Here is a 45,632-nt window from a genome sequence, read left to right on the forward strand (position 1 = left end):
CCCGGTCCCGGTCTTCACGTGGACGGGCTTCTACGCCGGTATCAACGCCGGTTACGCTTTCGACACCGGCAAGGAAGGCCCGAACTCCTTCGCCGTGCCGAGCCGCTTCACCGCCGTCGGCACCCCCCAGATCGCCACCTTCAGCAAGGATAGCCAGGACGGCTTCTCCGGCGGCGCGCAGATCGGCTACAACTACCAGTTCACCCCGGGCTCGGGTGTGGTCGTCGGTATCGAAGCCGATGCCCAGTACCTCGATTTCGGCGCCAAGCGTCGTGACTCTGGTGTTGCCGCTGCTCCGGGCTTCGCCATCAACGACCCGCGCGGCCTCTCCAGCCTCGACTTCTTCGGCACCGTCCGCGGTCGCCTCGGCTACGCCTTCGACCGCACCCTCGTGTACGGCACCGGCGGTTTCGCCTACGGCGCTGGCAGCACCGAGCGTAGCTTCGGCGGCTTCAAGGGCAACGACGACTTCCGCACCGGCTACGCTGTCGGCGGTGGTATCGAATACGCTCTCCCGACCGAGTCGTTCTTCAACTTCTTCCGCGCTTCCGCTGTGACGCTGAAGGTCGAAGGCCTGTACGTGAACCTCGATCGCGGCAACCGCAATCAGGGCGCCTTCATCATCGACACCACCGACAACTCGGTTGTGCGCTCGATCAGCACCGGTCGTCGCGACGACGAGTTCGCCGTCGTCCGCGCCGGCCTGAACTACAAGTTCGGCACCTACTAGGATCGTCCATGATCGTCGCGCGGTCCTCATCGAGGATTGCGCGGCATCGGGATCGTCGACGTGAAAAACCCGGCCGCGAGGCCGGGTTTTTTGCGTTGACAGACCTCTCTCGCAAATCACTCTTTCCGTACGGACGCCCAGAGCGCAAACGGAGAGTGGTTCAGAGGTCGTGACCGGATATGCCCCGCCCGTGGCTCGAGAGCGGAGGTGGTACACCTCGTAGCCTCGGGCTCCGCCGGGGCTCTACCCCTCCGGCGAGAGGGGGCCGGCCTGGACAGGTCGGCCTCGCGCCCCGCCTGTCCTTAGATGTCGAGTGTTGCCTCGTCGGCGAAGGCGGCACGCTCGGAGATGAAGGCGAAGCGGGCTTCCGGCTTGTTGCCCATCAGCCGCTCCACGGCATCGCCGGTGGAGTCCCGCGCCTCGTCGAGGACCGCGACGCGCAGGAGCGTGCGCTTCTTGGGGTCCATCGTGGTCTCCTTCAACTGCGCCGGCATCATCTCGCCCAGGCCCTTGAAGCGGCTGATCTCCACCTTGCCGCCCTTGAAGACGGTCTTGATCACCCGCTCCTTGTCGGCGTCGTCACGGGCATAGACCGTCTTGGCGCCGTGGGTGAGCCGGTAGAGCGGCGGGATCGCCAGGTAGAGATGGCCCTTGTCGATGAGCTTGGGCATCTGCCGGTAGAAGAAGGTGATCAGCAGCGAGGCGATGTGGGCGCCGTCGACATCCGCGTCGGTCATGATGATGACCTTCTCGTAGCGGAGGTCTTCGCCCTTGTAGCCGTTACCCGTGCCGCAACCGAGCGCCTGGGTCAGGTCGGAGATGAGCTGGTTGGCGCCCATCTTGTCACGGCTGGCCGAGGCCACGTTGAGGATCTTGCCGCGCAGGGGCAGGATCGCCTGGCTGGCGCGGTCGCGCGCCTGCTTGGCCGAGCCGCCGGCGGAATCGCCCTCGACGATGAAGATCTCCGAGCCCGCCGTACCCGCCTTGGAGCAATCGGCGAGCTTGCCGGGAAGGCGCAGCTTGCGAGTCGCGGATTTGCGCGCGACCTCCTTCTCCTGGCGTCGGCGCAGGCGCTCCTCGGCCCGGTCGATCACCCAGTCGAGGAGCTTGTTGGCCTGGGCCGGGGAGGCGGCGAGCCAGTGGTCGAACGCGTCGCGGATCGCCGTCTCGACGATGCGCGAGGCTTCCACCGTGGCGAGCTTGTCCTTGGTCTGGCCTTGGAATTCCGGCTCGCGGATGAAGACCGAGAGCATCGAGGCGCAGGTCGCCATTACGTCGTCGGTGGTGACCGAGGTCATCCGCTTGGCCTGGCCGACGCGCTCGGCATGCTCGCGCAGGGCGCGCAGCAGGGCCACGCGCAGGCCGCTCTCGTGGGTGCCGCCCTCGGCGGTGGGAATCGTGTTGCAGTAGGAGTGCGAGACCCCGTCTTCCACCACCATCCAGGCGACGGCCCATTCGAGGGAGCCGTGGCCGCCGGGCTTCGTCACCTTGCCGGCGAAGACCGCGTCGGTGACGAGCTCCTTGCCGTCGAGGTCGCGGGCGAGATAGTCGCGCAGGCCGCCGGGGAAGCGGTGCACCGTCTCGGCCGGCACGTCGGCGATGCCCTCCAGCAGGGCGGGGGCACAGCGCCAGCGGATCTCGACGCCGCCGAACAGGTAGGCCTTGGAGCGCGCCATCTTGAACAGCCGGCGCGGATCGAACTTCAGCGCCCCGAAGATCTGCGCATCGGGGTGGAAGCGCACCCGCGTGCCGCGCCGGTTCTGCACCCGGCCGACGGTTTCCAGCGGACCCTGGACATGGCCCCGCGAAAAGGTCTGGCGATAGAGGACCTGGCTTCGGGCCACCTCGACTTCGAGGATGTCGGAGAGGGCGTTGACCACGGAGATGCCGACACCGTGCAGGCCGCCGGAGGTCTCGTAGACCTTCGAGTCGAACTTGCCGCCCGCATGCAGCGTGGTCATGATCACTTCGAGGGCGGATTTGCCCGGAAATTTTGGGTGCGGATCCACCGGGATGCCGCGGCCATTGTCGGTGATGACGAGGTGGCCGGTCTCCTCCAGCTCCACCTCGATGTAGCTGGCATGGCCGGCCACCGCCTCGTCCATGGAATTGTCGATCACTTCCGCGAAGAGGTGATGCAGGGCGCGCTCGTCGGTGCCGCCGATATACATGCCCGGCCGGCGCCGGACCGGCTCCAGGCCTTCCAGCACCTCGATCGACGAGGCGTCATAGCCGGCTTCCGCCGCATCGACCGGTGCTCTGTCGAGGGGAGCGCGCGCCGCCGAAGCGGCCTTCGCGCCGCGCACGGACGCTTGACCACCCGCGAACAGGTCGCTCGGCCGGCCGCCGGCGGGGGCCGGAACGGCCTGACGTGAGGTCTCGCGCTGAGTCATGGGCCAACCATACAGGAACGAAACGGAAACGTGAAGCGATGCCGCCCTCTTCGGCAGCCGCTCTCCCGGTGTTCCTGCGCAGCTTGCGCCGATTCCGTTAATGCTGTGTCGCCGGGGTACCGGAAGCGGCGGGCTCGGCCACGCCTGCCCCCCCTTGGCCGCAGGGGGCGATCGCGTCGCCCCGTCAGCTTCCGACCCGGCCACCTCCACGCCTGGTGATCGCGACGATGGCGGGGCGGGGCGGCATTCCGTCGATGAAATCCGGCCAGCGGGTGGAGGGCGCCTCGAAGGTGGCGGGCATGGCCTTCGGATCTTCCTCGTCGGCCTCGCCGGGATGCTGTACGGCGACGAAGAACGTGGTGTCGTCGGGGGTGAAGTAGGGGCCGCACATTTCGGCGCCGTTCGGCACCCTGAAGAAATGCTTGCCCGTGCCCCGTCCCTGCCCTTCCGTCTCCATCGCCCAGATGCCGTCGTTTCGCCCCGTCTTCGACGGCGAGTTCCCGTCGGTGGCGACCCAGAGCCGTCCCTGCCCGTCCACCGAGCAGTTGTCCGGCATGCCGAACCAGCCGTCCTTCGTCGTCGCCGAGGAGAAGGTGGCGCCGACCGCCGCGATGGAGGGATCGCCGCACTTGACGAGGATTTCCCAGGCGAAGCCCGAGGCCGCGTGGTCGCCGTTGTCCGGGGTCAGTTCGACGATGTGGCCGAAGCGGTTGTCGGGCCGCGGGTTGGCGGCGTTCACGTCGCCTGCCTTGCGCTTCCCGTTGTTGGTCAGCATCACGTAGACCTTGCCGGTCTTCGGGTTGGCCTCGACATCCTCCGGACGGTCCATCTTGGTGGCTCCCAGGAGGTCGCTGGCGCGCCGGGCCTCGATGAGCACGTCGGCCTGGGCGGTGAACCCGTTTTCGGGTGTCAGCGGACCCTGTCCGAACACCAGGGGCATCCAGGCCCCGCGCCCGTCGGCATCGAACCGGGCGACGTGCAGCGTGCCGGAATCGAGGATGTCGCGGTTGGCCGCCCGGTCGGAGAGGTTCACGGCCGCGTCGGTCACGAACTTGTAGACGTAGTCGAAACGTTCGTCGTCGCCCTGGTAGACGACGTACCGACCACTCTTCGAGACGATGCCGGCGGCGCCCTCGTGCTTGAACCGGCCCATGGCGGTGCGCTTCGTCGGGACGGAGGCGGGATCGAACGGGTCGATCTCCACCACCCAGCCGAAGCGATTGGGTTCGTTCGGTTCCTTGGAGAGGTCGAACCGCTCGTGGAAGCGGCCCCAGGCATAGGCGTTGCCGGGCAGGCCGAGACGCTTGTGGTTGGTCGCCTCGGCCGACCCCTCTGCGAGGGTGCCGGAGAAGTAATAGTTGATGTTCTCCTCGCAGGTGAGCCACGTCCCCCAGGGTGTGGTGCCGCCGGCGCAATTGTTGATCATGCCCTTCACCGCGCGGCCGGACGGGTCGTCGGTGGTCTTCAGCCGATCGGAGCCGGCGGCCGGCCCGGAGAGGGCCATCGGCGTCTCGACGGTGATGCGGCGGGCGTATCGCGACCCCGGCACCACGGCCCATTTGCCGTCGTTACGCTTCACCTCGATCACCGAGCCGCCATGGGCGGCCATCTCGATGTCGACGAGGTCGCGATTCATGCCCTTGAAGGCCACGGTCTTGATGTCCTGGCGGCCGAGGCCGGGAAACATCAGTTCCTCGTTGGTGTATTCGTGGTTGACCACGAGAAGGCCATGCGCGGCCGGATCGGCGGCGCCGGGCATCGGGAAATAGCCGACGAAGTCGTTGTTGTAGCCGAATTGCCGGGCCTGGGCCGCGGCGCTCTGGTTGAGCGGGTCGAAGGCGGGCGCCCCGGGCAGGACCGGATCGCCCCAGCGGATCAGGATGTCGGCATCGTGCCCCTCGGCCACGTGATGGTGTGCGTCCGATCCCGCCTCGATCTCCGTGAACGGGAACGGCGTCGCCTGTCCCTGCGCCGCCGCGGCCGGGCCGGCGGCGAGCGCGCGGGGCGTCACCACCGCCGCGATGGCGCCGACCCCAAGAAGGCCGCGCAGCAGGTCGCGCCGGTCGAACCGGGCGGCGACCACGTCGCCGAAGGTGGCGTTCCGGCTCGGATTCGAACCGGCATCCTCGCCGTCTTCGGCGGCCTGCGAGCGAGTGCGCAGCGGCTCGGTCATGGTGAACTCGTTCCTTGGAATGGATCGAGTTCGAGTTAGGCGCGCGACATGGCGGGCGGATGACGCCGGCGTTCCGGAACCAACCCTGAGTTTGTGCGTTAGCACACATAGAATGTATCTATGGGAGAGCGACATGGCGCCGTCCGCAGCCTTGAGCATGGTGCGCCACGACGATCTCATTCGCGCATCGCAGGCGGCAGGCCGCGCCTTCTCGCCAATCGAGGATGGGCAGGATGAGGGCGCGGTCGCATCGTCCAGGTTTCTGGCCCTCTCGGCCGTATCGCTGGCGGGGTTCATCGCCAGCTTCGGTATCTTCTTCGTCTTCATCTGAGGTCGACCGTCACGCCGCATCGGCGCGGGGCCTCGCGGCTTCGGGACGCCGTTCCGCGTTGACGACGACCATGGATTCTTCCTCGCCGTCCTGTGGGTCCCCCCAGAATTCTGCAACGCTCGGCCCGTTCTTCACCAACGGGTCGCGCAGGAAGTTCCTGATCTCATAGGGCCATACCCGACGCCCCATCCGCGTGTACCAGCGCATGGCGTGGCGTAGTCCCGCGTCGCGATGGAACAGGACGCGTGCGAGTGCACGCGGGCGAGCCTGGACCGCCACCTCGATGAACTTGAACCACAGCAGCACCCGCCACGGCGCCATGTGCCGGGTCGCCAGCACCTGATGCTTGTAGTCCCAGCGGCGACGATCGGTCTGGATCACCCGCCGATTCGCGGCGATGCTGAAATACGGCGTCCAGCGATGGGGCGTCACGTAGAGCATCTGGATCTGGTCGGGATCGTAGGACAGGAGCTGGCGCAGGCCGCGCCAGTAATCCCGGTCCGTTTCTTCCTCGAACCCGACGACCCAGGTCGCCATGGAGAGGATGCCATGGCGGCGAAGAAGGCGGATCGCCTCGCGGTCCGTGGTGGTGGCGCCGCCCTTCCTGATGCGCGCGAGGGTCGCCTCGTCGGTGCTTTCCAGCCCGAGGAGGAAGCGCGCCCAGCCGGCGCGCTTGTAGAGATGCAGGATGTCGGCGTCGCGCACGATGTCGTCGGCGCGGGTCGAGCCCACCAGGATGAGGTCGACATTCTCCGCGATCAGCGTTTCGAGGAAGACCCGCCACGCCTTCTTCGAGACGGTGGGGTTCTCGTCGGCGAAGTTGATGACCCGCACCCCTTGGTCGCGATGGAGCCGGGCCAGTTCCCTGGCGAACTTGACCGGGTCGCGATGACGCCAGCGGGTCCAGAAGCCACGCTGGCCGCAGTAATTGCAGAGATGCGGACAGCCGCGCGAGAACTGCACGACGACGGCTCTCAGGCCGCCCCAATAGCTGTAGCGGGCATGGTCGATGAGTTCCCAGCCGACGCGGTAGACGTCGAGGTCGCGGATCACCGGCGCGGCCTGCGTGGCATGAGGACCGTCGCCGCTGCGAAAGGCGATGCCCGGCACGGAGGCGAGGGGCGATCCCGCCGAGAGCGCAGCCATCAGGCGGCGCGCCGTCTCCTCGCCCTCCCCGCGCACGATGGCGGTGACGTAGGGCTCGTCCCTCAGGATCTCGCGCCAGTGATAGGTCGGAAACACACCGCCATAGACGATGGGGAGACCCGGCCGGGCGCTCGCCAGTCGAGATGCGATGTCGGCGATGACCGGATGGCCCGAGGTCGAGCCGGAATGCCCAAACAGGACGGCATCGGGACGGAAGGCCAGGGCCTCCGCGACGATGGCGTCCGGGTCCATCGGGCCGAACTCCCCGTCGATCAGGCGCACCTCGTGCCCGTCGTCGATGAGGGGGCCGCCGATGGCGAGAAGCCCCAGGGGCGGGAGATGGTCGTCGGGAATGCGGCTGCCGATGGCCGGGTGGGGTACGTTGACGAGGACGATGCGCATGGCTTTCCCTTTCTCCTGTCTCGATCCCCTCAGGCGGCGGCGGACGTGGCATCCAATCCGCCGAATCGCCGGTCGCGGCACCGGTAGGCGGCAAGCGCCTCTTCGAGGTCGGCGGCGCTGAAATCCGGCCAGTGGCGGCGCGTGAAGTGGAGTTCGGCGTAGGCGCTCTCCCAGAGCAGGAAATCGGAGAGCCGCTGCTCGCCGCTGGTGCGGATCACGAGATCCACCTCGGGCACGCAGGCATCGCCCGTCACCAGGGCCGAGAAGGCAGTGCGGGTGATGCCGGGATCGCTGGCGAGCGCGGCGGCGAGGATGGCGTCGCGGGCGGAATAATCGACGGCGATCCGGAGGTGCAGCGCCTTCCCGGCGAAGGTCGCGGCTTCCGCGCGGCCTATGGCGGCGGCGAGGCCCTCGGGCAGACGGTCGCGCCGGCCGATCACGCTGAGTCGCACGCCGTTCTCCACCAATCGGGAGACCTCGTTGCGGAGGTAGAGCCGCAGGAGCCCCATCAGGGCGGAGACCTCCGCTTCCGGCCGACGCCAGTTGTCGCAGGAGAAGGCGTAGAGGGTGAGGGTGCCGATTCCCTGCTTCGGCGCCGCCTCGACGACCCGGCGGATCGCCTCGACACCTTCCTTGTGGCCGAGCGCGCGGGGCAGGCCGCGCGCCGAGGCCCAGCGCCCGTTGCCATCCATGATGATCCCGACATGCAGGCCGGGTGTCTGTTCGCTTTGCATTACAAAGTTCCCTGGCAAAAAAAGACGGATTTCGGGCGTCAGGCCGGTCGGGCGACGAGGGGGAGGTTCGCGGTTTCGGCGGCCTTGGCAGCGTCCCGGACCACCTGTTCGAGGACGGCGAGGTAGTCGAGGAAACGCGTGCGCCCGGCCTGCGTCAGGTGGCAGGTGGTCAGCGGCCGCGTACCGCCCCGGCCCGTGCCATGAGCTTTGCGGATTTCCACGAGGCCGGCCTCCTGCAGCACCTGGAGGTGGCGGCTGAGATTGCCGTCGGTGAGGCCGCAGAGCTGTTTCAGGTCGCCGAAGGCGAGGCCCTTCGGGGCCGCCATCAGCGAGGTGAGGAGGCCGAGCCGGGCCTTCTCGTGGATGACCCGGTCGAGGCCGTCATAAGCGAAAGGTGCCTCAGGCATCGGTCTCCTCCCGGGCACGGTAGAGGATCGCGGCCATGAGGAACTGGCCGATGGCGAAGGGCAGGCCCATGGTCCAGGGCGAGAGGGCATGGTCGGTACTGGCCAGCATCAGCACGGCGAGGCCTGCCACCATGTACCAGGCGCCGGGCAGCGCGACGCCCTTCGGCAGGGACCGCACCGAGGCGAAGAGCCCGAGGCTGACGAGCACCTGCCACAGGCCGGGCAGCATCCAGAGGCTTTCCGGCGAGACCCGCACCAGGACCAGGGCGAGCAGGGCGCCCGCCGCGCCCGCCGGCAGGAATTGCTCCACCGCGTTCACGATCGCCGTGTCGGTGAGCCCCGCATGGTCGCGCCTGGAGCGAGCCGACATCTCGGCGCCGATGAGGCCGGCGGAGGCCAGGGCGGTGGCGATCCAGCCGCCGAGGAACAGCAGCGGCTGCCCGGTCGGGTCGTCGAGCCAGGCATGCTGCGCCAGGGCGGTGCCGAGGGCGAGGACGCCCGTGGCGGCGATGGCGGAAGGGCCGAACCCGCAGAAGGCGTCGCCGCGGGCGAGCTGCGCGCGGATCGCTACGATATCGGCCAGGGCCTTGTCGAGATCGGACATCCGATGCTCCCGGATCAACTTTGTATCGCAAAGTAAGCCGATCCGGCGGCCGCCCGCAAGTGCCTTCCGGCACGCGGGGTCATCGGCCGCGGGTTTCCTTCAATCCTGCGCCAGTCGCTCGGCCAGGGTGGGCGACAGGCCGATGCTCTCGATGGACGGTGCCGGCTGCCCCGGCGGCAAGCCGCAGATCGCGGCGGCGAGGACCGCGCGGGTGCCCACTTCCACCGAGCACAGGACGGGCACCGGAACCTGCGGCTGGATGCGCTCGGCGAGGCCGGCGAGCGCTGCCCCGCCGAGGATCACCACGTCCGCCCCGTCGCGGAGGGCGCAGGTGGTGCAGGCGGCAGCCAGATCCGCCAGGGCCGCCTCGGGATCTCGCGCGATGCGGTCTCCCGTGGGGGCGATGGTGCGGATGGCGGCGAGTTTGTCGGACAGGCCGATCCCCGCCACGAACTCCTCCAGCATCGGCCCCCAAAGGGCACCTCCGGTGACGATGGCGAAGCGCCCTCCCCGCGCGGTGGCGGCAAGGCAGGAGGCTTCCGCCATTCCCACCACCGGAAGGGGGGAGATCTCGCGAAGCGCCCCGAGCCCCGGATCGCCGAAACAGGCGAGATAGACCGCGTCGCAGCCCTCCGCGTGCTCGGCCAGCGCGTCGAGGGCGGCATGGGCCGCGATCGCCGACGCGGCCCGGCTGGTGATGTAGCGGGCGCCGAAGCGCCCGGTGACCGGCACGAATTCGGCGGCGTCGCCCGCCACCCGCCGTGCATGCCGGGTGACGAGGTCGGTGACGGAGTCGGTCGTGTTGGGGTTGATCAGCAGGATGCGCAAAGGGAATCGATCTCCGGTCAGGCCTTGGCCGCGACCGCCGTCTTACGCATCAGGACGAGATAGATCGAGAAGCCCAGGGCCACGCCGATGAACCAGCTGAAATTCGCCAGACTCCCCAGGGCCGGGATGACGGCGCAGAGCACCGGCACCAGGGCGGAGGGAATGACGCTGTAGATGGCGGCGCGGTTGTAGCCGCCATCGTACCAATACGTGCCCGTCGGGCTCATCGTGTAGAGGTCGTCCACCACCACGTGCTGCTTCCGTACCATGAAGAAGTCGGCGATCAGGATGCCGAAGAGCGGGCCGATGAACGCGCCGAGGATGTCGAGCGTGTAATGGATCACGGCCGGGTTGTTGTAGAGGTTCCACGGGGTGATGAAGATCGAGGCCACGGCCGCGATCATGCCGCCCATGCGCCAGCTGATGTGCTGCGGCGCCACGTTCGAGAAGTCGAAGGCCGGCGAGACGAAGTTGGCCACGATGTTGATGCCGATCGTCGCCGTCATGAAGGTGAAGGCGCCGAGCACCACCGCGTAGGTGTTGTCGATCTTGCTCACCGTCTCCACCGGATCGATGATGAGATGGCCGAAGACCGGGAGTGTCGACGAGGTGGTGATGACGGTGAGCAGCGAGAAGCCGATGAAGTTCACCGGCAGGCCCCAGAAATTGCCGGCCTTCACCGCCGGGAACGACTTTCCGTAGCGTGAGAAATCGCCGAAATTCAACATCGGCCCGGAGAAGTACGAGACGACCAGGGCGACCGCGTTGATCATCACCGGCAGGGCGTCCCAGCCCTGGTACTTCACCTCGCCCAGCGTGAGGCCGACATTCGACACGCCGGCCTTGGCCACGAGGTAGATCGCCAGGGCGATCATCACCACGTAGACGGCGGGGCCGGCCCAATCGATGAACTTGCGGATCGCCTCCATGCCGCGCCAGAACACGAGGGCCTGGATCACCCAGAGCGCCATGAAGGCCGCCCAGCCGAGGCTGGACAGGCCGGCGAAGCCGAACTGGGTTACGTCGGCATAGGGTTTCAGCTCCGGATAGAAGCGCAAGGCCACGATCATGAAGGCGCTGGAGGCGAGGTAGGTCTGGATGCCGTACCAGGCGACCGCGATGAGGCCCCGGATGATGGCGGGGATGTTGGCGCCCTTCACGCCGAAGGAGGCCCGGCAGATCACCGGATAAGGCGTGCCCGTGACCTGGCTCGGCTTGGCCACGAGGTTGCAGAAGAATTGCACGATGAGGATGCCGACGAGCAGCGAGACCAGCACCTGCCAGCTCACGAGGCCGAGGGAGAACAGGCTGCCCGCGGTGATGTAGCCGCCGACGCTGTGGACGTCCGACATCCAGAAGGCGAAGAAATTGTAGGTGCCCCAGGTCTGCTTCCTGAGGGGGGCCAGATCCTCGTTGGTGAGGCGGTCGTCGTAGCCGGGCTTGATCACCACGTCGGCATGGGATGTGGGGACGGCGCCTCCGGACGCGGCCGGTTCGGTGATCGATGCGCTGTGTGACATGAGCCCGGTCCTCCTTCGTCGAGAGGGCCGAAGCCCATGTCCGATGGGCGTCGGCCCAAGCAGGGCGTGTGCCAGCTTGGCAGTACTCCCGCTCACTCGGCCGATATCCCGTAGGGTGCGGTATGCACCGGATAAGCGAGGGTGCTCGGCGAGTGGTCGATTGACAAGACACCTCAAGGCTCTAAGTGTCCCGCAACGCGTGTGCGCGGCTGGTCTAGTGTTCGAACGATCTTTTTCGAACGGACCTCGAAGCCTGGTTCACGACGATCTTCTCCGCGCGGACCCGTACGAGTTCCCGCGCGCAACGGTTCACATCAGCATATGTCTTTTGCCGACCTCGGATTGAGCGACAAGGTCCTCCAGGCCGTCACGGCCGCGGGCTACACGGACCCGACGCCGATCCAGGCTCAAGCCATCCCGCATGTTCTGGCGCGTCGCGACGTGCTCGGCATCGCCCAGACCGGGACCGGCAAGACCGCCGCCTTCACCCTTCCGATGCTCACCCTGCTGGAGAACGGCCGGGCGCGCGCGCGCATGCCGCGCACGCTGATCCTGGAGCCGACCCGCGAACTCGCGGCCCAGGTGGTCGAGAATTTCGATCGCTACGGCCTGAACCACAAGCTCAACGTGGCCCTGATCATCGGCGGCGTCTCCTTCGCCGAGCAGGATGCCAAGCTGATGCGCGGCGCCGACGTGCTGATCGCGACGCCCGGTCGCCTGCTCGACCATTTCGAGCGCGGCAAGCTCTTGCTCACCGGCGTCGAGCTCCTCGTCATCGACGAGGCCGACCGGATGCTCGACATGGGCTTCATCCCCGACATCGAGCGCATCGTGAAGATGGTGCCGTTCACGCGCCAGACCCTGTTCTTCTCCGCCACGATGCCGCCGGAGATCGAGCGGCTGGCGGACGTTTTCCTGCACAACCCGCAGCGGATCGAGGTGGCACGTCCGGCCTCCACCGCAACCACGATCGTACAGAAGCTGGTGGCTGCCGGCTCGGAGGGCCACGAGAAGCGCGACCTCCTGCGCCGGCTCATCCGCGGGGAGGCCGACCTCAACAACGGCATCATCTTCTGCAACCGCAAGCGCGACGTCGCGCTGCTGCAGAAGTCGCTGGCGAGCCACGGCTTCAACGTGGCGGCCCTGCACGGGGACATGGATCAGCGCGCCCGCACGATCGCCCTCGACGGCTTCCGCTCCGGCGAGGTTCCGTTGCTGGTGGCAAGCGACGTCGCGGCCCGCGGCCTCGACATCCCGGCGGTGAGCCACGTCTTCAATTTCGACGTGCCGCATCATCCGGAGGACTACGTCCACCGCATCGGCCGCACCGGCCGCGCGGGTCGTGCCGGCCATGCCTTCACCCTGGTGACCCGCTCCGACGAGCGCTCGGTGACCGCCATCGAGAGCCTGATCGGCCAGCCGATTCCCTGGGCGGAGGGCGATCTCGGCACCCTGGCCGAGCCGTCGGTGGATGTCGTCGAAGAGGGGGAGACCCGGACCCGCCACCGCGGACGCAGTGGCGATGCCGCGCGGCGCTCGCGCGGCGGCGAAGGCGGTCGCTCCGAGGCGGCCAAGCCCGAGGGACGGCGCTCGTCGTCCCGTGAGCGCCCGCCCGCCCGGCGTTCCGAGCCCGCACGGGCCGAGGCCGCCGTCGCTGCCCCCCCCGCTCACGAGGACGTCGCCGATACGCCGCGTGAGGCCCCGCGCCGGCGTGAGCCGTCGCGTCCTCCGCAGGAGCAGCGCACCCCGGATCCGCGCAGGGCCGCCCCCGACCGTAGCCGCGACGAACGCCGTCCCTCACCCCGCCGCCGGGACGACGAAGAGGGTGACACGCCGCTGGGCCTGGGCGAGCATGTGCCCGCCTTCCTTCTGCGTCCGGTCGTTATCAAAAAGGCGAAGTAACGCGCGGGTCCGCAAACTGTTCCCGATACTTTAACGGGCTCTCCACCATCCATCTGCTAGCTTGCGCTCCCCGGCCATCGATGCCGGATCAGGGGGCGAGCGGGGTCGATGAGTCACGGAAGCTACGGTGACAGGGAGAGAACCTTCGCTCTGGCCGACCGCGCCAACGTCCTGATGCGTGACTACGGTTCCTCGGCGACGCCCCAGGCCTATGCCGTCTGGTACACCTACGTGTCGGGCACGCAGCCGCTGATGAACGACGCGATCAAGGGGCTGACCACCGAGAACGGCAGCCTTTCGGATGCCGATATCGATTCCCTCTACGAGACCTATATCGACAGCCGCCGCCTCGTCGCCGCCACTGAGCGGATGAACGCGAACATGCTGGCCGAGATCGAGGGCATCATGGAGGTGATGGACCTCTCTCTGGGTTCGACGGCCCAATACGGCGAGTCGCTTCAGGCCCTGTCGCACGACCTCGACGTATCCGACCAGAACCGCGCCCGCGTCCGCGAGATCATCACGACCCTGGTCTCGACCACCCGGGAAATCACCGCCAGCAACCGGACCCTCGAAGCGCGCATGCGGGAAAGCCGCAACGAGATCGAGACCCTGCGCGAGACCCTGGAAGCGACGCGGCTGGAGAGCCTCACCGATCCCCTCACCGGACTGTCCAACCGCAAGCACTTCGAGGAAAGCCTGCGCAAGATGGTCGACGGCGCCGCCAGCCAGGCGATCCCCTCCAGCCTGATCGTCATCGACGTCGATTTCTTCAAGCGCTTCAACGACGTCTACGGCCACCTCACGGGCGATCAGGTGCTCCGGCTCGTGGCCATCGTCATGCGCGAGCATCTCAAGGCTCGTGTCACCCTCGCCCGTTTCGGCGGTGAGGAATTCGGGATTCTCCTGCCCGAGACCAACCGTGCCGCGGCCGTCGCCATCGGCGAGAAGGTCCGTGCCAGCGTGATGGGCCGTGAACTGGTGAAGCGGACCACGGGAGAGTCCCTCGGCAAAGTGACGATCTCCCTCGGGGTCGCCACGTCGCGCCCGGGCGACACTGCCGTGTCCCTCCTCGAACGCGCCGACCAGTGCATGTTCATGGCCAAGCGCGACGGCCGCAACCGGACCGTGGACGATTCCCGCGTCGCGTTGGAGACGCTCACGGCCGTGGCGTGAGCGCCTCCGCGAGCTGGGACCGCTCTCGCTTCAGGCCGATGCGCGGAGCGTTTCGGGATTGGCCGGCGTGATCGCGACGGACTCGCCGCAGCCGCAGGACGAGGTCTGGTTCGGGTTGTTGAACACGAACTGGGACGACAGCTTCGTCGTCTTGAAGTCCATTTCCGTGCCGAGGAGGAACAGGAGCGCCTTCGGGTCGACGAACACCGTCACCCCGCGATCCTCCACCATATCCTCGCCGGGGTTGCGCCCTTCGGCATATTCCATCGTGTAGGACATGCCGGCGCAGCCGCCGTTCTTCACACCGACCCTCAGGCCGGCGATGGGCTTCTCGGCATCGGCGATGATGGCCTTGATCCGGTCCGCCGCTGCGTCGGTGAGGGACAGGACCTTGAAACTCTTGAGCATGGGTCTCTCCGGCAGCCGGGTTCAAGGCCCGGGCGGTTGAGGATGATGGTACGTCGTTAAGATAAGGATGGCGGAGGCCGCGGTCCACTGTCGTCATGAGGCACCAGCCGGCGGTCTTCGGATTATGCTATCATCCCGGGCGGCCGAGGACGGATTTCATGGCACAGACGGCACGACGCCTGATGAGCGTAGAAGAATTCTTTGATTGGCAGCAACGCCAGGATTTTCTCTACGAACTCGTCGATGGCGTGCCGGTCCCGCACGTGAAAATGATGACGGGTGCCAGTGCGCAGCACGACCGCGTCACCGTGAACATCATTGCCGCTCTCCACGGCCAGCTTCGCGGAACGGGGTGTCGGCCGACGACGGACGATATCGGCCTGCGCACGGGGATCTCGACCTTGCGCCGGCCTGACGTGACCGTGGAATGCGGCGATCTCATCTTGGACAGCTACGAGAGCCGGACACCCAGACTTGTCGTCGAGGTATTGTCACCCTCGACGAGCACCATCGATCGCTTCCGGAAGCTGGAGGAGTACAAGCGTCATCCGACGATCGCCTACATCCTGCTCGTGGAGACCCGGTGGCCCAGCGCGACCTTGTATCGGCGCGACGGCGAGGCATGGATGACACAAGCCTTCGAGGCGATCGACGACACCATCGATCTGCCGATCATCGCGGCAAGGCTGCGGATGACGGATGTCTACGACAGCATGACGTTTGCCCCGCACCGCGAGGCACCGATCAACTGAGGCGTGCTACCACATGTCGAGGGCGACGCGGGCTTCGTCCGACATCCGGCTCTGGTCCCACGGCGGATCGAATACCATCGTGACGCTGCAGGATTGGATGCCCGGCACGGCGGCGACCGCCGTCTCGACCCAGCCCGGCATCTCGCCGGCCACGGGACAGCCGGGCGCCGTCAGCGTCATGTCGATGGCGACCGTACGGTCGTCGGCGATGTCGACCTTGTAGATCAGGCCGAGCTCGTAGATGTCGGCCGGGATCTCGGGATCGTAGACGCTCTTCAAAGCGGCGACGATGGCGTCGGTCAGCCGGTCGAGCTCTTCGGGCGGGATCGCCGAATCGCTGGCGATGGCGGGGGTGTTGGCTCCGCCGGTGATGGTCGAGTCGCTCATGGTGTGGATCCTCAGGCGAACATCATCTCGGCCTTGGCCAGTGCCTCGGCGAGGGCGTCCACTTCCGCATGGGTATTATACAGGCCGAACGAGGCGCGACAGGTGGAGGTCGCACCAAATCGTGTGAGGAGCGGCATGGCGCAATGGGTGCCGGCCCGGATCGCGACGCCGTAGCGGTCGATCACGGTGGCGATGTCGTGGGCATGCGCGCCTTTCATCTCGAAGGCGATGACCCCGCCCTTGCCCTTCGCGGTGCCGATCATCCGCACGGAATTCATGGCTCCGAGGCGCTCCTGCGCGTAGGCGAGCAGCGAGGCCTCGTGCGCCGCGATTCTCTCGCGCCCGAGGGTCATCATGAATTCCAGCGCCGCGCCGAGGCCCACCGCCTCGATGATCGCCGGCGTTCCGGCCTCGAACCGGTGCGGCGGGTCGTTATAGGTGATCGTGTCCTGCGAGACGGTCCGGATCATTTCGCCGCCGCCCTGGTAGGGAGGCAGGCGCTCCAGCCATTCCTTCTTGCCGTAGAGCACGCCGATCCCGGTGGGGCCGTAGACCTTGTGGCCGGTGAAGACGAAGAAGTCGCAATCGAGCGCCTTCACGTCGATCTCCTGGTGGACCGCGCTCTGGGCGCCATCCAGAAGCACCGGCACGCCGTGAGCGTGGGCGATGCGGACGATCTCGGCCGCCGGCGTCACCGTGCCGAGCACGTTGGACATGTGGGTGATCGCCACCATCCTGGTGCGCGGCGTGAACAGTTTTTCGTACTCGTCGACGAGGAAATTGCCCGCGTCGTCCACCGGCGCCCACTTGATGACGGCTCCTCTGCGCTCACGCAAAAAGTGCCAGGGTACGATGTTGGAATGGTGCTCCATGATCGAGAGGATGATCTCGTCCCCCTCCCCGATCTGGCCGAGCAACCCCATGGACGAGGCCACGAGGTTGTAGGCCTCGGTGGCGTTGCGGGTGAAGATGATCTCGTCGGTGGACTCGGCGTTGAGGAACTGCCGCGTGGTCTCGCGCGCGCCCTCGAACCCCTCGGTCGCGGCATTCGCCATGAAATGCAGCCCGCGATGGACGTTGGCGTAGCCGGTCTCCATGCAGTTCACCATGGCGTCGATCACCGCGCGCGGCTTCTGCGACGAGGCCGCGTTGTCGAGATAGACCAGCGGCCGGCCATAGACCTTCTGGGCCAGGATCGGGAACTCGGCCCGGATCGCCTGGACGTCGTAGGGGGTGTTCGGGACGGGTGCGTTCATGGCGATACCTGTTGGGCGTTGGAGGCCCACGACCCTCCCCCCTCTGCGGGGGAGGGTGCCTCGCGGAGCGAGGCGGGAGAGGGGCAGCACTGCCGTTGGATGGCGTGTTCGACCGTGTCCATCACCAAACCGAGGTTGCTAAGGACGAGGTCTTTCGGGAAGCGAGGCGAGATTTCGTTCAGCTTCGGCGCCTGATCCATCGATCGTACCCCTTCAGCGTCTTACGCGGTCCTTCTCCCCTCTGCGGGAGAAGGTGGCCCGCGAAGCGGGTCGGATGACGGGAGCGCCCAATCTAGAAACGTCGTCCCCTCTCCCGGTCGCTCCGCGACCACCCTCCCCCGCAGAGGGGGGAGGGTTTTGTCAGGCCCGCGCCGCGAGCCACGCCTCGATCGTGCCGATCAGTGCCTCGCGGGCGCCCTCGTGGCTGACCGACTCGATGGCCGCCCCGAGGAAGGCCTGGACCAGCAGGCTCTCGGCCTGGGCCTTCGGCAGCCCGCGCTGCATCAGGTAGAACAGCAGGTCGTCGTCGAGTGCGCCGCAGGTAGCACCGTGGCCACAGGCGACGTCGTCGGCGAAGATCTCCAGTTCGGGCTTGTTCATCATCTGGCCCTCGTCGGACAGGATGAGACAGGCCGACATCATCTTGCCGTCGGTCTGCTGGGCCGCCTGCTGGACGATGATCTTGCCCTGGAACACGCCCGTGGCTTCGCCATCCACCACGGTCTTGAACAGCTCGCGGCTGACGCCGCCCGTGGCGGCATGGTCGGCCAGGAAGGTGGTGTCGGAGAGTTGCTTGCCGTTGAGCATGGCCGCGCCGTTCACCACCGCGCGGGCATCGGCCCCGGCGAAGTTCAGGTAGACCTGATGCCGGGAGAGCACCGCGCCCACCACCACGTTCACGGTCTCCACCGCAGCCTCGGCGCCAAGCTTGACGGACAGGGTCGACAAGGCCACCGCCTCGCGGCCCTCCGCGTTCAGGCGCGCATGCCGGAAGGTGGCGTTGTCGGCCACCACCACGTCCATGGCATCGTTCGGCTGGTAGGCGATGCCGTCCGGCCCTTCGTGACTCTCCAGGATCAGCGCTTCCGCGCCCTCCCCCAGCGTGACGAGCACGCGGGTGGCGGTGGAATAGGCCTCCGACCCGGTGCCGATGAAGCGCAAGTGCAAGGGCGTCTCGACCTTGGCCCCGGCCTCCACGCTGATCAGCGCGCCGTCCGCCAGGAAGGCGGTGTTGAGCTGGTAGATCGGGTTCTCGGAGGCCTGACGAACGGGGGTCAGTTTCTCCAGAAGCGCGTTCCCGGTGGTCAGCGCCTCGTTGAGCGGCGTCACGGTGATGCCGGCCGGGATGCGGCCGAGATCCGACTGGTCGGCGATCAGGTGACCGTTGACGAAGGTGAGGCGCACGGCGTCGATCCCCGCGAAGCCCTTCGCCTCTTCGACAGCCGCCTTGGCGGTGTCGGCGGAGGGCATCTCGGCCGGGTGGGCGGCATCGCGGAACGCGGAGCGCAGGTCGGTGTATTTGAACGCCTCGACGCGGCGGGTCGGCAGGCCCACCGCCTCGAAATAGCGGAAGGCCTCCTCACGGGCGATGGACACGCCCGTGGGGTACTTCATCTTCGTGGCTTCGAAGAGCTTCGACAGGCCGGTCTCGGCCGCCGTGCGCAAGGGGGTGATGTCGGCCATATTAGGCGGCCTCATTCGTGCGGTACTCGGCGTAGCCGGAAGCCTCGAGCGCCTTGGCGAGGTCCTTGTCGCCCGACTTCACGATCTGGCCCTGCGACATCACGTGGACCACGTCCGGCACGATGTAGTCGAGCAGGCGCTGGTAGTGGGTGATGACGAGGAACGAGCGGCCCTGCGCGCGGAGCGCGTTCACGCCGCCGGAGACGATGCGCAGGGCATCGATGTCGAGGCCAGAATCAGTCTCGTCGAGGACGCAGAACTTCGGCTCCAGCAGAGCCATCTGCAGGATCTCCATGCGCTTCTTCTCGCCGCCGGAGAACCCGACATTGAGGGCGCGCTTGAGCATCTCCTTGTTGATTTCCAGCTTCTCCGCCGCCCCATTCACCTTACGGATGAAGTCGGGTGTGGAAAGCTCACCCTCGCCGCGCGCCCGGCGCTGGGCATTGAGCGTCGCCTTGAGGAAGGTCATGGTGCCCACGCCCGGGATCTCCAGCGGGTACTGGAAGGCCAGGAACACGCCCGAGGCTGCGCGCTCGTCGGGGCTCATCTCCAGGATGTTCACACCGTCGAGCAGGATCTCGCCGTCGAGGACCTCATAATCCTCTTTGCCGGCGATGACGTAGGACAGGGTCGACTTGCCAGAGCCGTTCGGACCCATGATGGCGGCGACTTCGCCGTCCTTCACGGTGAGGTTGAGACCGTTGAGGATCTGCTTGTCCTCGATGGCGACGGTCAGGTTCTTGATTTCGATCATGCGTCGGTTCCGTCTAGTCAGTTATTCGTTGAGACGCCGAGGCGAAGCGCCATCGCCGGCCTTGTCTTGGTTGTCATGTTGCAACGGGCATCGCTGCCCTCAATCACCCATCCCGAGATAGCCGATCACCACCTGGATCATGCGCTTGCGCATGGCCGTCTTGGTGAGCGGATCGAACTCGCCGAGATCTACGCGTTGCATCGTGGCCCGCTGGCCGCCTGGCGCGAACAGCACCGAGAAATCGCCCCCGCCCGTGACCACGATGACGACTTCCGCCGGGCGGCCGGCCTTGGCGAAAGCAATCTGGTTGGGCTTGAATCCCGTTGATACGCCCCGCTGCTTGAGCGCCTTCGCGCTCTCCACGTCACTCTTGTAGAACGCGGCGAGAAACTCGCCCGCCGCGCGGTAGCGCATCCGCCGCTCCGCTTCCGCCCGCCGCTCCGCCGCTCCGAGTTCGCTGAGCGCCTGATCGAAGCCGGACGTCGTTGGCTCCTGACCCCACGCACTGTCCACATCGAGCGACTCGTGCGACGGAGGGTCTTCCTGGGTCATCGATCGTCGCTCCAAGCTCGCACCCAAGCCCTTCGCGTGCACAGGTGCCGGAATTGTTCCGACGCCTGTCGGTGCAAGATGCAGGCTTGTCACCCCACCGAGCCTTCGAGGCTGATCGAGATCAGCTTCTGGGCCTCGACGGCGAACTCCATCGGCAGCTGCTGCAGCACGTCGCGGACGAAGCCGTTGACGATGAGCGCGGTCGCCTCCTCGTTGGAGAGGCCGCGCTGCTGGCAATAGAACATCTGGTCTTCCGAGATCTTCGAGGTGGTGGCCTCGTGCTCGAACTGCGCCGACGAATTTTTGGACTCGATGTACGGCACCGTGTGCGCGCCGCACTGGTCGCCGATGAGCAGCGAATCGCAGTTCGTGAAGTTGCGCGCGCCCGTGGCCTTGCGGTGCGCGGACACCAGCCCGCGGTAGGTGTTCTGCGAACGCCCGGCGGAAATACCCTTCGAGATGATCCGGCTCGTCGTGTTCTTGCCGAGATGGATCATCTTGGTGCCGGAATCGACCTGCTGCATGCCGTTCGACACCGCGATCGAGTAGAACTCGCCGCGGGAATTGTCGCCGCGCAGGATACAGGACGGGTACTTCCAGGTGATCGCCGAGCCGGTCTCGACCTGGGTCCACGAGATCTTCGAGTTGGCGCCGCGGCAGTCGCCGCGCTTGGTGACGAAGTTGTAGATGCCGCCCTTGCCCTCGTTGTCTCCGGGGTACCAGTTCTGGACCGTCGAGTACTTGATCTCGGCGTCGTCGAGCGCGACGAGCTCGACCACGGCGGCATGGAGCTGGTTGTCGTCGCGCTTCGGGGCGGTGCAGCCCTCGAGATACGAGACGTAAGAGCCCTTGTCGGCGATGATCAGCGTGCGCTCGAACTGCCCCGTGTCGCGCTCGTTGATGCGGAAATAGGTCGACAGCTCCATCGGGCAGCGCACGCCCGGCGGGATATAGACGAACGAGCCGTCGGAGAAGACGGCGGAGTTCAGGGTCGCGAAGAAGTTGTCGGTCACGGGCACGACCGAGCCGAGATACTTCCGCACGAGGTCCGGGTATTCGCGGATGGCCTCGGAGATCGGCATGAAGATCACGCCGGCCTTCGACAGCTCAGCCTTGAACGTGGTGGCCACCGAGACCGAGTCGAACACCGCGTCGACGGCGACCCGACGCTCGGGGGCGATGCCCTCCAGCACTTCGACCTCGCGCAGGGGAATTCCGAGCTTCTCGTAGGTCTTCAGGATCTCGGGGTCGATCTCGTCGAGGGACATCGCCGCCGGGCGCTTGGGCGCCGCGTAGTAGTAGATGTCCTTGTAATCGACCTTGTCATACGAGACCCGCGCCCATTCGGGCTCCTTCATGGTCTGCCAGCGCTTGTAGGCGTCGAGGCGCCAGGCCAACATCCATTCGGGCTCGTCCTTCTTGGCCGAGATGAAGCGGATCACGTCCTCGGAGATGCCCTTGGCGGACTTCTCCATCTCGATCGTGGTCTCGAACCCGTACTTGTACTGGTCGAGGTCGATCGAGCGGACCCGGTCGATGGTTTCCTGCACTGCAGGCATTGCACGTCTCCTGACCTACACCGGCGTCAAGGGCCGGGGGTTTTCGCGAGAGGATGGCTTGGGTGGGCGGCGCTTCAGGCCGCCTGCCCTCGCCGTTGATATAGGGTCCCCACGTGCCGTTCGAAGGCCGTGAGGAAGCGTGAGCGGTCGCTTTCCGTGCTGTTCCAGCCGAAACTGACGCGCAGCGCCCCCGCAGCCAGCGCGGGGCTCACGCCCATGGCGGCCAGAACGGTCGAGCGGGCGACCTTGCCCGACGAGCAGGCCGATCCGGACGAGATCGCGATGCCGGCGAGATCCAGCGCCATCAGCGCGGTTGCCGCATCGAGGTCCGGCACGGAAAAGCACAGGGTGTTGGGAAGGCGCGGCGCGCCGCTCCCGAAGATGACGGCATCCGGTGCGATCCGAAGAAGAGCGCTTTCCATGGAGTCACGAAGACCGGCATCGATCGCCGAGAGGCCCGCCTGGGCGATCCGTGCCGCCTCGCTCAGCCCAACGAGGCCGGGCAGGTTCTCCGTACCGCAGCGCAGGCGAGATTCCTGGCCGCCGCCGCGCAGGAAAGCCTGCTCCAGGGTGACGCCTTCGGCCAGCACGATGGCGCCCGTGCCCTTTGGCGCGGCGAACTTGTGTCCGGACAGGGTAAGGGCATCGAGGCCGAGCCCCGCACAATCGAGAGGGATTTTCCCCACCGCCTGCACCGCGTCGCTATGGACGAGGGCGCGGCCATGCGCTTTGGCCAAGGCGACGATCTCGGCGAGGGGCTGGATCACGCCGGTCTCGTTGTTGGCCGCATGGATGGAGACCAGCACGGCCTCCTCGCGCGCGCGCTCCAAGCCTCGCTCCAAGGCGGTGAGGTCGATCAGCCCGGACGGCAGCACCGGCACGACCTCCACCGATTCCGGCGCGAAGCGGTGTCCCGCCAGAACGCAAGGATGCTCGGTGGCGCCCACCAGGAGGCGTGTGGGCGCGGGACGTCCGGCCTTGGTCAGTGCGCCGGACAGGACCGCATTGGCCGCTTCGGTGCCGCCGCTGGTGAAGACGACGCGGCCCCGGCCGGCCCCGACCAGGGCGGCGACATGCTCGCGTGCCGCTTCCAGCGCGGCCTTCGCCGTCCGGCCCTCGCGATGGATCGACGAGGGGTTGCCCGGCAATTCCAGCGCCCGCGCGACCGCCGCCGCCACCTCCGGGCGAACCGGCGATGTCGCGTTGTGGTCGAGATAGGCGCGCGAAACACTCATGCGTTGGTCAAGGTCCGAACCGACATTTCCTTGCTTTTGCCCCCCGTCATCATGCTAAGGCGCCGGAACGACACGTCTTCGCCAAGCGCCGAGCTTCGGGAGGCGACCGATCCGAGATCTCTCGAAACGATCTAGTTTAGAATGATTCTAATAACCTAGAATTATTCTAAGAGCGTTTTTAAGAGTGCGGCGCAGCGAGTCAAGGCGCGTTGGCCGACAAGGATGGGTTGCCCTCGCACTGCGGCGCCAGGAGTTTTGGAAAGACCATGCCCGAAGTCATCTTCACCGGACCCGCCGGCCGTCTCGAGGGGCGCTACCAGGCGCCCAAGAAGAAGGGCGCGCCGATCGCGATCGTGCTGCATCCGCACCCCCAGTTTGGGGGCACGATGAACAATCAGATCGTGTACAATCTTTTCTACACCTTCGCCAATCGCGGCTTCGCAGCGCTTCGCTTCAATTTCCGCGGCGTCGGCCGCAGCCAGGGCAATTTCGACCATGGCACGGGCGAATTGTCCGATGCGGCCTCGGCGCTCGACTGGGTGCAGTCGGTCAATCCCGAGGCGCGGGCCTGCTGGATCGCCGGCGTCTCGTTCGGTTCGTGGATCGGCATGCAGCTGCTCATGCGCCGCCCCGAGATCGAGGGTTTCATCTCCATCGCTGCCATGGCCAACCGCTACGACTTCACCTTCCTCGCCCCCTGCCCGTCTTCCGGCCTGTTCGTGCACGGCTCCGAGGACCGCGTGGCTCCCGCCCGCGAGGTGATGCCGGTGATCGAGAAGGTGAAGGTGCAGAAGGGCGTCATCATCGAGCATCAGGTGGTCGAGGGCGCCAACCACTTCTTCGACGGCAAGGTCGACGAGCTGACCCAGACGGTCGACACCTATCTCGACAAGCGTCTCGGCCCGAAAGATCAGGTGGGCTGAGACCAGCGAGGGGAATCGATCTGCCGTCCGCGATCCTCTTTCGAAAGCCGGCGTAGCGCCAAGCTCCGCCGGCTTTCATCGATTGGGAGGAAGTATGCCAGGCGATCGGCTGAGATAGCGCGAGCGCTGCCTAGCTCTTGATCAAGGCGGTGAAATCCGACCATTGCTCGACACGGAAGGCTCTGATGTCGCGTACCGATTGCTGGAACCAGCCCAGCCCCTTCAGAGCCGTGATGGCCGAGAACAGCTTGGCCAGATCCTCGTCCTTGCTGGTGTAGAGGCTGCCCTGCACCCAGTCGAAACCATGCCCAGAGAGGGTGGTGCGGATGTCGCTATAGGCTTGCGACACACCTTTGGGATGATGGGTCTGAGCCTCCGCCACCACCAGATCGAACGCGATGGCGAACATCACCGCTCTCTGGGATCGTCCAAAACGTCGGCGAGTCGATAATCGATCTCCTCACCGGTCTCCAGCACGCGAACCCGCATCAGCCACTCGCCATCCACAAGCGCATTGCCCACGCTGACGATCTCATAGACGGGGCCGACCTGGCCGAACCGCCGCCACGTCCCGACGAGGCCCTGCGGGTTTGGAAGTGAAACGGGTGCCATATCGTTCATGGCGCCATCCTACAGCTTTTTGCGGACCGTCCAACGGGAAGAGCAGGCCCCGCGTCAGGCCCCCGCCGCCTTGTGAATCACCGGCACCGCCGGCGCCCCCTCCCATTCCGAATGGCTCGGGATCGATTCGCCCTTCATCACGATGGTGAGCGGGCGAAGCCGCGCGTAGTCGCCGACCTTGGTGTCGTAGAGGACGGTGGAGAAGGCACCCACGGACACGCCCTCGCCCACCACCACCCGGCCGACCTTCATGATCCGGTCTTCGTAGAGATGGGTCTGGAGCGCCGAGGTCCGGTTGATCACCGAATAGTCGCCGATGGTGACGCAATCGAACTCGGTGATGTCGGTGGTGAGCATGCAGACGCCCCGGCCGACCTTGACCCCGAGCAGGCGCAGCATCCAGGGCAGGAACGGCGTCCCGACCAGATGCTCCAGCAGCACTTTGCCGGCCAGGCCCCAGTACAGCACGGCCACGGCCTCGGTGCGCATGGCCCACCACGACCACATCGGCCGCATGCCGGGCTGGTAGACTCCCATCAGCAGCCATTTCACCCCGATCACGGTAAAGGACTGGATGAAGGCGATGGCGACACTGACGACGACAAAGCTGATGGCCAGACCGGTCCAGTCCTGGGCGAGGATCGCGGGGTAGAAGTAGAAATCGATGGCCGAGATCGCCAGCGTGATGAACAGCATCGGCGAGAACGAGGTCGAGAACGCCTCGAAGATGCCGCGCCGCAGCTTCGGTCCCAGACCCGGCTCGTAGGTCTGCGCGCTGGAACCGAGATCGACCTTCTGGCGCGAGGGCAGCTTGATCGGAGGCGAGCCGAACCACGTATCCCCCGGCGCCATCAACTCGTTGGCGGGCGGCTTCGACTTGATGCCCACCAGCATGTCGTCGGGAATCACCGCCCCCGGCGGCACTACGGCGTCGTTGCCGACGAAGACGCGTGCGCCGGTGCTCACGGGATGCATGTGCATCCAGCCCCGGCGGATTTCCTCCTCCCCGAACACCACCTCGTCGGCGATGAAGTTGCGCGCGCCGACATCCGCCAGATCGTAGCGCCCGGCGAGGTTGGTGGAGATCTCCGCCCCCTGCCCCATCCGCGCGCCCATCAGCCGGTACCAGGCCCGCATGTAGACCGTGGCGAAGAGCGAGGAGAGCGTCTCCAGCGTCACCTCGGCGGCGAGCGCCACCGCCCATTTGCGCAGGTAGAAGCCGCTATGGATCGAGTAGGTGCCCGACGAGACCCGCGGGAGGACGAGCCAGCGGATGCCGGCGATGAGGAGCACCGTGCCCGCCGTCATCAGCATGGCGGTGGGCCAGGTCAGCAGCGGCAGGTACCAGTGGTAGTCGATGTCGGTGATGTCGCTGAGCGAGTCGCTGAGCTGGTCGAAGATGTAGAAGGCCGGGAAGATCGGCAGCAGGCCGACGGCCGGGATCGCCGCGAGCAGGAAGGCGTAGACGGCCAGGAACCCGGCGCGCCTACGGGGCGAGGCCTGGGCGGCCTCGGGTAGGTCCGCGGGATCGGCCGTGCCGACCTTGCGGCCGGGCGAGCCGTCCCATTGCTCGGCGCGTCCCACCACCGTGCCGGTGGGAATCGTCGTCAGATCAGCGATCTCGGCGAAATCGCCGATCGTCGTTTCGGGGCCGATGACGCAGGAAGTGCCGATGGCGACATCGGCGCCGATGCTGACGGGGCCGATGACGAGTTCGTTGCCCACCACCTCGGCATTGGCGATGACGAGGCGGCCGCCGAGCGAGGCTCCTTCCCCGACGGTGAGGAGGTCGGGCGCGCCGACCTCGATGTCCGAGATGAGGGCGTCCGCGCCGATCTTCGCGCCCAGCAGGCGCAGGTAGATGGCGATGGCGGGCGAGCCCTGGAGCCATTTCACGTGGACGAGCGGGGTCAACCGCTGCGTCAGCCACCAGCGGTAATAGTAGACGCCCCAGAGCGGGTAACGGCCGGGCTTGGTGCGCCCGAGGATCAGCCACTTGGCGGCCACCGCGATGGAGGCGGTGACGGCGTTGATGCCGATATAGACGAGGAGCAGCACCGCCATCTCGCCGAAGAATCCGAGCGAGCCGCCGGTGAGGAGCAGGTAGGTGACGAAGATGCCGAGCCATTGCGAGGTGGCCAGCGCGATGACGAAAGGCAGGGCGAGGGCCTGCGCGGTTCCGCAGAGGACGCGGCGGAGGAGCGGCGGCGCTACGAATCCGAGGTCGCGCACCGCCATCTGCGTGCCGACGCCGCCGGTGCGCTCGATCAGCGCCTCCGACATGGCCCGGAGGGTGCGCCTCGTATAGACGTCCTGCAGGGTGATGGCGGCCAGCGCGGGCGCCTCGCGCACCGCGCCGACGAAGCGGGCGGCCAGAAGCGAGTGCCCGCCGAGATCGGTGAAGAAGTCGGCCTCGAACGGGATCGGCTGGTTGCCGAACACCTGCTTGGCCGCGGCCAGCATCGCCGCCTCGGTCTCGTTGTCGGGCAGTTCCTGCTCGCCCGACAGGTCGGCGACCGTGAGGGTCGCGATGCGCAGGGCCTTGCGGTCGACCTTGCCTGAGGTGAGGCGGGGCAGCACCTCCACCACCTCGAAATGCCCCGGCACCATGTAGGGCGGCATCTGCTCGGCGAGGGTGTGGCGCAGGGCGGCCTTGTCGAATTCCGCTCCCCGCTCCGGGATCAGGAAGGCGACGAGCCGGTCGACGCCGTCGTCCTGGCGCAAAACCACCGCCGCCTGACTGATGCCGGCCTGCGCCTGGATGCGGGATTCGATTTCGCCGAGCTCCACTCGGAAGCCGCGGATCTTGACCTGGTCGTCGATGCGGCCGTGGAAGACGATCCGCCCCTGCGCATCGAGGGAGACCGCGTCGCCCGAGCGGTAGAGAACCGGATCGGTCCCATCGGAGGCAAACGGGTTGGCGACGAATTTCTCGGCGCTCAGTTCCGGACGCTGGAGATAGCCCTTGGCGACGCCCGGGCCGCCGATGAGGAGCTCGCCCTGCTGGCCGGGCCCGAGCAGTTCCAGTCCCTCGCTCGCGACATAGACGGAGTAGTTCGGGATCGGGCCGCCGATGGTGACGGGCTCGCCCGGCCGCATCTCGGCGGCGGTGGCCACCACCGTGGCCTCGGTCGGCCCGTAGGTATTGAACAATTGCCGGGAGGCCGTGGCCCAGCGGGCCACCAGGGGCTCGGGCAGGGCCTCGCCGCCCAGGAGCACGAGGCGGACGCTCGGCAGCGTCTGGGACAGCATGGCGAGCAGCGTCGGCACCGTGTCGAGGACGGTGACGCGGTTCTGCGTGAGGATGTCGGGCAGCGCCTCGACATCGCCCATCATCGCCGGGCTCGCGACGAACAGCGTCGCTCCGACGAGGTAGGGAACCCAGATCTCCTCCATGGAGAGATCGAACGCCACCGAGGCGCCCTGGAACACCACGTCGTCGGGCCGCATGCCGTAGAGGGCGTTCCCCGAGCGCAGGAAGTGACAGATATTGGCGTGACTGATGACGATGCCCTTGGGCAATCCCGTCGAGCCCGAGGTGTAGATCAGATAGGCCGGATGCGCGGGGGTGAGGCCGGCGCCGCGCGGATCGGGGCGCGGCGCATCCGCCGGCACCTCGGCGAGAAGCGCCTCCGTCGTGAGGGACGGGGTTCCCGTGGGCGCCTGGGGCGCGAGGGCGGGCGAGACCAGGAGCAGCTTGGCTTGCGCGTCATCGAGGCAGACCGCCACGCGGTCGGCGGGAGCCTCCGCATCGAAGGGGAGCCATGCGGCTCCCGACATCGTGATGCCGATCTGGGCGATCAGCAGGTCGGGGCCGCGCGCCATCCAGAGGCCGACGACGTCGCCGGGGCCGATGCCGCGATGATTCAGGCCACGGGCGATGGCGAGCGCGCGGGCCTCGACCTCCGCATAGGTGAACTTCGGATGACGGCCGGCCGCGTCCCGGCTCGCGCCGTCCACGATGGCCGGGTGGTCGGGGCGCAGGCGGGCGCTGTCGGAAAAGATCTCTCCCAGAACCTCGTCCCGGATGAGGTCCGGGCGGCTCTCTCCGCGCAGCACGGCCTTCCGCTCCGGCGCTCCGGCGCCGCTATGCGACCCGATCTCGCCCCGTTCGGCCTTGTCCACAAGCGACTCCGCCCGAGGCCGGGTCGTCTCGGCGAGACTGCTCATCCGATGCTCCGCTGCCGGCCCCGCCGCTGCGAGACCGTCCTTTTGGCCGGGTTAGGCGCCCGGATCGTGCCGAAATCGCGGCGCCCCACTGTGGTCGCGCCCGCTTAGCACGTTTGCCGAGCCGCCTAGAACCGGTCTTCGCGGAGAAAGCGGATCAGGCCCAGCGCCAGCGGGACTGGTCGAGGACGAGGACGCTGCCCTGGCGGATGCCCATCCGGGGGGCCTCGCGGATGCTGGTATAGCCGAGGATCACCAGGATGGCGCGGGCGACCCCGCCATGGGCGACGATGACCGCCGGCCGCTGCAAGTCCGCGATCGCCGGCCTGACCCGGTCCACCAGCATGGCATAGCTCTCGCCATGCTCGCCCGGCGGACGATAGCCCCAGCGGTCCCGGTCGCGTGCCAGGGCGCCCCGGCTGTCGCGCCGGCGGATCTCGGCCCAGGTCGAACCCTCCCAGGTGCCGAAGTTGATCTCCATGAGGCGAGTGTCGACGGCATAGGCCTTCGGCGCGAGATCGAGGCTGGCCCGGAGCACCTCCATCGTCTGTCGCGTGCGCGTGAGCGGGCTCGCGACGAACGCGGCCTCGGCAAGGCTGGCCCCCGCCACGGCCTTCAGCCGCTCGGCCACGCTTTCGGCCTGGCCCAGGCCCGTGGCATTGAGAGGCACGTCGCGCTGGCCCTGGAGGCGGCCCTCCGCGTTCCAGTCGGTCTGGCCGTGGCGGATGAAATACACCGTCATGCGCGCCGGCCGTTCGTGGCGGGGCGCCGCGCTTGTCCGGAACGGGCACAGCCGCGGATCGTTGTCGCGCTCAAGGTTGCTCCAGGCGTTACAGGCATCGGCACACTGCTTTCCCGGAGCGGCGGTGCCTTGGTGCGGTGCCCGCGGCATCGATTGAATATCGTATAAGGCGAAATGTGATCATGGCGAAGAAGCGCGGCAAGCGGCATTCGGGCCAATCGGACACCACGAGGGCGCGCAAGCCGAAACCGCTTAGCCCACGTCCGGAATCGGACAAGCCGCCCTCCTCCGCCGCCTGGGCCCGTTCGGCGATGCGCCATGCCAAGCGCGAAAGCCCGGTCGACACGGCCGCCCTCGCCTCCTGCGCGGCAGCCGGCATCGTCACCGTGCAGCCGGGCGAGGCGTTGGATCTGGCCGCGATCGACGCCGATGCCGATGGCGGGCTCGACAAGGAGGCGTCCAAACAGGCGCTCCTCGTGGAGCATGGCCGCATCCAGGCACTGCAGGAGCGGCTCTATGCCGAGCATCGGCGCAGCCTTCTCGTGGTGCTCCAGGCCATCGATACCGGCGGCAAGGACGGCACCATCCGGTCGGTCTTCGAGGGGGTGAACCCGCAAGGGTGTCGGGTGTGGTCGTTCAAGGTCCCGAGCGCGGAGGAGCGCGACCATGATTTCCTCTGGCGCTACCACGCCAAGGTGCCGGGGCGCGGCATGATCGGCGTGTTCAACCGCAGCCATTACGAGGATGTGCTCGTGGTGCGGGTGAAGTCCCTGGAGCCGGAGGGGGTATGGCGACCGCGCTACGACATCATCAACGATTTCGAGCGGATGCTGACCCTGTCGGGCGTCACCGTGCTGAAGTTCTTCCTGCACATCTCGAAGGACGAGCAGAAGGAGCGCCTGGAGGCGCGGATCGCCGATCCCGAGAAGCATTGGAAGTTCGATGCGGCCGACCTCGTCGAGCGCCAATCCTGGGACGCCTATCAGGGCGCCTTCACCGATGCCCTGAGCCGTTGCTCCACCCCGCACGCGCCCTGGCACGTGGTGCCGGCCAACCGCAAATGGTACCGCAACCTCCTCGTCGCCCGCACCATCGCCAACACCCTGGAAGCGATGGATCCGCGCTATCCGGACGCTCAGCCGGGCATCGCCAAGCTGACGGTGCCGGATTGACCTGATCCGACCGCGCGACAATGGTTCGTGCGTCGGGAGCCGGTGCTTGAGAATGCGCGCATGCTGACCGTCCGCGACGTGGCGGCCTCGGGATACCGCTCCCTGCGGTCCATCCGGTTTCCGGTGGAGGCCCTCTCGGTCTTCATCGGGGCCAATGCCGTCGGCAAGACCAACCTCTACCGGGCGCTCGAACGCCTGCAGGCCGCCGCCGCCGGCACGCTGGTGCGTGATCTCGCGGCGGAGGGCGGGATGGCCTCGGTCGTCTGGGCCGGACCACGCAGCGGCAAGGGGCCGGTGCGGGTGGGATGGTCCGTCGAGCTCGGCGACGAGGCTGCGTCCGTCGCCTACCGATACGAGATCGAGGTCGGTCTGGTGCCCCAGTCGGAGGACGGCCCCAGGGGGGCCGCCTTCCTGCTCGAACCGCAGATCAAGCGGGAGCGGCTCACCGTCCTGTCGGGCCGGCGGCCGGCGGTCATGCTCGAGCGTGACGGGCCTTCCGGCTTCGTGCGCGGCGATGACGGCCGCAAGCGCTCTCTCGGCTCGAGTCTCCTCGCCACGGAAACCGCGCTCGCGGCACTTCAGGACGCGGTCGCGTTTCCCGAACTGCATCTCGTCCGGCATGCGCTGCTGGATTGGCGCTTCCACCACGATTTCCGCACCGACGCGGCCTCGGCCCTGCGCCGGCCCTGCCTCGCCGTCACCACGCCGACCCTGTCGTCGGACGGATCCGACCTCGCCGCCGTGTTCGCCACCCTCCGGCACATCCGCGAGGACACCGTCGATCTCGATGGGGCCGTGGGCGATACCTTCCCCGGGGCGCGCCTCGTCATCCCGTCGCCCGGCCGCGAGGCGAGCTTCGGGATGGTCTTCCCCGATTACCCCAAGCGCGTGTTCGAGGCCGCCGAACTGTCGGACGGGACGCTTCGCTATCTCGCCCTCGCCGGGGCCCTCCTCGCCTACCGGCTCCCGCCCTTCATCGCCCTCAATGAGCCGGAGACGAGCCTCCACCCGGACCTGCTCGATCCCCTGGCACGGATGATCGTGACCGCGTCGCGTCGCACACAGGTCTGGCTGGTGACCCATTCGGAGCGGCTGGCCGACGCGATCGAGGAGCAGGGTGGCGTGTCGCCCCGCCGGGTGTTCAAGCGAGACGGGGCGACTTGGATCGACGGGCTCAAGCTTTCGGGAGAGTTTGCGGAAGCCGACGACGCTTGACGGGGGCTCTCATGGCTCAGCCGGTCATGCCCTGTCGCCGTGGTCGGGCCGCCAGCGCCGGAGAGATCCCGGCAGCGACCGCATCATCGCCCCGCCGATCCTGTCGGCATGGCGTTGGTAGAGGATGCCGAGGCCGATCAGGCCGAGACCGATGAGTGACAGGGTGAAGGGGAAGAGCAGCGAGTCCTTGAAGACGCGGTTCGCCAGATCGCCGAGATAGAGAGCCACGCCGATGGCGCCGAACACCGCGTAGATCCGCCGAGACAGGAAGATGGCGAGACCGATGAGCGCGACGTTCAACAGGGCATAGAGCGCCTTCGCCACCTCGCTGTCGGAGGATTGCCACGTCAGGGCGCCCCAGAAGGTGAGGATGCCGGAAAGATGGAGCCAGAACGCGTAATCCGTCCGCCTCTGGCGCAGGTCCACCGCCCAGGCGAAGGCGATGAGGGCGAGGCCGAACCAGAGCGAGATCGTCCGGCGGGTTTCCCAGTCGAGATCCGGCCCCGTGGCCCAGAGGCCGATATCCATGGACAGGAACCACAGGGCCACCGCCGCGATCAGGGTGATGAAGCCGAAGCGTGTGGCGCGCAGGGCGATGGCCGAGACCACGAGGGTCGCCGCTTCCATGGGCACCCAGCCGCCCTTGATCCAGGTGAAGACGTCGCGATAGGCGCCCGGCCGGCCCTGCTCGCCCCAGCCCCAGCTCTCCTGCAGGCCGTAGACGGCGAGCGGCGTCATGGCCACGGCGCAGGCGATGAGGAGACCGCCGGGGACCGGCAGGTCGTGCGCGATGCGAAGGTGCCGCCCGGCGGCGACGAAGGCCGCCGCGTAGATCAGGGCGGTGGCGGTGAGAGCCGGTCCGCCCATCATCCCGAAGGCGAGGGTCGAGAACAGGCCCATGGCGCCGATGACCACCAGGGCGCCGGCATACCAGAGCACGTGGGCGAGATCGAAGGAGACGGCCCGTCCCGGCCGTGTGGGATAGAAGGCGGAAAGCGCGCGTGCCTGTTCGGCGGTGATGATCCCGGCGGACGCCGCATCATCGAAAGCGGGACGGGTCTTCATGGCGAGAGAGCCTCGGCGGGACGCGGCCCCGGAGCGGGTCGGTCCCTCGCCTTATCCGCCGGGGCAGGCCGGCGCGGCGCGCTCCCGCACGCGGCCCGCCTCACTCCTTGCTGTCGAGCCTCAGATCCGGCGCGTCCGGGTTCTTCATGCCGACCACGTGGTAGCCGGCATCCACATGGAGGATCTCGCCGGTCATGCCGCGCGACATGTCCGATATCAGGTAGGAGGCGGTCTCGCCGACCTCCTCGATGGTCACCGTCCGCCGCAGGGGCGCGTTGTACTCGTTCCACTTGAGGATGTAGCGGAAGTCGCCGATGCCGGAGGCGGCCAGGGTCTTGATCGGGCCGGCCGAGATCGCGTTGACGCGGATCTTCGAGGGGCCGAGATCGGCGGCGAGATAGCGCACCGAGGCTTCCAGCGCCGCCTTGGCGACGCCCATGACGTTATAATGCGGCATCCACTTCTCGGCGCCGTAATAGGTCAGGGTGAGGAGCGAGCCGCCATTGGGCATCAGCTTCTCGGCGCGCTGGGCCACCGCCGTGAACGAGTAGCAGGAGATCATCAGCGACTTGGTGAAGTTCGCCTCCGAGGTCTCGACGTAGCGTCCCGTCAGCTCGTCCTTGTCGGAGAAGGCGATGCAATGGACGACGAAGTCGATCCCCTGCGGAAAGACGCGGCCGGCTTCCGCGAAGACGGCGTCGATGGAGGCGCCGTCGGTGACGTCGCAATGGCCAACCACATGGGCATCGAGCTCGCGCGCCAGGGGCTCGACCCGCTTCTTCAGGGCATCGCCCTGGTAGCTGAAGGCGAGCTTGGCGCCGTGGGCATGGGCGCTCTTGGCGATGCCCCAGGCGATGGACCGGTTGTTGGCGACACCGAGCACCAGACCGCATTTCCCGGCGAGCAAGCCGCCGACGTGATCGTGTACCGGGTTCGTGTCCGCCATGAGTCACCTGAGCCAGAGGCCGTCGCGCGCCGGAGCGCACCCGTCCGGACCTGGGGGGAAGCGCTCGCGCCGAGGCATCCTTAGCGGAGGTGCGCCGGGGACGGAAGTCCGCGCCTATGCCTGTCCAGAGGCGGTGCGCGCCGCCCGGCGCCCGTTGGCATAGGCGAGGAGGGTTTCGTCCTCGCTCGCCGGCAGCGAGATCGCCGTGGTGGCGAACAGGTCGCCGCGGGTGCCGTCCTTCTTCGGCAGACCCTTGCCCTTGAGGCGGAAGGTCCGGCCCGAACTCGTCATGGCCGGAACGCGCATCTCCACCGCGCCGGTGAGGGTGGGCACGCGGATCGGGCCGCCGAGGATCGCATCTTCGAGGGCCAGATCCACGGAGGTGCGCAGATCCGCCCCCTCCACGGTGAAGCGCGGATGCGGCAGGATGCGGATGGTCAGCAGGGCGTCGCCCGGCGAGGAGCGTGGACCGCCCGGGTTTCCGAGGCCACGCAGGCGGATGGTCTGCCCGTCCACGACGCCCTTGGGAATCACCACGTCCACGTCGCGTGAGCCCAGCGAGATCCGCAGCTTCTCCTCGCTCGCCACCTGCTCCAGGGTCACGGAGAGTTCGGCGGCGAGATCTTCACCCTTCATCGGTCCCCTGGCGCCGGGACCGCCACCGGCACCGCCCCGGAACGTGTCGCCGAACAGGTGCGAGAAGATGTCCTCGCCGATCCCGCCGCCGCCCGCCCGGCTGCGCGCGGCGCTCTCGAAGTCGAAGCCCGCGGAGCGGGCGCCGCCCGGGCCGCCACCGAAGCCGCCGAACCCATCGAAGCCGGATGGCGCACGAGGCCTGCCGTCGGAGTCGATCTCGCCACGGTCAAACTGGGCGCGCTTGGTCGCGTCGCCGAGGATCTCGTAGGCGCTGTTGGCCTCCGAGAAACGGTCCTTGGCCTTGGCATCGTTCTTGTTGGTGTCGGGGTGGTAGGCCTTGGCGAGCTTGCGATAGGCCTTCTTGATGTCGGCCTCGCTGGCGCCCTTGGCCACACCCAGCACGTCGTAGGGATTGCGCATCGTCTGTTATCGGTCTCGGTGCCGCACGGGGCCGGGCTCATGCCCGCCCCTGTCGAAGTCTTCCGCTATGTGGAATGGATGTTGCTTCTCTGCAACGGTCATCCGGCAGGATTCGACGGTTCGATCCACGCGTCAACCCGCCGCCACGCCGGACGATCCCAAAGGCGGCACGATCTTGCCAACAGCCGAGCCGTTCTCGGCGTCAGGCCTTGGCTTTGGCCGTGCGGATACGGGTCAATTCCCATTCGCCCCCCGAAGGCTTGCAGCCGGTACCGCGCACGAAACGACTGCGCGATGGCGCGATGACCGAGGCGAGGAAATCCCGGCAGATCAGGTCGTTGGCGACGTAGGGAAGGCCCGTCGGGTTGACGGAGCCGCGCAGGGACGAATCCGGGTTGTCCCACTTGACCGGACGGCCGTTGCCCTGCGGATCGAGGGCCACCGCCAGGGCCGCGTGCGCCCGGCGCCAATCCTCGTCGGACATCTCGCTGCCGAAGCTCTTCGGGCGCTTGTCGATGCTCCCCGTGACCAGGGGCTCGGGGACCGTCACGTCCGGTTCCGACTTGCTCTCGCTCTGGAAGGTGAGGATCGGAATGCCGCAGCCGGCGAGCGACAAGGCCAGGGCCACGCTCCCCGACGTCAGCACCGCCGCGCACCGGGCGCGGGCCAGACGGGGTGCGACGACGGCACGGATGGAGACGGGTTGGGCTTTACTCTCGCTCCGACGCATTACACCTGTTCTCACGACGTGACCCGAACGACGACAAATCGTGTCCCACGTCGGTGCCCCCGACCCGGATCTCACTCACAGGATTACGCCTTGGATCGGTTAAGGATCGATGAGCCGGCCACGCCCGGCAGTGTCTCACCCGCCGCCTCCCCCCTTGGGGCCGATGGAGACTTCACGCTGTCCACAGACCCCTGGGGACTGTTTTCCGCCTGGATGGGCGAGGCCGAGCGTGCGGAGCCCGAGGATCCCAACGCCATGGCGCTCGCCACGGCCGGCTCCGACGGCCTGCCGGACGTGCGCATGGTGCTGCTCAAGGGTGCCGATGAGCGGGGCTTCGTGTTCTATACCAATGTCGATTCCGCCAAGGGCGAGGAACTGGCGCAGAACCCGCAGGCGGCCCTCGTCCTGCATTGGAAGAGCCTGCGCCGTCAGGTCCGCGCGCGCGGACCCGTGAGCCATGTGTCGCTCGAGGAGGCGGATGCCTATTTCGCGAGCCGCCGCCGCGAGAGCCGGATCGGTGCCCATGCCAGCCGCCAGTCCCGGCCGCTGGCCGACCGCGCCACCCTGGAAGCGGAGGTCGCCGCCCTGTCGGCCCGCTACGAGGACCAGCCGGTGCCGCGCCCGGAGAACTGGACGGGGTTCCGCATCGCCCCGGTCTCCATCGAGTTCTGGCAGGATGGGCCGTTCCGGCTCCACGACCGCGTCCGCTTCACGAGGGATGGCGGCGGCTGGCAGGGGGCGAGACTCTATCCGTGAACCGCCATCGGCCGGGAATGGGCGTTGTCTCGATCGCTTCCAGCCTTGCTGCGCCGCGGGATCGACCCTGGATTTCCCGGCTGGCGCAGCTTAGACCTGGGCTGTCCACCGCCCCCGGACCCTGAAGGAACGGCTTTGGCCATATCGAGCAATGAACGCCGCCGCGTCATGCTGCTGACGGGCGGAAGCCGCGGAATCGGCCACGCCACGGTCAAGCGCTTCTCTGCGGCCGGGTGGCGGGTGATCACCTGTTCCCGTCATGCCTTCCCCGAGAATTGCCCCTGGGAGATGGGGCCGGAGGATCACCTCCAGGTCGATCTTTCGGACCCCGAGGATACGATGCGCGGTGTGGCTGAAGTCGCCGGCCGTCTCGCCGACGAGGGCGGCCTGCTCCATGCGCTGGTCAACAATGCCGGCATCTCGCCCAAGGGCTCGAACGGCGAGCGCCTCGGCGCCATCGCCACGGAATTCGGCGACTGGCGCAAGGTGTTCCAGGTCAACGTCTTCGCGCCCCTGCTCCTGGCGCGCGGCCTGTGCGAGGAACTGACCCGCGCCAAGGGCTCCATCGTCAACGTCACCTCGATCGCGGGGTCCCGCGTGCATCCCTTCGCGGGCGCGGCCTACGGCACGTCGAAGGCGGCGCTCGCCGGCCTCACCCGCGAGATGGCCAGCGATTTCGGCCCCCTCGGGGTGCGGGTGAACGCGATCTCGCCGGGCGAGATCGATACGGCGATCCTTTCGCCCGGCACCGACAAGATCGTGGCCGGCATCCCGCAGCGGCGCCTCGGCACGCCCGACGAGGTGGCCAAGGCGATCTACTTCCTCTGCACCGAGGCCTCCTCCTACGTGAACGGCGCCGAGTTGCACATCAACGGCGGCCAGCATGTCTGAACGAGGTGCGCTCTCGGCGCTCCTCGCGGTCTCCGTTCTCGTCGCCTCGCTTCTGAGCGCGCAGCCCGTCCGGGCCGATCCGGTCGTGACGATCCTCGACCTGCCGTTCAGGGCGCGCGCCATGCGCGGCCCGGGCAGCGAGGTCTCCCTGGCTGTGGCGACCTCGGGCCTCCTTCCGCTCGCCCGTCCCAAAGGGTTGAAGGGCGAGGTGGTGGAGGATGTGTCCCTGGCCGTCCTGTGGGGCGACGAGGGCGGTGCCGCCCTGACCCTCGCCGACGGCAAGGTCGCCACCACCCTTCTCGGTGCCGAGGCCATCGACGGGCTCGCGGTCTCCGAGACCCCACGCGGCGCCGTTGCCGGCACCCGGCGCGCGACACTCGGGCCGCTCAGTGCCCACCTGTCCGACCCCGTCCGCCCCAATGCCAGCGAGTTCGAGCGCGCCGGGACGCTCACCATCCGCGAGCGCCAGCCGGTGGGGATGAGCGCCGATCCGAAGCCCGTCCCCATCGTGACCACCGCGGTCACCGCCGGTCACGGCGGCGCCTTCGCCCTGCGCCGTCCCATCGCGATCCTCATCGACGGCCGGCCGGTCATCGTGGCGGTGACGGCGCAGGAGGGCGGATCGGCCCTGGTCGTGGTCGGCAAGCCTTCGGCAGGGTTGGGCAAGCCTTCGGCGGAGCCCGGCAAGCCTTCGGCGGAGTCCACCAAATCCCCGGCGGAGCCGGACAAGGCATGGGCCATTCTCGCCCGGAGCCCGGTCCAGGCGGCGGGGCCGGGTGGGCAGTCGCTGACACTCGCGGCGATCGGCGATGTCTCGAAAGCCGGACAACCCCGGATCGCCGCGGTGGCGGCGCCCGACGGGGCGGGCATCCTCCAGCTCTGGGCCTACGAGGCCGGAGCCCTGCGACTGGTCGGCGAGGCCACCGGCTACACCACCCTGTCTCCGGGCGAGGGCGGGGCCGACCTGTCGGCCGTTCTCGATGCCGATGGGGACGGTGTGGCCGAACTCGCCTTGCCGGTAGCGGATCGGAGCGCCCTGGCCATCCTGTCCCTGAAGGACGGCATCCGCGAGGTGAAGCGCATCCCCTTGCCCGGCCTTGCCGCCTTCGGCGTCGCGGCAATCGGCCACGGCCCTCGCACGCGCCTCCTCGTCGGCCTCGCCGACGGGCGGGTGGCGTTCATCTCTCCGTAACCGAGAAACGTCGAGCCCCATGAGCGAAGCAGCGAGCGAGGACGGCTCCGACGTCCGGCTCTTCCCGGCGCGCCCCTTCCTCGGCGCGTCCATCGCCGTCATCCGCGACGGGCGGGTGCTGCTGGCCGCCAGGGCCAACGAGCCCCTGCGCGGGGTCTGGACGCTTCCCGGCGGGCTGGTGGAGCCCGGCGAGACCCTGGCGCAGGCGGCGCTGCGGGAGCTCGGCGAGGAGGTCGGCGTCTCGGCCGTGGTCGTCCGCTCCCTGACCCCGACGGAGATCATCCTGCGGGCCGAGGATGGCCGGGTGCGCCACCATTACGTCGTCCATCCCCACGCCGCCCTCTGGACCGCCGGCGAGCCGGCCCCCGGCCCCGAGGCCCTGGACGTGCGCTGGGCTCTTCCCGACGAGCTCGCCGATCTCGCCACGACGCCCGGATTGCGGGAGACGGTGGACGAGGCCTTCGCGCAGGTCGCTGGCCAGGGTGGCGATACGGGATCCCGATGAGACCGACGGGCTCCTCGTCTCGACCGGGAAACGGTGTAAACCTGCCCGATGAGGTTCGCGGCGGAGGACGGGGCGTGGCTGTGACGTGGGTGAGGCGATGCCTGTCGCCCGTGCTGATGTTCGCCGCCCTCGCGGTGGGCATGCCCGATCTCGCTTCGGCTCAGCAGCGCGCCAACCCGGCGCGGCCCGCGCAGAAGGCCCCGGAGAAGGACAAGGAGCCCCCTGCCCCCGCCGAGCCGCCGCCCGCTCCCTACGACCGGGACCTGATGCGGCTCTCCGAGATCATCGGCTCCCTCTCCTTCCTGCGCAGCCTCTGCGCGGCGCCGGACGCCGCCGAATGGCCGACCCGGATGAAGGCGTTGATGGAGGCCGAAGGGGTGACGCCGGGGCGGCGGGACCGCCTCGCCGGGGCGTATAACCGCGGCTATCGCGGATATTCCCTCACCTACCGGGCCTGCACGCCATCGGCGACGGAGGCGGCGTCCCGCTATGTCGCGGAGGGAGAACGGCTGTCCCACGCCCTGGCCAGCCGTTTCGGGGGCTGAGGCGGCGATGTGTCTTTTGGGAGACAGGGCACAAGGCTGAAGGAAATTCGTCGCATTCGACCCCCGGCGTTAACCGCTTCGCAATTCTTGGCTTCCCGATGCGCGAAGCTCAGCCTATGTTTCGGTCATCCGCCGAGCCATTCTTCGGCGCAACCGATGTTATCGCCATGCAGATCGACACCGCCCCCGCGCCCTTCGAGGCCGATCTCGACGACAAGCGCGTAGCCCTCGGCTACGTCTCGGAAGCGTTCGCGGAAGGCTGTCTCGACGGGCTCGATGGCGATTGCATGGCGCAGGCCGCCCTGTTCGCCGCCTTCCAGGAACTGGTGATGACCTATGGCGAGGACGCCACCGCGCGTTACGCCGAGGGTTTTCCCGACCGCATCCGCGGGGGCGCCTTCACCACCGCCCCCCAGCATTGAGGCGCGGGACCGGGCCGCACCCGACCCGTTGACGTTTTGCGTGTGATCGATCGAGCCGCCCGGACAGGACCGGGCGGCTCGATGCGTTTCGGGGCCGGGATCGAGCTCTGCCGGTAAATCCGTTAACCCGGCGACAGCGCCTCGTCGAACACCACCGCCTCGCCGCTGGACGGGCCGACGAGGTCCCCTTGCCACATCACGCGCCTGCCGCGCACGATGGTGCCCACCGGCCAGCCGGTGACGGTGACGCCGTCATAGGGGGTCCAGCCGCATTTCGACGCGATCCATTCGTTGCGGATGGTCTCGCGGCGCTTGAGGTCCACCACCGTCACATCGGCGTCGTAGCCCACCGAGAGTCGGCCCTTGCGGCTGATGCCGAACAGGCGCTTCGGCCCGGCGCTGGTCATGTCGACGAAGCGGGCGAGAGACAGCCGTCCGTTGGCGACGTGATCGAGCATGATCGGCACCAGCGTCTGGACGCCGGTCATGCCGGAGGGGGAATCCGGATAGGGCTTGGCCTTCTCCTCCAGCAGGTGCGGCGCGTGGTCCGAGCCGAGGATGTCGGCAACGCCCTGCGTCATCCCGTGCCAGATCCCGTCGCGGTGCGCCGCGTCGCGCACCGGCGGGTTCATCTGCACCAGGGTACCGAGGCGGGCATAGGCCTCGGTCCCGTCGAGGGTGAGGTGGTGCGGCGTCACCTCGACGCTGGCCACGTCCTTATGGTCGGCGAGAAACACCATCTCCTCCGCCGTGGAGATGTGCAGGATGTGGATGCGGGCACCCGTCTCCTGCGCGATCCGCACGAGGCGCTGCGTCGCCTTCAGCGCGGCCTCGGGCGAGCGCCAGACCGGGTGCGAGGACGGATCGCCTGGCACCCGCAGGCCCTTGCGCTCGCGCAGCATGGGCTCGTCCTCGGCATGGAAGGCGGCCCGGCGCCGGGTGCGCTTCAGGATCTCCGTCACGCCTGCATCGTCCTCGACCAGGAGCGCGCCGGTGGAGGAGCCGACGAAGACCTTGATCCCCGCAGCACCCGGCAGGCGCTCGAGGATGGCGACCTCATGGGCGTTCTCGTGGGTGCCGCCGACCCAGAAGGCGAAGTCGCAATGCATGCGGTGGTGCCCGCGCGCCACCTTGTCGGCCAGGGTCTCGGCGCTGGTGGTCAGCGGGTTGGTGTTGGGCATCTCGAACACGGCGGTCACGCCGCCCATCACCGCCGCGCGGGAGCCCGATTCGAGGTCTTCCTTGTGGTCGAGACCCGGCTCGCGGAAATGGACCTGGGTGTCGATGACACCCGGCAGCAGGTGCAGGCCGGTGCAATCCTGGCGCTCGCCCTCGGCCCGGGACAGGTCGCCGATGGCGGCGATACGGCCGTTTCGAATGCCGAGATCGGCGGCGTGCTCGCCGTCGTGATTGACGATCCTGCCGCCGGTGAGGAGGAGATCGAAGGGCTGGTCCATCGGGGTCGCTCCTGAACGGCGTTGAGACGCGGGTGGCGGCGGCTTATGTCAGGCTCGCGCGGCGTGCAACGCCGTGGCCTGCCGACAGGCCCGCCGGCGCATCGCCACGATGCGCGCCGGAGGGGCCTTTGCAGGATGACCTTCGAGGAGTTGCCATGCCGATCGCCTTGCTGCCGGACCGCGCCGTCATCGTCATCGCGGGCGAGGAGGCCGCGAGTTTTCTCCAGGGCGTGGTGACCTGCAATATCGAGACCCTCGAACCGGGTGAGGCACGGCTCGGCGGGCTGCTGACCCCGCAGGGCAAGATCCTGTTCGATTTCCTGATCTGGCGCTCCGGCGACGGCTTCCGCCTGGATTGCCCGGCCGATCAGGCCCCGGCGCTCGCCAAGCGCCTCACGCTCTACCGCCTGCGCGCCAAGGTGACGATCGCCGTCGACCCGACCCTGGGGCTCGCCGCCGCCTGGGGCGGGGCGGAGGCCGCCGCCGCCACCGAGCGCCTCCGCGACGGGCGTCTCCCGGCGTTGGGCGAGCGCCTCGTCTTCGCCGAGGGCGCGTTCTCGGCCGATGCCACCGAGGCGGATTACCACGCCCACCGCATCGCCCTCGGCATCCCCGAGGGCGGACGTGACTTTGCCTATGGCGATGCCTTCCCGCACGAGGCGCTGATGGACCAACTCGCCGGCGTCGATTTCAGGAAGGGCTGCTATGTCGGCCAGGAGGTCGTGTCGCGCATGCAGCATCGCGGCACCGCGCGCACCCGCATCGTTCCGGTGATCTCCCGCGACGGGGAGGCCGTGACCTCCGGCGCGGACGTGACCGCCGGACCGCGCGGGCTCGGCACGATCGGCAGCGTATCGGGCGCGCGCGGCCTCGCCATGCTCCGCCTCGACCGCCTCGCCGATGCGGTCGCCGCCGGCGAGCCGGTGCGCGCCGGCGCGACGATCCTCGGTGTCGAGAAACCCTCCTTCGCCACCTTCGCCTTCCCGGAGGTGACGCCGGCCGGGTGATCGGTAGCGACAATGACACTCGGTGAGTGGAGGCGAAGCCGGAGCGACGGTGAGGGGGCGATTCCGGACGAGGCTCCTTGGGCCGAGCCCCCTCACCTTCGGCTGCCGCCTCGCCGCGCCGACGACGGGGTCGTCGCTGCCCTCTCCCCGCGTGCGGGGAGAGGGGATGCGCACCTGATCGCTCCTGGCGACGACCCGGCCTCCGGGCGTTCTCGGCCCATCTGGCGTTCTTGATCCGTTCCGATTATTCTCGATCCCATGCCGCACGATTCCACAGGCCTGATCCATCATTCCGACGGCTGCCCGCGCTGCTGGTGGGCCGGGCTCGATCCGGTCTACGTCGCCTATCACGACACCGAATGGGGCGTGCCCGAGCATGACGGCCGGGCGTTGTACGAGAAACTGATCCTCGACGGGTTCCAGGCCGGCCTGTCCTGGATCACCATCCTGCGGCGGCGCGAGGGGTTCCGCCGGGCGTTCGCCGGGTTCGACCCGGAGGCGATCGCGCGGTTCACGCAGGCCGATGTCGAGCGGCTGATGCAGGATACCGGGATCATCCGGAACCGCGCCAAGATCGTCGGCACCATCGCGGGCGCCCGCGCCTTCCTCGCCATCGAGGAGCGCGGCCCCGGCTTCTCGCGCTTCCTGTGGGACTTCGTCGAGGGCCAGCCGATCCAGGGCCGGGCGACTGACCGGGCCGGCATCGCCACCGAGACGGAGATCTCACGGGCCGTCTCCCGCGCCCTCAAGACGGAAGGGTTCAGCTTCTGCGGCCCCACCATCGTCCATGCCTTCATGCAGGCGGTGGGCATGGTGAACGACCACCTCGTCGGGTGCCATCGACACGCTCCCTGCGCCGCCATGGGGGCGGGCCGATGAGCGCCACCGCCCCCCGCGCCTGGCAGCGGATGCTGTCGGGCCGGCGTCTCGACCTCCTCGATCCCTCGCCGCAGGACATCGAGATCGCCGACATCGCCCACGGTCTCGCCCGCGTCGCTCGCTGGAACGGCCAGACCGCCGGGCCGCACGTCTTTTCCGTGGCCCAGCACGCGCTGCTGGTGGAGGCCATCGGCGCGGATCTGGCCCCCGGCCGGACCCGGATGCAGCGCCTCGAACTCCTGCTACACGATGCCCCGGAATACGTGATCGGCGACATCATCTCGCCGTTCAAGGCGGCGATCGGACCGTCCTACAAGGGTGTGGAACTGCGCCTGATGGCGGCGATCCGCCAGCGCTTCGGCCTGCCGGAGCCCGACGAGGACGAGGTTCGCCTGGTCAAGCGCGCCGATGCGATGGCGGCCCATCTCGAAGCCACCCGCCTCGCCGGCTTTTCGGCGGACGAGGCCAGCGCGGTCTTCGGGCATCTCCACCCGGCGGCCCCGGAGGCGCAGGCGCTGATCGAGCCCTGGCCGACCGCCGAGGCTCAATCGAGGTTCCTTTTACGTTTTCAGTTTCTTGCGAGCGTTTCCTGATGTCGGATATCCACGTCTGCCCCCTGTCGCAATTGCCCCGGATTCTGGAGCGCACCGGGGCGAGCCACCTGATGACGCTGATGAAGATCGGCACCGCCATCGCACGCCCGGAGGGCATCGCCGACGGGCGCCATTGCGTGGTCGAAGTCAGCGACATCGTCGCCCCCCTCGACGGGCATGTCCTGCCGAGCGAGGTTCATGTGCGTCGTATCCTCGATTTCGCCGCTTCTTGGGACCGGGATCGGCCGCTGCTGATCCATTGCTATGCCGGGATCAGCCGCTCCACAGCGGCGGCCTACATCGCCGCCTGCGCCCTTGCGCCGGAACGGGACGAGGCCGAGATCTCCCGCGCCCTGCGCGCCGCATCGCCTTCGGCGACGCCCAATGCCCTGTTCGTGGAGATCGCCGACCATCTGCTTGAGCGCGGAGGACGGATGTCCGCCGCCATCGCGGGGATCGGGCGGGGCGCCGACGCGTTCGAGGGAAACCCCTTCGCGCTCGCGCTGGGGTAAGGACCGAGGCCGCGATCAGCTTGTAATTGTGATGAATCGAGTGTGGCCGAAACGACGCCACCCTTGACGAAGTGCTTGCCGATGGAGCAGCCAACGCCCCCCTGGGCTTGTCGGGCAGGCAGCCGCAGGCTTAGACCGGCACAATGAGGGGTACCCTGGGATGACCGCAGCGCGATCCGCCGTGGCGGCGACAACCGATTCGAAAGCGTCCGACGAGGGACTCGACCTGCCGTTCGAGAAGGCGCTCGAACAGCTCGAAGAGATCGTTCGACGCCTGGAGAAGGGGGATGTGCCCCTCGACGAATCGGTAGCGATCTACGAGCGCGGCGAGATCTTGAAGCGGCATTGCGAAGGTCTGCTGCGCAAGGCCGAGGCGCGGATCCAGACGATCACGCTCGGGCCCGACGGGCGCGCGGCGGGTGTCGCTCCCCTCGATGTCGGCTGAACCCACGGGGTCGCAATGATCCGTGGTTTCATAAAAATTATTCATCTGCCGCAACAAGTTGCGCGCTTATCTTCCCTCCGGACGTGAGGTTGATTCGGTGTCACGGATAGAAACCTCGATCCTCGACGGGCTTGACGAGACGTCTGCTCTTCGCGCGCTTCCCGAGAGCCAGCTTCAGGCGGTGGCGGACGCTGTGNCGCTCTTCCGATCTTTATCTTCCCTCCGGACGTGAGGTTGATTCGGTGTCACGGATAGAAACCTCGATCCTCGACGGGCTTGACGAGACGTCTGCTCTTCGCGCGCTTCCCGAGAGCCAGCTTCAGGCGGTGGCGGACGCTGTGCGTCAGGAGATGATCGACGCGGTGTCGGTGACGGGCGGTCACCTCGGGTCGGGTCTGGGCGTGGTCGAGCTGACGGTGGCCCTGCATCACGTGTTCGAGACGCCCGACGACCGGATCGTGTGGGATGTCGGGCACCAGGCCTATCCGCACAAGATCCTCACGGGGCGKCGCGACCGGATCCGGACCYTGCGCCAGCCGGGCGGGCTGTCGGGCTTCACCAAGCGGTCGGAGAGCGTCTACGACCCGTTCGGGGCGGCGCATTCCTCGACCTCGATCTCGGCGGCGCTCGGCATGGCGGTGGCGCGCGACCTCGACGAGGCGTCGGCCAAGGCCAAGGGCGCASCCGCGCCCAGGCGCCGCAACATGATCGCGGTGATCGGCGACGGCTCGATGTCGGCGGGCATGGCCTACGAGGCGATGAACAATGCCGGGGCGCTGCATTCGCGCCTGATCGTGATCCTGAACGACAACGACATGTCGATCGCCCCGCCGGTGGGGGCGATGTCGGCCTATTTCGC

45 protein-coding genes (1 of these 45 cut by a window edge) are annotated in these 45,632 nt (G+C 67.9%); 20 read left to right on the plus strand and 25 right to left on the minus strand.

The window, feature by feature from the left end:
* On the plus strand, nucleotides 1-730 hold the 3' portion of the coding sequence (locus tag ASF34_RS04305) for an outer membrane protein (protein WP_056159099.1). Its footprint begins 98 nt before the window's first position; the window shows 730 of its 828 coding nt (coding positions 99-828); its start codon lies off the left edge, out of view; its stop codon occupies nucleotides 728-730.
* A 302-nt stretch (nucleotides 731-1,032) separates the two neighbouring features.
* On the opposite strand, the gene parE is transcribed toward ASF34_RS04305, so the two are convergent.
* Both parE and ASF34_RS04315 read right to left on the minus strand, forming a co-directional pair.
* Nucleotides 1,033-3,123, minus strand: a complete 2,091-nt coding sequence (gene parE / locus ASF34_RS04310; protein WP_244478890.1) for a DNA topoisomerase IV subunit B — start codon at nucleotides 3,121-3,123, stop codon at nucleotides 1,033-1,035.
* Nucleotides 3,124-3,307: 184 nt separating this feature from the next.
* Entirely contained in the window at nucleotides 3,308-5,296 is a 1,989-nt protein-coding gene (locus tag ASF34_RS04315; RefSeq protein WP_056159103.1) for a PhoX family protein, read from the minus strand.
* Nucleotides 5,297-5,429: 133 nt separating this feature from the next.
* On the opposite strand from ASF34_RS04315, the gene ASF34_RS04320 reads away from it, so the two are divergent.
* On the plus strand, nucleotides 5,430-5,627 hold the full coding sequence (locus ASF34_RS04320; protein ID WP_043764315.1) for a hypothetical protein: 198 nt from the start codon (nucleotides 5,430-5,432) through the stop codon (nucleotides 5,625-5,627).
* Nucleotides 5,628-5,636: 9 nt separating this feature from the next.
* On the opposite strand, the gene bchE is transcribed toward ASF34_RS04320, so the two are convergent.
* The 6 genes from bchE to ASF34_RS04350 form a co-directional block, all read right to left on the minus strand.
* On the minus strand, nucleotides 5,637-7,175 hold the full coding sequence (gene bchE / locus ASF34_RS04325) for a magnesium-protoporphyrin IX monomethyl ester anaerobic oxidative cyclase (protein ID WP_056159108.1): 1,539 nt from the start codon (nucleotides 7,173-7,175) through the stop codon (nucleotides 5,637-5,639).
* Nucleotides 7,176-7,204: 29 nt separating this feature from the next.
* Nucleotides 7,205-7,909 (minus strand): di-trans,poly-cis-decaprenylcistransferase, encoded by a 705-nt coding sequence (locus ASF34_RS04330; RefSeq protein ID WP_056159111.1) that lies wholly within the window; start codon nucleotides 7,907-7,909, stop codon nucleotides 7,205-7,207.
* A gap of 38 nt (nucleotides 7,910-7,947) precedes the next feature.
* Complete coding sequence (locus tag ASF34_RS04335; protein ID WP_056159114.1) at nucleotides 7,948-8,316, minus strand: transcriptional regulator; 369 nt, start codon at nucleotides 8,314-8,316, stop codon at nucleotides 7,948-7,950.
* On the minus strand, nucleotides 8,309-8,920 hold the full coding sequence (locus tag ASF34_RS04340; protein ID WP_056159116.1) for a hypothetical protein: 612 nt from the start codon (nucleotides 8,918-8,920) through the stop codon (nucleotides 8,309-8,311). The genes ASF34_RS04335 and ASF34_RS04340 overlap by 8 nt, the downstream gene beginning before the upstream one ends.
* 99 nt (nucleotides 8,921-9,019) lie before the next feature.
* Nucleotides 9,020-9,748 carry an aspartate/glutamate racemase family protein gene (locus ASF34_RS04345; RefSeq protein WP_056159119.1) on the minus strand — a complete coding sequence of 243 codons (729 nt, stop codon included), beginning with the start codon at nucleotides 9,746-9,748 and terminating at the stop codon, nucleotides 9,020-9,022.
* Nucleotides 9,749-9,765: 17 nt separating this feature from the next.
* Complete coding sequence (locus ASF34_RS04350) at nucleotides 9,766-11,268, minus strand: NCS1 family nucleobase:cation symporter-1 (protein ID WP_056159121.1); 1,503 nt, start codon at nucleotides 11,266-11,268, stop codon at nucleotides 9,766-9,768.
* Nucleotides 11,269-11,589: 321 nt separating this feature from the next.
* Between ASF34_RS04350 and ASF34_RS04355 the strand changes: the two genes are divergently transcribed.
* Together ASF34_RS04355 and ASF34_RS04360 are read left to right on the plus strand one after the other, a co-directional pair.
* Nucleotides 11,590-13,170 carry a DEAD/DEAH box helicase gene (locus ASF34_RS04355; protein WP_056159125.1) on the plus strand — a complete coding sequence of 527 codons (1,581 nt, stop codon included), beginning with the start codon at nucleotides 11,590-11,592 and terminating at the stop codon, nucleotides 13,168-13,170.
* Between the two features lie 108 nt (nucleotides 13,171-13,278).
* Nucleotides 13,279-14,346 (plus strand): GGDEF domain-containing protein, encoded by a 1,068-nt coding sequence (locus ASF34_RS04360; RefSeq protein WP_018043451.1) that lies wholly within the window; start codon nucleotides 13,279-13,281, stop codon nucleotides 14,344-14,346.
* Between the two features lie 30 nt (nucleotides 14,347-14,376).
* Here ASF34_RS04360 and ASF34_RS04365 read toward each other — a convergent pair whose 3' ends face one another.
* Entirely contained in the window at nucleotides 14,377-14,754 is a 378-nt protein-coding gene (locus tag ASF34_RS04365) for a HesB/IscA family protein (RefSeq protein ID WP_056159128.1), read from the minus strand.
* A 158-nt stretch (nucleotides 14,755-14,912) separates the two neighbouring features.
* Here ASF34_RS04365 and ASF34_RS04370 point away from each other — a divergent pair, with 158 nt between their 5' ends.
* Complete coding sequence (locus tag ASF34_RS04370) at nucleotides 14,913-15,506, plus strand: Uma2 family endonuclease (protein ID WP_244478891.1); 594 nt, start codon at nucleotides 14,913-14,915, stop codon at nucleotides 15,504-15,506.
* 6 nt (nucleotides 15,507-15,512) lie between these two features.
* Here ASF34_RS04370 and ASF34_RS04375 read toward each other — a convergent pair whose 3' ends face one another.
* The 7 genes from ASF34_RS04375 to ASF34_RS04405 form a co-directional block, all read right to left on the minus strand.
* Nucleotides 15,513-15,893: an SUF system Fe-S cluster assembly protein gene (locus tag ASF34_RS04375; RefSeq protein WP_018043448.1), complete on the minus strand. Its 381-nt coding sequence runs from the start codon at nucleotides 15,891-15,893 to the stop codon at nucleotides 15,513-15,515.
* A gap of 11 nt (nucleotides 15,894-15,904) precedes the next feature.
* Nucleotides 15,905-17,149, minus strand: a complete 1,245-nt coding sequence (locus ASF34_RS04380; RefSeq protein WP_018043447.1) for a cysteine desulfurase — start codon at nucleotides 17,147-17,149, stop codon at nucleotides 15,905-15,907.
* A gap of 360 nt (nucleotides 17,150-17,509) precedes the next feature.
* Nucleotides 17,510-18,832, minus strand: a complete 1,323-nt coding sequence (sufD, locus tag ASF34_RS04385) for a Fe-S cluster assembly protein SufD (RefSeq protein ID WP_018043445.1) — start codon at nucleotides 18,830-18,832, stop codon at nucleotides 17,510-17,512.
* A gap of 1 nt (nucleotide 18,833) precedes the next feature.
* Complete coding sequence (gene sufC / locus ASF34_RS04390) at nucleotides 18,834-19,586, minus strand: Fe-S cluster assembly ATPase SufC (RefSeq protein WP_018043444.1); 753 nt, start codon at nucleotides 19,584-19,586, stop codon at nucleotides 18,834-18,836.
* A 99-nt stretch (nucleotides 19,587-19,685) separates the two neighbouring features.
* A complete protein-coding gene (locus ASF34_RS04395; protein ID WP_018043443.1) occupies nucleotides 19,686-20,138 on the minus strand; it encodes a hypothetical protein in 453 nt (150 codons plus the stop codon).
* Between the two features lie 89 nt (nucleotides 20,139-20,227).
* Nucleotides 20,228-21,697 carry a Fe-S cluster assembly protein SufB gene (gene sufB / locus ASF34_RS04400; protein WP_026175872.1) on the minus strand — a complete coding sequence of 490 codons (1,470 nt, stop codon included), beginning with the start codon at nucleotides 21,695-21,697 and terminating at the stop codon, nucleotides 20,228-20,230.
* Nucleotides 21,698-21,771: 74 nt separating this feature from the next.
* Nucleotides 21,772-22,932, minus strand: coding sequence for a cysteine desulfurase family protein (locus ASF34_RS04405; protein WP_056159134.1), 1,161 nt, complete (start codon nucleotides 22,930-22,932; stop codon nucleotides 21,772-21,774).
* Nucleotides 22,933-23,198: 266 nt separating this feature from the next.
* Here ASF34_RS04405 and ASF34_RS04410 point away from each other — a divergent pair, with 266 nt between their 5' ends.
* Nucleotides 23,199-23,855 carry an alpha/beta hydrolase gene (locus ASF34_RS04410; RefSeq protein WP_018043440.1) on the plus strand — a complete coding sequence of 219 codons (657 nt, stop codon included), beginning with the start codon at nucleotides 23,199-23,201 and terminating at the stop codon, nucleotides 23,853-23,855.
* A 130-nt stretch (nucleotides 23,856-23,985) separates the two neighbouring features.
* Here ASF34_RS04410 and ASF34_RS04415 read toward each other — a convergent pair whose 3' ends face one another.
* From ASF34_RS04415 to ASF34_RS04430, 4 genes are all read right to left on the minus strand, one after another.
* Nucleotides 23,986-24,264 (minus strand): virulence factor, encoded by a 279-nt coding sequence (locus ASF34_RS04415; RefSeq protein ID WP_056159136.1) that lies wholly within the window; start codon nucleotides 24,262-24,264, stop codon nucleotides 23,986-23,988.
* Nucleotides 24,264-24,476 (minus strand): DUF5397 family protein, encoded by a 213-nt coding sequence (locus ASF34_RS04420; RefSeq protein WP_056159139.1) that lies wholly within the window; start codon nucleotides 24,474-24,476, stop codon nucleotides 24,264-24,266. The genes ASF34_RS04415 and ASF34_RS04420 overlap by 1 nt, the downstream gene beginning before the upstream one ends.
* 54 nt (nucleotides 24,477-24,530) lie before the next feature.
* Nucleotides 24,531-28,646, minus strand: coding sequence for a Pls/PosA family non-ribosomal peptide synthetase (locus ASF34_RS04425; RefSeq protein WP_244478892.1), 4,116 nt, complete (start codon nucleotides 28,644-28,646; stop codon nucleotides 24,531-24,533).
* Between the two features lie 154 nt (nucleotides 28,647-28,800).
* The gene (locus tag ASF34_RS04430; RefSeq protein WP_056149290.1) at nucleotides 28,801-29,385 is read right to left on the minus strand and encodes a histidine phosphatase family protein; all 585 of its coding nucleotides are present in this window, start codon (nucleotides 29,383-29,385) and stop codon (nucleotides 28,801-28,803) included.
* Nucleotides 29,386-29,567: 182 nt separating this feature from the next.
* Here ASF34_RS04430 and ASF34_RS04435 point away from each other — a divergent pair, with 182 nt between their 5' ends.
* On the plus strand, nucleotides 29,568-30,557 hold the full coding sequence (locus ASF34_RS04435) for a polyphosphate kinase 2 family protein (protein WP_056159144.1): 990 nt from the start codon (nucleotides 29,568-29,570) through the stop codon (nucleotides 30,555-30,557).
* Between the two features lie 60 nt (nucleotides 30,558-30,617).
* Nucleotides 30,618-31,772: an AAA family ATPase gene (locus ASF34_RS04440; RefSeq protein ID WP_056159147.1), complete on the plus strand. Its 1,155-nt coding sequence runs from the start codon at nucleotides 30,618-30,620 to the stop codon at nucleotides 31,770-31,772.
* A 24-nt stretch (nucleotides 31,773-31,796) separates the two neighbouring features.
* Here ASF34_RS04440 and ASF34_RS04445 read toward each other — a convergent pair whose 3' ends face one another.
* From ASF34_RS04445 to ASF34_RS04460, 4 genes are all read right to left on the minus strand, one after another.
* The gene (locus tag ASF34_RS04445) at nucleotides 31,797-32,837 is read right to left on the minus strand and encodes a hypothetical protein (RefSeq protein WP_056159151.1); all 1,041 of its coding nucleotides are present in this window, start codon (nucleotides 32,835-32,837) and stop codon (nucleotides 31,797-31,799) included.
* A 100-nt stretch (nucleotides 32,838-32,937) separates the two neighbouring features.
* Nucleotides 32,938-33,783: an enoyl-ACP reductase FabI gene (fabI, locus tag ASF34_RS04450; protein ID WP_018043432.1), complete on the minus strand. Its 846-nt coding sequence runs from the start codon at nucleotides 33,781-33,783 to the stop codon at nucleotides 32,938-32,940.
* Nucleotides 33,784-33,897: 114 nt separating this feature from the next.
* Nucleotides 33,898-34,839 carry a DnaJ C-terminal domain-containing protein gene (locus ASF34_RS04455; RefSeq protein WP_018043431.1) on the minus strand — a complete coding sequence of 314 codons (942 nt, stop codon included), beginning with the start codon at nucleotides 34,837-34,839 and terminating at the stop codon, nucleotides 33,898-33,900.
* Between the two features lie 202 nt (nucleotides 34,840-35,041).
* The gene (locus ASF34_RS04460) at nucleotides 35,042-35,569 is read right to left on the minus strand and encodes an RT0821/Lpp0805 family surface protein (RefSeq protein ID WP_082473321.1); all 528 of its coding nucleotides are present in this window, start codon (nucleotides 35,567-35,569) and stop codon (nucleotides 35,042-35,044) included.
* A gap of 90 nt (nucleotides 35,570-35,659) precedes the next feature.
* Between ASF34_RS04460 and pdxH the strand changes: the two genes are divergently transcribed.
* The 6 genes from pdxH to ASF34_RS04490 all read left to right on the plus strand — a co-directional run bounded on the left by pdxH (nucleotide 35,660) and on the right by ASF34_RS04490 (nucleotide 39,880).
* Entirely contained in the window at nucleotides 35,660-36,325 is a 666-nt protein-coding gene (gene pdxH, locus ASF34_RS04465) for a pyridoxamine 5'-phosphate oxidase (RefSeq protein ID WP_443136520.1), read from the plus strand.
* Nucleotides 36,326-36,493: 168 nt separating this feature from the next.
* Nucleotides 36,494-37,216 (plus strand): SDR family NAD(P)-dependent oxidoreductase, encoded by a 723-nt coding sequence (locus ASF34_RS04470; RefSeq protein ID WP_018043428.1) that lies wholly within the window; start codon nucleotides 36,494-36,496, stop codon nucleotides 37,214-37,216.
* The gene (locus ASF34_RS04475) at nucleotides 37,209-38,408 is read left to right on the plus strand and encodes a hypothetical protein (RefSeq protein ID WP_056159154.1); all 1,200 of its coding nucleotides are present in this window, start codon (nucleotides 37,209-37,211) and stop codon (nucleotides 38,406-38,408) included. The genes ASF34_RS04470 and ASF34_RS04475 overlap by 8 nt, the downstream gene beginning before the upstream one ends.
* Nucleotides 38,409-38,427: 19 nt before the next feature.
* A complete protein-coding gene (locus ASF34_RS04480) occupies nucleotides 38,428-38,913 on the plus strand; it encodes an NUDIX hydrolase (RefSeq protein WP_018043426.1) in 486 nt (161 codons plus the stop codon).
* Nucleotides 38,914-39,029: 116 nt separating this feature from the next.
* Nucleotides 39,030-39,458: a TIGR02301 family protein gene (locus ASF34_RS04485; protein WP_085984260.1), complete on the plus strand. Its 429-nt coding sequence runs from the start codon at nucleotides 39,030-39,032 to the stop codon at nucleotides 39,456-39,458.
* Nucleotides 39,459-39,625: 167 nt separating this feature from the next.
* Nucleotides 39,626-39,880 carry a hypothetical protein gene (locus ASF34_RS04490; protein WP_026175868.1) on the plus strand — a complete coding sequence of 85 codons (255 nt, stop codon included), beginning with the start codon at nucleotides 39,626-39,628 and terminating at the stop codon, nucleotides 39,878-39,880.
* Between the two features lie 122 nt (nucleotides 39,881-40,002).
* Here ASF34_RS04490 and ASF34_RS04495 read toward each other — a convergent pair whose 3' ends face one another.
* On the minus strand, nucleotides 40,003-41,337 hold the full coding sequence (locus ASF34_RS04495) for a dihydroorotase (RefSeq protein WP_056159157.1): 1,335 nt from the start codon (nucleotides 41,335-41,337) through the stop codon (nucleotides 40,003-40,005).
* Between the two features lie 155 nt (nucleotides 41,338-41,492).
* Between ASF34_RS04495 and ygfZ the strand changes: the two genes are divergently transcribed.
* From ygfZ to ASF34_RS04525, 6 genes are all read left to right on the plus strand, one after another.
* Complete coding sequence (gene ygfZ / locus ASF34_RS04500; RefSeq protein WP_056159161.1) at nucleotides 41,493-42,344, plus strand: CAF17-like 4Fe-4S cluster assembly/insertion protein YgfZ; 852 nt, start codon at nucleotides 41,493-41,495, stop codon at nucleotides 42,342-42,344.
* A 258-nt stretch (nucleotides 42,345-42,602) separates the two neighbouring features.
* Complete coding sequence (locus tag ASF34_RS04505) at nucleotides 42,603-43,223, plus strand: DNA-3-methyladenine glycosylase I (protein WP_056159163.1); 621 nt, start codon at nucleotides 42,603-42,605, stop codon at nucleotides 43,221-43,223.
* Entirely contained in the window at nucleotides 43,220-43,816 is a 597-nt protein-coding gene (locus ASF34_RS04510) for an HD family hydrolase (RefSeq protein ID WP_056159166.1), read from the plus strand. Before ASF34_RS04505 ends, ASF34_RS04510 begins: the two co-directional genes overlap by 4 nt.
* Nucleotides 43,816-44,328 (plus strand): tyrosine phosphatase family protein, encoded by a 513-nt coding sequence (locus ASF34_RS04515; RefSeq protein WP_056159169.1) that lies wholly within the window; start codon nucleotides 43,816-43,818, stop codon nucleotides 44,326-44,328. Before ASF34_RS04510 ends, ASF34_RS04515 begins: the two co-directional genes overlap by 1 nt.
* A 160-nt stretch (nucleotides 44,329-44,488) precedes the next feature.
* Complete coding sequence (locus tag ASF34_RS04520; RefSeq protein ID WP_056159172.1) at nucleotides 44,489-44,773, plus strand: exodeoxyribonuclease VII small subunit; 285 nt, start codon at nucleotides 44,489-44,491, stop codon at nucleotides 44,771-44,773.
* 242 nt (nucleotides 44,774-45,015) lie between these two features.
* On the plus strand, nucleotides 45,016-45,632 hold a 617-nt coding region (locus ASF34_RS04525), incomplete at its 3' end, for a 1-deoxy-D-xylulose-5-phosphate synthase N-terminal domain-containing protein (RefSeq protein WP_274533739.1).

The organism is Methylobacterium sp. Leaf106, from assembly GCF_001422895.1.
Classification (GTDB): Bacteria; Pseudomonadota; Alphaproteobacteria; order Rhizobiales; family Beijerinckiaceae; genus Methylobacterium; species Methylobacterium bullatum.

Coding starts and splice junctions, on each gene's coding strand:
- ASF34_RS04510 (WP_056159166.1), top strand. CDS start 43,220: ATGAGCGCCACCGCCCCCCGCGCCTGGCAGCGGATGCTGTCGGGCCGG.
- ygfZ (WP_056159161.1), top strand. CDS start 41,493: ATGCCGATCGCCTTGCTGCCGGACCGCGCCGTCATCGTCATCGCGGGC.
- ASF34_RS04440 (WP_056159147.1), top strand. CDS start 30,618: ATGCTGACCGTCCGCGACGTGGCGGCCTCGGGATACCGCTCCCTGCGG.
- ASF34_RS04370 (WP_244478891.1), top strand. CDS start 14,913: ATGGCACAGACGGCACGACGCCTGATGAGCGTAGAAGAATTCTTTGAT.
- ASF34_RS04420 (WP_056159139.1), bottom strand. CDS start 24,476: ATGAACGATATGGCACCCGTTTCACTTCCAAACCCGCAGGGCCTCGTC.
- ASF34_RS04455 (WP_018043431.1), bottom strand. CDS start 34,839: ATGCGCAATCCCTACGACGTGCTGGGTGTGGCCAAGGGCGCCAGCGAG.
- ASF34_RS04435 (WP_056159144.1), top strand. CDS start 29,568: ATGGCGAAGAAGCGCGGCAAGCGGCATTCGGGCCAATCGGACACCACG.
- ASF34_RS04445 (WP_056159151.1), bottom strand. CDS start 32,837: ATGAAGACCCGTCCCGCTTTCGATGATGCGGCGTCCGCCGGGATCATC.
- ASF34_RS04340 (WP_056159116.1), bottom strand. CDS start 8,920: ATGTCCGATCTCGACAAGGCCCTGGCCGATATCGTAGCGATCCGCGCG.
- ASF34_RS04485 (WP_085984260.1), top strand. CDS start 39,030: ATGTTCGCCGCCCTCGCGGTGGGCATGCCCGATCTCGCTTCGGCTCAG.
- ASF34_RS04480 (WP_018043426.1), top strand. CDS start 38,428: ATGAGCGAAGCAGCGAGCGAGGACGGCTCCGACGTCCGGCTCTTCCCG.
- ASF34_RS04335 (WP_056159114.1), bottom strand. CDS start 8,316: ATGCCTGAGGCACCTTTCGCTTATGACGGCCTCGACCGGGTCATCCAC.
- ASF34_RS04315 (WP_056159103.1), bottom strand. CDS start 5,296: ATGACCGAGCCGCTGCGCACTCGCTCGCAGGCCGCCGAAGACGGCGAG.
- ASF34_RS04460 (WP_082473321.1), bottom strand. CDS start 35,569: ATGCGTCGGAGCGAGAGTAAAGCCCAACCCGTCTCCATCCGTGCCGTC.
- sufD (WP_018043445.1), bottom strand. CDS start 18,832: ATGGCCGACATCACCCCCTTGCGCACGGCGGCCGAGACCGGCCTGTCG.
- sufC (WP_018043444.1), bottom strand. CDS start 19,586: ATGATCGAAATCAAGAACCTGACCGTCGCCATCGAGGACAAGCAGATC.
- parE (WP_244478890.1), bottom strand. CDS start 3,123: ATGACTCAGCGCGAGACCTCACGTCAGGCCGTTCCGGCCCCCGCCGGC.
- ASF34_RS04515 (WP_056159169.1), top strand. CDS start 43,816: ATGTCGGATATCCACGTCTGCCCCCTGTCGCAATTGCCCCGGATTCTG.
- ASF34_RS04410 (WP_018043440.1), top strand. CDS start 23,199: ATGCCCGAAGTCATCTTCACCGGACCCGCCGGCCGTCTCGAGGGGCGC.
- ASF34_RS04395 (WP_018043443.1), bottom strand. CDS start 20,138: ATGACCCAGGAAGACCCTCCGTCGCACGAGTCGCTCGATGTGGACAGT.
- ASF34_RS04330 (WP_056159111.1), bottom strand. CDS start 7,909: ATGCAAAGCGAACAGACACCCGGCCTGCATGTCGGGATCATCATGGAT.
- ASF34_RS04475 (WP_056159154.1), top strand. CDS start 37,209: ATGTCTGAACGAGGTGCGCTCTCGGCGCTCCTCGCGGTCTCCGTTCTC.
- ASF34_RS04415 (WP_056159136.1), bottom strand. CDS start 24,264: ATGTTCGCCATCGCGTTCGATCTGGTGGTGGCGGAGGCTCAGACCCAT.
- bchE (WP_056159108.1), bottom strand. CDS start 7,175: ATGCGCATCGTCCTCGTCAACGTACCCCACCCGGCCATCGGCAGCCGC.
- ASF34_RS04430 (WP_056149290.1), bottom strand. CDS start 29,385: ATGACGGTGTATTTCATCCGCCACGGCCAGACCGACTGGAACGCGGAG.
- sufB (WP_026175872.1), bottom strand. CDS start 21,697: ATGCCTGCAGTGCAGGAAACCATCGACCGGGTCCGCTCGATCGACCTC.
- ASF34_RS04350 (WP_056159121.1), bottom strand. CDS start 11,268: ATGTCACACAGCGCATCGATCACCGAACCGGCCGCGTCCGGAGGCGCC.
- ASF34_RS04495 (WP_056159157.1), bottom strand. CDS start 41,337: ATGGACCAGCCCTTCGATCTCCTCCTCACCGGCGGCAGGATCGTCAAT.
- ASF34_RS04425 (WP_244478892.1), bottom strand. CDS start 28,646: ATGAGCAGTCTCGCCGAGACGACCCGGCCTCGGGCGGAGTCGCTTGTG.
- ASF34_RS04375 (WP_018043448.1), bottom strand. CDS start 15,893: ATGAGCGACTCGACCATCACCGGCGGAGCCAACACCCCCGCCATCGCC.
- ASF34_RS04505 (WP_056159163.1), top strand. CDS start 42,603: ATGCCGCACGATTCCACAGGCCTGATCCATCATTCCGACGGCTGCCCG.
- fabI (WP_018043432.1), bottom strand. CDS start 33,783: ATGGCGGACACGAACCCGGTACACGATCACGTCGGCGGCTTGCTCGCC.
- ASF34_RS04355 (WP_056159125.1), top strand. CDS start 11,590: ATGTCTTTTGCCGACCTCGGATTGAGCGACAAGGTCCTCCAGGCCGTC.
- ASF34_RS04405 (WP_056159134.1), bottom strand. CDS start 22,932: ATGAGTGTTTCGCGCGCCTATCTCGACCACAACGCGACATCGCCGGTT.
- ASF34_RS04470 (WP_018043428.1), top strand. CDS start 36,494: ATGCTGCTGACGGGCGGAAGCCGCGGAATCGGCCACGCCACGGTCAAG.
- ASF34_RS04490 (WP_026175868.1), top strand. CDS start 39,626: ATGCAGATCGACACCGCCCCCGCGCCCTTCGAGGCCGATCTCGACGAC.
- ASF34_RS04380 (WP_018043447.1), bottom strand. CDS start 17,149: ATGAACGCACCCGTCCCGAACACCCCCTACGACGTCCAGGCGATCCGG.
- ASF34_RS04360 (WP_018043451.1), top strand. CDS start 13,279: ATGAGTCACGGAAGCTACGGTGACAGGGAGAGAACCTTCGCTCTGGCC.
- ASF34_RS04520 (WP_056159172.1), top strand. CDS start 44,489: ATGACCGCAGCGCGATCCGCCGTGGCGGCGACAACCGATTCGAAAGCG.
- ASF34_RS04320 (WP_043764315.1), top strand. CDS start 5,430: ATGGCGCCGTCCGCAGCCTTGAGCATGGTGCGCCACGACGATCTCATT.
- ASF34_RS04365 (WP_056159128.1), bottom strand. CDS start 14,754: ATGCTCAAGAGTTTCAAGGTCCTGTCCCTCACCGACGCAGCGGCGGAC.